At 34.9% G+C, this 49,709-nt stretch carries 53 protein-coding genes and 1 pseudogene; 49 read left to right on the forward strand and 5 right to left on the reverse strand.

What is annotated here, in order from left to right:
• Positions 1-786: 786 nt before the first annotated feature.
• A pseudogene (locus SLH52_RS21055) lies at positions 787-1,419 on the forward strand (reverse transcriptase domain-containing protein); the annotation flags it as partial.
• An 828-nt stretch (positions 1,420-2,247) separates the two neighbouring features.
• Here the strand turns inward: SLH52_RS21055 and SLH52_RS21060 are convergent.
• Both SLH52_RS21060 and lanKC read right to left on the reverse strand, forming a co-directional pair.
• The gene (locus SLH52_RS21060; RefSeq protein WP_320211166.1) at positions 2,248-3,528 is read right to left on the reverse strand and encodes an MFS transporter; all 1,281 of its coding nucleotides are present in this window, start codon (positions 3,526-3,528) and stop codon (positions 2,248-2,250) included.
• A 24-nt stretch (positions 3,529-3,552) separates the two neighbouring features.
• Positions 3,553-6,285, reverse strand: coding sequence for a class III lanthionine synthetase LanKC (gene lanKC / locus SLH52_RS21065; protein WP_320211167.1), 2,733 nt, complete (start codon positions 6,283-6,285; stop codon positions 3,553-3,555).
• Between the two features lie 1,488 nt (positions 6,286-7,773).
• Here lanKC and SLH52_RS21070 point away from each other — a divergent pair.
• Positions 7,774-8,013, forward strand: coding sequence for a hypothetical protein (locus SLH52_RS21070; RefSeq protein WP_320211168.1), 240 nt, complete (start codon positions 7,774-7,776; stop codon positions 8,011-8,013).
• Positions 8,014-8,139: 126 nt separating this feature from the next.
• Here SLH52_RS21070 and SLH52_RS21075 read toward each other — a convergent pair whose 3' ends face one another.
• Complete coding sequence (locus SLH52_RS21075; RefSeq protein ID WP_320211169.1) at positions 8,140-8,520, reverse strand: hypothetical protein; 381 nt, start codon at positions 8,518-8,520, stop codon at positions 8,140-8,142.
• 163 nt (positions 8,521-8,683) lie between these two features.
• Between SLH52_RS21075 and SLH52_RS21080 the strand changes: the two genes are divergently transcribed.
• From SLH52_RS21080 to SLH52_RS21120, 9 genes are all read left to right on the forward strand, one after another.
• Complete coding sequence (locus SLH52_RS21080; protein ID WP_320211170.1) at positions 8,684-9,136, forward strand: LytTR family DNA-binding domain-containing protein; 453 nt, start codon at positions 8,684-8,686, stop codon at positions 9,134-9,136.
• Positions 9,137-9,149: 13 nt separating this feature from the next.
• Positions 9,150-9,710, forward strand: a complete 561-nt coding sequence (locus SLH52_RS21085; protein ID WP_320211171.1) for a hypothetical protein — start codon at positions 9,150-9,152, stop codon at positions 9,708-9,710.
• 457 nt (positions 9,711-10,167) lie between these two features.
• Positions 10,168-10,392 carry a hypothetical protein gene (locus tag SLH52_RS21090; protein WP_320211172.1) on the forward strand — a complete coding sequence of 75 codons (225 nt, stop codon included), beginning with the start codon at positions 10,168-10,170 and terminating at the stop codon, positions 10,390-10,392.
• A gap of 36 nt (positions 10,393-10,428) precedes the next feature.
• On the forward strand, positions 10,429-10,575 hold the full coding sequence (locus tag SLH52_RS21095; RefSeq protein ID WP_320211173.1) for a hypothetical protein: 147 nt from the start codon (positions 10,429-10,431) through the stop codon (positions 10,573-10,575).
• Positions 10,556-11,146 carry a hypothetical protein gene (locus SLH52_RS21100; protein WP_320211174.1) on the forward strand — a complete coding sequence of 197 codons (591 nt, stop codon included), beginning with the start codon at positions 10,556-10,558 and terminating at the stop codon, positions 11,144-11,146. The genes SLH52_RS21095 and SLH52_RS21100 overlap by 20 nt, the downstream gene beginning before the upstream one ends.
• Positions 11,115-12,758, forward strand: coding sequence for a type IV secretory system conjugative DNA transfer family protein (locus tag SLH52_RS21105; protein WP_320211216.1), 1,644 nt, complete (start codon positions 11,115-11,117; stop codon positions 12,756-12,758). The genes SLH52_RS21100 and SLH52_RS21105 overlap by 32 nt, the downstream gene beginning before the upstream one ends.
• A gap of 29 nt (positions 12,759-12,787) precedes the next feature.
• Positions 12,788-14,254, forward strand: a complete 1,467-nt coding sequence (locus SLH52_RS21110; RefSeq protein WP_320211175.1) for a hypothetical protein — start codon at positions 12,788-12,790, stop codon at positions 14,252-14,254.
• 2 nt (positions 14,255-14,256) lie between these two features.
• On the forward strand, positions 14,257-15,111 hold the full coding sequence (locus SLH52_RS21115) for a S1 RNA-binding domain-containing protein (RefSeq protein ID WP_320211176.1): 855 nt from the start codon (positions 14,257-14,259) through the stop codon (positions 15,109-15,111).
• Entirely contained in the window at positions 15,111-15,851 is a 741-nt protein-coding gene (locus tag SLH52_RS21120) for a hypothetical protein (protein ID WP_320211177.1), read from the forward strand. The genes SLH52_RS21115 and SLH52_RS21120 overlap by 1 nt, the downstream gene beginning before the upstream one ends.
• A gap of 326 nt (positions 15,852-16,177) precedes the next feature.
• On the opposite strand, the gene SLH52_RS21125 is transcribed toward SLH52_RS21120, so the two are convergent.
• A complete protein-coding gene (locus tag SLH52_RS21125) occupies positions 16,178-16,801 on the reverse strand; it encodes a TetR/AcrR family transcriptional regulator (protein ID WP_320211178.1) in 624 nt (207 codons plus the stop codon).
• Positions 16,802-17,016: 215 nt separating this feature from the next.
• Between SLH52_RS21125 and SLH52_RS21130 the strand changes: the two genes are divergently transcribed.
• From SLH52_RS21130 to SLH52_RS21300, 35 genes are all read left to right on the forward strand, one after another.
• Positions 17,017-19,653, forward strand: coding sequence for a phosphoenolpyruvate synthase (locus SLH52_RS21130; RefSeq protein WP_320211179.1), 2,637 nt, complete (start codon positions 17,017-17,019; stop codon positions 19,651-19,653).
• A complete protein-coding gene (locus tag SLH52_RS21135) occupies positions 19,640-21,010 on the forward strand; it encodes an MFS transporter (RefSeq protein WP_320211180.1) in 1,371 nt (456 codons plus the stop codon). The genes SLH52_RS21130 and SLH52_RS21135 overlap by 14 nt, the downstream gene beginning before the upstream one ends.
• A 305-nt stretch (positions 21,011-21,315) precedes the next feature.
• The gene (locus SLH52_RS21140) at positions 21,316-22,677 is read left to right on the forward strand and encodes an erythromycin esterase family protein (RefSeq protein ID WP_320211181.1); all 1,362 of its coding nucleotides are present in this window, start codon (positions 21,316-21,318) and stop codon (positions 22,675-22,677) included.
• 82 nt (positions 22,678-22,759) lie between these two features.
• On the forward strand, positions 22,760-23,695 hold the full coding sequence (locus tag SLH52_RS21145) for a DNA/RNA non-specific endonuclease (protein ID WP_320211182.1): 936 nt from the start codon (positions 22,760-22,762) through the stop codon (positions 23,693-23,695).
• Between the two features lie 962 nt (positions 23,696-24,657).
• Positions 24,658-25,899 carry a RecT family recombinase gene (locus SLH52_RS21150; protein ID WP_320211183.1) on the forward strand — a complete coding sequence of 414 codons (1,242 nt, stop codon included), beginning with the start codon at positions 24,658-24,660 and terminating at the stop codon, positions 25,897-25,899.
• A 1-nt stretch (position 25,900) separates the two neighbouring features.
• Positions 25,901-26,605 carry a CHC2 zinc finger domain-containing protein gene (locus SLH52_RS21155; RefSeq protein WP_320211184.1) on the forward strand — a complete coding sequence of 235 codons (705 nt, stop codon included), beginning with the start codon at positions 25,901-25,903 and terminating at the stop codon, positions 26,603-26,605.
• 23 nt (positions 26,606-26,628) lie between these two features.
• Entirely contained in the window at positions 26,629-27,120 is a 492-nt protein-coding gene (gene ssb / locus SLH52_RS21160; RefSeq protein ID WP_320211185.1) for a single-stranded DNA-binding protein, read from the forward strand.
• A gap of 90 nt (positions 27,121-27,210) precedes the next feature.
• Positions 27,211-27,942, forward strand: a complete 732-nt coding sequence (locus SLH52_RS21165; RefSeq protein ID WP_320211217.1) for a PD-(D/E)XK nuclease family protein — start codon at positions 27,211-27,213, stop codon at positions 27,940-27,942.
• 26 nt (positions 27,943-27,968) lie between these two features.
• Positions 27,969-28,343: a hypothetical protein gene (locus SLH52_RS21170; protein ID WP_320211186.1), complete on the forward strand. Its 375-nt coding sequence runs from the start codon at positions 27,969-27,971 to the stop codon at positions 28,341-28,343.
• A gap of 89 nt (positions 28,344-28,432) precedes the next feature.
• Entirely contained in the window at positions 28,433-28,741 is a 309-nt protein-coding gene (locus SLH52_RS21175) for a hypothetical protein (RefSeq protein ID WP_320211187.1), read from the forward strand.
• Between the two features lie 32 nt (positions 28,742-28,773).
• Positions 28,774-28,935 carry a hypothetical protein gene (locus SLH52_RS21180; protein ID WP_320211188.1) on the forward strand — a complete coding sequence of 54 codons (162 nt, stop codon included), beginning with the start codon at positions 28,774-28,776 and terminating at the stop codon, positions 28,933-28,935.
• 13 nt (positions 28,936-28,948) lie between these two features.
• Positions 28,949-29,368 (forward strand): DUF4258 domain-containing protein, encoded by a 420-nt coding sequence (locus SLH52_RS21185; protein ID WP_320211189.1) that lies wholly within the window; start codon positions 28,949-28,951, stop codon positions 29,366-29,368.
• 73 nt (positions 29,369-29,441) lie between these two features.
• On the forward strand, positions 29,442-29,774 hold the full coding sequence (locus SLH52_RS21190) for a hypothetical protein (protein ID WP_320211190.1): 333 nt from the start codon (positions 29,442-29,444) through the stop codon (positions 29,772-29,774).
• 131 nt (positions 29,775-29,905) lie between these two features.
• Positions 29,906-30,838, forward strand: a complete 933-nt coding sequence (locus SLH52_RS21195; RefSeq protein ID WP_320211191.1) for a DUF6744 family protein — start codon at positions 29,906-29,908, stop codon at positions 30,836-30,838.
• Positions 30,825-30,992, forward strand: a complete 168-nt coding sequence (locus tag SLH52_RS21200; protein WP_320211192.1) for a hypothetical protein — start codon at positions 30,825-30,827, stop codon at positions 30,990-30,992. Before SLH52_RS21195 ends, SLH52_RS21200 begins: the two co-directional genes overlap by 14 nt.
• Entirely contained in the window at positions 30,993-32,099 is a 1,107-nt protein-coding gene (locus tag SLH52_RS21205; RefSeq protein WP_320211193.1) for an AAA family ATPase, read from the forward strand.
• A gap of 13 nt (positions 32,100-32,112) precedes the next feature.
• A complete protein-coding gene (locus SLH52_RS21210; RefSeq protein WP_320211194.1) occupies positions 32,113-33,666 on the forward strand; it encodes a vWA domain-containing protein in 1,554 nt (517 codons plus the stop codon).
• A gap of 105 nt (positions 33,667-33,771) precedes the next feature.
• Positions 33,772-33,924, forward strand: coding sequence for a hypothetical protein (locus tag SLH52_RS21215; protein ID WP_320211218.1), 153 nt, complete (start codon positions 33,772-33,774; stop codon positions 33,922-33,924).
• Positions 33,925-34,055: 131 nt separating this feature from the next.
• On the forward strand, positions 34,056-34,430 hold the full coding sequence (locus tag SLH52_RS21220) for a hypothetical protein (RefSeq protein ID WP_320211195.1): 375 nt from the start codon (positions 34,056-34,058) through the stop codon (positions 34,428-34,430).
• A gap of 86 nt (positions 34,431-34,516) precedes the next feature.
• A complete protein-coding gene (locus SLH52_RS21225; RefSeq protein ID WP_320211196.1) occupies positions 34,517-34,729 on the forward strand; it encodes a hypothetical protein in 213 nt (70 codons plus the stop codon).
• A gap of 107 nt (positions 34,730-34,836) precedes the next feature.
• Entirely contained in the window at positions 34,837-35,109 is a 273-nt protein-coding gene (locus tag SLH52_RS21230; protein WP_320211197.1) for a hypothetical protein, read from the forward strand.
• A 553-nt stretch (positions 35,110-35,662) separates the two neighbouring features.
• A complete protein-coding gene (locus tag SLH52_RS21235) occupies positions 35,663-35,881 on the forward strand; it encodes a hypothetical protein (protein WP_320211198.1) in 219 nt (72 codons plus the stop codon).
• Positions 35,882-35,972: 91 nt separating this feature from the next.
• Complete coding sequence (locus SLH52_RS21240; RefSeq protein ID WP_320211199.1) at positions 35,973-36,164, forward strand: hypothetical protein; 192 nt, start codon at positions 35,973-35,975, stop codon at positions 36,162-36,164.
• Between the two features lie 61 nt (positions 36,165-36,225).
• A complete protein-coding gene (locus SLH52_RS21245; protein ID WP_320211200.1) occupies positions 36,226-37,146 on the forward strand; it encodes a hypothetical protein in 921 nt (306 codons plus the stop codon).
• Positions 37,143-37,394 (forward strand): hypothetical protein, encoded by a 252-nt coding sequence (locus tag SLH52_RS21250; protein WP_320211201.1) that lies wholly within the window; start codon positions 37,143-37,145, stop codon positions 37,392-37,394. Before SLH52_RS21245 ends, SLH52_RS21250 begins: the two co-directional genes overlap by 4 nt.
• Positions 37,381-38,997: a DNA cytosine methyltransferase gene (locus SLH52_RS21255; protein ID WP_320211202.1), complete on the forward strand. Its 1,617-nt coding sequence runs from the start codon at positions 37,381-37,383 to the stop codon at positions 38,995-38,997. Before SLH52_RS21250 ends, SLH52_RS21255 begins: the two co-directional genes overlap by 14 nt.
• Positions 38,998-39,107: 110 nt before the next feature.
• On the forward strand, positions 39,108-39,359 hold the full coding sequence (locus SLH52_RS21260; protein WP_320211203.1) for a hypothetical protein: 252 nt from the start codon (positions 39,108-39,110) through the stop codon (positions 39,357-39,359).
• Entirely contained in the window at positions 39,347-40,399 is a 1,053-nt protein-coding gene (locus SLH52_RS21265) for a DUF6094 domain-containing protein (RefSeq protein WP_320211204.1), read from the forward strand. The genes SLH52_RS21260 and SLH52_RS21265 overlap by 13 nt, the downstream gene beginning before the upstream one ends.
• Before the next feature lie 115 nt (positions 40,400-40,514).
• The gene (locus SLH52_RS21270) at positions 40,515-40,919 is read left to right on the forward strand and encodes a hypothetical protein (protein WP_320211205.1); all 405 of its coding nucleotides are present in this window, start codon (positions 40,515-40,517) and stop codon (positions 40,917-40,919) included.
• 286 nt (positions 40,920-41,205) lie between these two features.
• A complete protein-coding gene (locus tag SLH52_RS21275) occupies positions 41,206-44,388 on the forward strand; it encodes a helicase-related protein (protein WP_320211206.1) in 3,183 nt (1,060 codons plus the stop codon).
• Positions 44,389-44,459: 71 nt separating this feature from the next.
• Positions 44,460-44,867: a DUF1249 domain-containing protein gene (locus SLH52_RS21280; protein ID WP_320211207.1), complete on the forward strand. Its 408-nt coding sequence runs from the start codon at positions 44,460-44,462 to the stop codon at positions 44,865-44,867.
• Positions 44,864-45,505 (forward strand): hypothetical protein, encoded by a 642-nt coding sequence (locus tag SLH52_RS21285; protein WP_320211208.1) that lies wholly within the window; start codon positions 44,864-44,866, stop codon positions 45,503-45,505. Before SLH52_RS21280 ends, SLH52_RS21285 begins: the two co-directional genes overlap by 4 nt.
• A 180-nt stretch (positions 45,506-45,685) precedes the next feature.
• Positions 45,686-46,594 (forward strand): hypothetical protein, encoded by a 909-nt coding sequence (locus SLH52_RS21290; protein ID WP_320211209.1) that lies wholly within the window; start codon positions 45,686-45,688, stop codon positions 46,592-46,594.
• Positions 46,591-46,776 carry a hypothetical protein gene (locus SLH52_RS21295; protein ID WP_320211210.1) on the forward strand — a complete coding sequence of 62 codons (186 nt, stop codon included), beginning with the start codon at positions 46,591-46,593 and terminating at the stop codon, positions 46,774-46,776. Before SLH52_RS21290 ends, SLH52_RS21295 begins: the two co-directional genes overlap by 4 nt.
• Positions 46,777-46,883: 107 nt before the next feature.
• On the forward strand, positions 46,884-47,048 hold the full coding sequence (locus SLH52_RS21300; protein WP_320211211.1) for a hypothetical protein: 165 nt from the start codon (positions 46,884-46,886) through the stop codon (positions 47,046-47,048).
• A gap of 19 nt (positions 47,049-47,067) precedes the next feature.
• Here SLH52_RS21300 and SLH52_RS21305 read toward each other — a convergent pair whose 3' ends face one another.
• Positions 47,068-47,310, reverse strand: coding sequence for a hypothetical protein (locus SLH52_RS21305; protein ID WP_320211212.1), 243 nt, complete (start codon positions 47,308-47,310; stop codon positions 47,068-47,070).
• A 690-nt stretch (positions 47,311-48,000) separates the two neighbouring features.
• Between SLH52_RS21305 and SLH52_RS21310 the strand changes: the two genes are divergently transcribed.
• From SLH52_RS21310 to SLH52_RS21320, 3 genes are all read left to right on the forward strand, one after another.
• The gene (locus SLH52_RS21310; protein WP_320211213.1) at positions 48,001-48,156 is read left to right on the forward strand and encodes a hypothetical protein; all 156 of its coding nucleotides are present in this window, start codon (positions 48,001-48,003) and stop codon (positions 48,154-48,156) included.
• Positions 48,157-48,472: 316 nt separating this feature from the next.
• Positions 48,473-48,691: a hypothetical protein gene (locus SLH52_RS21315; RefSeq protein WP_320211214.1), complete on the forward strand. Its 219-nt coding sequence runs from the start codon at positions 48,473-48,475 to the stop codon at positions 48,689-48,691.
• 35 nt (positions 48,692-48,726) lie between these two features.
• On the forward strand, positions 48,727-49,104 hold the full coding sequence (locus SLH52_RS21320; RefSeq protein WP_320211215.1) for a hypothetical protein: 378 nt from the start codon (positions 48,727-48,729) through the stop codon (positions 49,102-49,104).
• The last annotated feature ends 605 nt before the right edge of the window (positions 49,105-49,709 follow it).

Genomic DNA, 49,709 nt, shown 5'->3' on the forward strand with positions numbered 1-49,709 from the left:
GCTCCCACCCCAAGAGCTATAAGGGCAGACATAATTGATACCTCCATTCATAATTTATAAGAACATTTTACCATTTATTAAAAAATAGATGTATTTTTAATTAATCTATTTTACTAGCTTATTAGTTAATTTACTGATGATGTAATAAAAAGATTGTTTTAACGTAAAAAAGAGGGCGATAGATAACCCTCATAGCATACTTGGTGAACTAAATAGCAACGGAGTCGTGCGCCCATAAGGGCAGATAGAAAATCGCTGGATAGCAACAGCATAGGTTAAAATTCACAATTTAAACCTATCATCACCCAACTTATCCGAAGGGGAAACCTGACGGGGAGTGTAGCATGTTGTGGAAAGCCATAAGTTGACGAGACTACCACGTCACGACTGAATGGCAAGATGAACTTTGTAAACAAGGAAGAAGGCCAAACTGCTTGAACGATAGTCTAAGAGCGACCATTGCTGCGTATAGCGAAAGGTGACTGTAACGCTATAGGAAAAATAGGATTTCGTATATTGACTCTGTACGAAATTGAGTGAGTTCTTTTTCCCTCAACTACTGTAGGTAGTAACAGACGAAAGTCGCTTCCGACATTACAAAAAGCTATGTTTCTAAATGGGGATTACCTAAGTTGGAAAGCCAATTTGGCTATGGTTTATATAGAATCTGAATATCCAATAAGGTAACGGAGCTTTCGTAAGTCCGAGTAAGGGAAAGCCTTGTACATGGCGAAGGAAAGTAGTTTATCAAGTTTAATACCAACTTGGGTAAGTGTGGGAGGCATTATGAGAAATCCGACAGTAGTATTAAATAATCTATCTTCTAAAGCAGGTATAAAAGAATATCGTTTCAAACGATTATATAGAAACTTATATAATCAAGAGTTCTTCCTTAAAGCTTATTCAAAAATCTATGCAAAAGAAGGTAATATGACAGCAGGAACAGATGGTAGCACAATTGATGGCATGAGTCTGAAAAGGATCGAAACTATCATTACCAATCTAAAAGATGAAAGCTACAAACCATTACCTGTAAAACGTGTTTATATTCCAAAAAGCAATGGAGATAAAAGACCTCTTGGAATCCCAAGCTTCGAAGATAAACTGATTCAGGAAGTGGTCAGAGATTTACTCGAAGGAATCTATGAAGACACCTTTTCTAACAATTCATAGGGTTTCAGACCAAACAGAAGCTGTCACACAGCATTACTACAATGTAAAAATACTTTACATCATAGTAGATGGTTTGTAGAAGGCGACATCAAAGGCTTCTTCGATAATATAGACCACCATATTTTAATTAACATTCTTAGAAAAAGAATTGAAGATGAAAAATTTATTAATTTGATATGGAAGTTCCTAAAGGCAGGATATTTGGAAGATTGGAAGTTTCACAATACTTATAGTGGCACTCCGCGGGCACAATCTTTTTTAGAGGGAAAGAAATTCACCCAAAAACCACCTCGATTGCAGTTGGAACACAAAGAGTTCCCTGTGTTTTATCGTGGTAATATGTTCGAAAGAACATCTGATAACACTGCTCAAATCAAGATTTTCCATAAAAATGATTGGGTATGGATAGATGTAGAATTCAAAGGGCAGGATTTACATAAACGTGGCGTTTGGGAGTGGAAAGAATCTAGTCCTAAGCTTGTTAAGGTTGGGAAAAAGTACTTTCTCAATTTTACATACGAACACAAAGTAACATTAACTAAAACAAAATTAAAAGACCAAAAGATTTGTGCCATAGATCTTGGAATCACAAACTCTACGGTTTGTTCAGTTATGGATTCAACCGGAACTGTCTTGGCTCGAAAGTTTGTTAACCTGCCAAAAGAAAAAGACCGATTGTATTAGCAGACCATAATTTGGAACTATTTCTGCATATTCTCCTCCTTAAAATACTTTAGTTTTGTTTAACAATCTGGTTTTATCGTTTAATAGACAAACTTTTTATTAAACGTCGTATTGTAAAAGATATTATTCTCCAAAAATGTACGACAAAAGTTATTTGTTTCGGGCTGGCTAACATTTGGGTGAAGTATTATGAGGCCAGCCCATCCTCCTTTTTATATGTAAAATAACGAAAGGAGTAATATTTTCTAACAAGATAAAAAAACCTACTTCAAATTAAGTGCCTCTCTAGGAGGAGTCACAAAAAGATGTTACTGAAACTATAATAAACGCGTGAGGGTATATGAGAATGACAATATAAAGAATTAGCCTACTGTCAAAATTAAAGACAATTTAGTTAGATGCAGATATTGATGATTCTGTATCTGGAATTTGTGCTTCTCTGAAATAAGGTAATAGGAATCCTAAGAAAGATACTAAAATAATCCATACACCTGATATTATAAATAGAATTTGTACTCCAATAAAATCACCAAACCAACCAGCAGAAATTGTGCTAATAGGTATAGCAATTGTAGCAAAAGTTTGTAGTAACCCGTCGACTCTCCCTCTATATTGTGAAGAAACTAATGACATTCGTAGGGTATAGAGACTAACAGAGCTTATTGTAATACAAAAAGTTCTTAAGAACAGTAGAAACATTGTGAGAACTATCGTACTTGAGATTCCAATGAAAGCTGTACATAATCCAGCAATAAACCAGCCTAATAAAGTAATGTATCCAGGTCTAAATTTTTTTCCAATTCCACCTATTACTATTCCACCTACTATTCCACCTAATAAAGAAACTCCTTGCATTATTCCAAAAATAGATGGCCCACCATTTAGCTGATCATTAACAAGAGCTGGATATAATGGGCCGATAAAAGATGCAAGATTAAGTAATAAAAGAAGTAAAACAATAGATTTTAACATATTAAACTCTCTTATATATTCCCATCCCTGCACAATACTAGTGAATAATGATATTTTATTAGCAGTTTCTTGGATACTTTGTGCTTTTTGTACTTTAGGAATTTTTGCAATAGAAATACAAAATGCAACTATAAAAAATGTGATAGAATCTATCGATAAAGCCCATCCGCTCCCTACATAAGCAATAACAGATCCAGCTAACATGTTTCCTAAAAGTGCAGACAACCCTGTTATTGTAGATAAAATACCTGCTACACTTAATAAGTGTTTATTGCTTACTAAGTCTGGTAACAGGGAAGATTGGATTGGGGAAGAAAATATAGAAAGAGCATTTAAAATAAAAACTGATGTGAATGCTAGCCAAAGTGGTAAATAACCATTTATCAATACATAAGTTGCACAAAACAAAGTAACTAATCCCGAAGAAATATGAATGGAAACTAATAACTTTTTGCGATCAACGATATCAGTTAAAGCCCCAGCGATTGGGGAGAATAATGCTCCAGAAATGTGCCAGATAACGCCAATTAATGCGGTCTGCAATACAGACTGACTTTGTTCATATATAACCCACATAACAGCAAGATTAAAAAATGCGTCACCTACATTTGATATTACTCCACCAGTCAAAATAATCATCAACGTTTTATTTTTCAACAGAAGAAAAATTGGAAATTCTTTGTTGGTTTTGCTGACCATGATCAAAGGCCTCCATCTTCAAAATTACTTTGTAAGTATGTTTTTTGTACGAGTACTTATTAATTGATCCAAGGTGAAATTGAAATTGGTTGTTCGCTGTCCCATATTCGCTTGTAATAGACGATGCAAAAATAGTGCGATACCTGAAGAACCTGTTCCGAAGTCAGTTGAAGCCCTTAATAGTTGTTCTCCTGGATAAGCAATACCTTCAGGACGTTCAATTTTAAAAAGATTTATCCCTTTTGCGACTTTATTTGCCTCATAAAGATAACTTTCATCTTCAAAAATCTCGTATGCATCTATTAAGACATTACCTAGGCCTGAAAGTCCTTTAAATAAATTAGGGAAAACTGTAATGCTTCTTTTCGCATCATTTAACAATTTTTGTGCTATTTTATTATATCTTTCCTGTTTTGTTATAGACCAATATCTAAGTACAGCTGTTGCTACACCAGCACTCCCATCAGCCCAGTAATGACTTAAAACACTTTCCCTATTTTCCCCTTCATTTATTGTACCTCTTCTAGTAATTAAAAAACCTTCATCCGTCTCTTCTAAGTGTGAAATTTCAAATTCAAGCGCTCTTTTCCCTGTTACTAAATAATTTTCATCACCTGTTATTTCAGATAGATACAGTAGAAAAAGTGAAATTCCAGCGGATCCTTTTGCATAACTAGTCCATATATCACCATTATAATCGGGCCAATAATAGTTTCCGTTTGTATCCTCTTTTTTGGATTTATTTAACCAATCCCCAATCTTTACAGCGTTATCTAACCAAAGTTGATTTAATGTTTTATTATAAAAGTAAAGGCATGATAAACCAACACCAGATGCTCCACTGTATATCTCCGCATGGGTAAATAATAAAGGGTGTTGAAGACCGTTCGTTAGAACCTGTATAGCTCTTTCTTCCAAGCCTAACTCCCAAAGACCCCATGCGATACCTGATAAACCATAATATAAACCTGGAGAGTAGCTTTCATTAGTTATATTTTGCATGAGTATCCATGATTTTAATGAGCTGGAGGTTTCGCCATTAATTTTAGTAAGAGCATAACCAACTCCAACAGCACCGTGTGCTAGGTTAAGTGGGTTTGTAATAAAGACTTTGGGATCAGATGGAAATAGTCTATCACGTCTATTGTAGTCAGAACTAGATTCAATATTACTTACTATTTTTTTTAAATTTATTTGTTGTTCATTCATATTTAATTGATGTTCAAATATATTTTCAGCATTCCCATCAATACGAATAGTTATTTTATCGGTAATTGAACTTTCAATAGAGTTTTGTATTTCTTTTATAGCTGGCCTTTTATTTGCGTTCTCGTACATACATTTTTTTATTAGTAGCAAGATGGATTCTGATAACCCTAATCTTTTTCCCAATGAATCTATAAAAACTTCATTCTTAGATTGATCTAGCTCTAAAAGTTGATTCATGGGAAATAAGGTAGATAGCATAATAGCCCCTATTGAATATATATCACTTAACGGACCTTTATCATTGTCGTATTTAGACGAATATCCGGGAGTCCTAATGTCTGATGGCAAATCAGTCCCTATTTTCCATGCACCTTCAAGATCTATAAATTTAATAGAAATGGGACCATTCTCGCAAACCATTACATTTAAACTAGAAAGATCACCAATAATTATGTCTCTTTTATGAAATTCGTTAACTCCTTTTACGATTTGCAACCATATGTCTTTCACCATTTTTACATAACTATGGAAATTGTCTGAAGTTGGGTTAATCAATCTGAAAGGAGTCTTTCTTGTAACAAATGGGGCAAGGTTTGTTCCATCAATGAATTCTTCAATTAAGAAAAGGTGCTCCCATTCTTGTACTAAATCAATTGCTTTAGGAGTTATACCCTCACATTCCATTTCTTTTAATAAATCGTATTCTTTTTTTAACCTAGCGACTGCATCACTTCCATCTGCATATATAAAAGTATGAGGCCTTGCTTCTTTTATTAGCACTTTATTCCCTGATTTTAAGTCAATGCCTTCATATACACCGCCAGTATTGGAGAATTGAATAACTCTTTCAACTCTATACCTTCCATCCTTAAGAGTAGAATCTGTATTATTCATAATATTTTCATCTATAAAAGGATCTTTTACCCAATAAGGGAGGTTATAGTATGGCAATCGGTTATCAGGAATTAACTCTCCATCAGGAGTCATTATTTTATACTCTTGTTGTCCTAAGACATTAACCTTTTTCATTTCTTTAAAAGCACCATATCGGTAATATACAACATTTGAATCCTTATATCTCATATCAGATAAGATATACGGACCTTTGAATTCCTTTAAGTTCCAGTATAGCTTATCTATTATCTCTCTAAACTCTTTTTCATTACTGGGATAAATGGTGATAAACTTTCCACTAGATCCCCTATCCCTAGTCTTACTATTGGTAAAATTAACGATATATCTATCAGCTAAAAACTTAAAAGTGATGTTATTGGATATTAATATTGGTACTACTTTTTTTAATATATCCACACAGTTCCTGTGTGTGGCAGATATATGGATTTTCCACCCTTGAATTGGTATTTCTTTTGACTCGGGTGTACTAGCATGTAACCATACGCTATTTCTATTTATTGACCAATTGAAAGGTAAAAGGTTACGTACGGTCTTTAACAATTCATCATTTGGATGATAATATTGGGGCGACTCATAGTGATAGTCATGGAAGCTAAGATATTGATAAAGGTTATAGGTTTTATCAAATACCATTTATTTCTCCTCCTTTGGAAATAATTTATTATATGAAAAAAAAGTGAAAAATGAGGTTCTATATTAGAATTTTGTATTTGATAAGTTAAAAATTAGTAAACCATTCAGGAGCTCATTTAAAGCCACTGAATGGTTCTGCAAGATTAGCTTGGTAAATACCCTTCCACAAAGGCAACTATTAGTGTCTCATGCAACTACCAGTGTCACATGATGAAATACTCAATGCATCTGGACCAATACTTTGCATTTCCATGCGTTGTAAACCAAGAATGTTTGACATAGTTATTCACCTCCATAGTTAATTTTTTTGATACCATTTTCTTTACTTAATTGGTATCTGACACAATTCTACAAATAATTTGAATATTTGTGAAATGAGTATTTTTCATGAAAGTAATGAAGATTTTTCATGTTCTATTAAGTTCTCTTTCAAAATTACTTAATTTGTTTATTAGGTTCCTTTGTAATTCTTAAAAATATAGCATTAGTAGTCATAGAAGGGTAAAGGGGAAGGGGTAGTAACTTTGACGAGATTTCTTTCAAAGATAAAGGTTTACTACATGGGGGCAAGGCTTCATGATAATGCAAGAGTTGGATTTGTATTCATCAGACTGGGGATTTGCAAACCTGAATCCAATGGTAAGAGCATTTGGGCTGAAAAGGGACCGAAAAGCAAAATGTAAGTCTTGTCTTTTTCTCACAAACGAACATGGAGAGACAAGATGTATATATAGAACCCCTATTTATACATGATCCAGGACTAAGAGCTTGTTCCAGGTATCTAAATAGAAAAAAGCAGAGGGAGTGGATCAAAAATGAAAAAGCTGAATGTTAATATAGGGAACATTATCAAAATTGAAATATATTTGTTAGTACTGCTTGGACCAGCAACCATACAGATTGCTCATTTTTTGTAATTTAAGGGATTCCCCTAATCATAAAAGGCTCTTTTCGTAAACATTGTTGCTTTCTTGCCTAGAAAGCTTGTACTTGGCTTTCTCCTTTAGCGACATCCAGGCCACTGACTGGATCCATAATGTATCACTTCCTATAATGTATTTGCCGGTAGCCCCCTAACATAACTTGTAGTATCATAGCTTCGCTTGTTATACGGGTCTATGCCCCAACCAGCCTCAAACATGTTTCTACAAGTAGGAGGTGAACAGTATTGCCGACGGGATCAAGTCCCAATGGCGCTAGCGTTCTACCCCGACTACCTTAAGATTAATACCTATTAAAAATAGGTCAACCAGAAATGTTACTGGCTGACCTCATAATACGATATGGCGCAAGAATATAGTAAACGCTATCCCGGCTACGCTATAGAAAAAGATAACCAGAAATGATATGCTCCCCTTAAGGTAGACAGATTAAAAAATAAAATCTGATTACCTTAAGGGGCTTTTTTATTTTGCATTTTTTAAGCTATCGAACAGAATATATGTTCGTTTATAATGTAAATAAATGCAGTTATAAGGAGCATAGATTATGTTAGATGGAATGACAAAAACAGAAATAAAAATGTTGGAGAAAGAGCAGAAAGTGTTAAAAGCTATAGAAAAATATCTAAAGCTTTATAATCGTACACCGAGCATGAGAGAGATCAGGCGAATGACTGAAATAAAATCGTTAGCTACTGTGTACGATGCTCTCAAGAGACTGCAGGAAAAAGATGTATTAAGTTGGGAGCCCAAAAAACATAAAACAATAGAGATAGTAGAGAAATAATGCCTTACTACTTGATTAAGGCTTTTTATTTTGAGTTTAGTTATACACAGTACGTTAACGAAAAGAGAATTTTGTCTGAGGTCGTTTAACACTATCAATCACAATGGACATTTAATAGCAATAAATTCAAACTACATAAGCGAATTTTCCTTTTCCGTCAGGTGTAAATTCGATATCAATTGGAGTTTCTCCTCCAGAAATCTGAATGGCAGTAGTAACCGAATGAGTTTTTACATCAATTGCTGATACCAGACCAGGAACAGAATCATTTACCACATAAGCAAGTGTTCCGTTTGGAGTAAAGGCGATATCATTCGGAAATCCTCCTGCAAAAATCTGAACCGTAGCAATAACTCTATGGTTTTTCACATCATTGACAGATAAATTACTAATAGCATCACCCGCAATCACGTAAGCAAATTTTCCATAGGGTGTGAATGCTAAGGCTCGTGGAGTTCTTCCAATTCTCACAGTTGCAATTAAGGTATGCGTTTTCACACCTATCACTGAAACGGTTTTTCCCACGCTAATGTTCATACAGCATATTGTGTAATCTATGTGGCTATATCTGTAAAGTGTTCCTCTTATATTGAGGTACGAAAATCCGATTGTTATACTACTTTTGAAAAAACATGGCTATGTATTACGATGAACGAAAGGAGGTTGACATTTGAAAATTAAACTTGACATTAGTAATGAGCGTTATGATGAAATCAAATCTGCACTTGAAGAACGAGGAATTGAAATAGATGATTCTGCCGACTTGGTATTAAGTGAAACCAACAGCTTCCTTGATGTTCTGACTGTGAGAGAAAAAGGAACAAAAGCTCGGATCATTTTATCGGTAGAGGACATTATTTGTATCGAATCGTTCGGTCATGCAGTTGAGGTACAAACACAAGAAGGACTATATCAAGCTACCGACCGATTATACCGAATTGTCAGTTTGCTTGACCCAACAAAATTTTTGCGTATAAGTAACTCTGTTGTAATTGCAAGAAATAAGGTTAAACGAATTACACCTACTCTTTCGTCGAAGTTTATCCTTACATTGACTAATGGTAAAAGTGTTGATGTAACAAGAAGCTATTACTACATTTTTAAAGAAAATTTCGGAATATAAAGGAGTCGATTACATGAATTTTCCTACTTTTTTGAATTATCCTACTTTTTTTCTCGCACTGTTTGCAATTGTAATTATATTAGTTGCTACCGTTATTGTTTATTTTCAAGTCTATAAACGGCATATTAATAAGGCTTTAGGAACAACCGAGGGCAAGCGTACTTCAATGGTTCCTCCAAATAGAGTCGCTATTGTTATGACCATAATAGTTTTAATCATTGGCATATTCATCAGCTATATTGCGGGATATGCTAATGCCAAAGATGATGCTTGGGTGATGTCACATTCTGATATTCAGACATTCTATGCAGAAGTAAAAGAAGTAGGCGAGAAAACTTTATTGGTTGATGGTATTTCCCTCAATGATGAGAATTACCGTGGTGAGTTTCAATATGATATATGGGGAGAAGTGAGTATATATCGACAGGATGCTGTTATCCGACTTTCTGATTTGTCAGAAGGTGATTTGGTTTCAATCACACTATTAACCGACCGCACAGGCATTACAAATATCTTCAAAATTCAGCTGTTAGCTGATAAGAACCTCAATATGGGTAGAAGAACTGTAAGGTAATTAGGAGAAAAATTGAGATTATCAATAAAAATAAACCTGTACCCTTTAGAGAAGGCAAGAAAATCTTTAAAGGGTTATTTATGTATAAAATAGAAAAAAGAGACGGTTTCAGATTATATATGATGTAGCCGCATACCCTCAAAGGAACGGCTGTAGAGGGTAGATGAACAAAAAATCGCACCTATTTTGGTAGTGACCGCTAAAAGTTAGACGCGTTATTAAATTTAGATTGCCCGTATTCAATAAATCTCTGAAAATTACTTGAGTTGTCCATGTGAATATAGTACAATTTACTCAAATATTAGAAATTCGTTCCTATTTTGTTCAAAATTGAATAAGAGAAGAACTACTGTCAAAAGGCAGGGTTTGAAGTTAACACTTTTTTAAGTGTATCTTCATGCCCTGCCTTTTTTAATTTCTTTAATTACCAAAAAACACTAATTAATGGAGGCGAAACATGGAATTAACACAAGGAAAATCAAACAGTATCATTCCTGAATTTCAAACTATCTTTTCAGAGGTGGGAGTAAACGCATCAATCATTGAGCTACTATCAGCTCATACCAAAGAAGAACAAAAGGAGATATTTGAAACATTTAAGCCAATTTTTGAGGATGAAATGACGTTTGTATTAACAGTCTATCAGCTTCAAAAACAAGAAAAAATGAAAATATTAAATTAAGTGCATTTACTTAAACTCGCAAGGAGGTAGGGGTAGTTGGAAAAACATAAGAGGATTTGTTTTGCTGTAGGTGTGATTGTATTGACCGTTTCCATTGCTGCAAAAGTAAACGCTGATAAGCAGAGTCATTTCACACCATCACCAGTTAGCTCAGGAAATATCTATGAATCAAATACCCTTTAAGCTGGTATTGATAAGGTTTGGTTTATTAATCATCCAGTTGCTCTTAGTACCATTATCATTCATGCAACTGAAGTGGAGTAGTGAAGGAAAAGGTAGCATAATTTTATCGGCTATAACAATGGTAATCGCATTATTGTTGTACGTCACTTACAAATATTATAAACGATCATTCATAAACATTTTTACTCTATTAAATAGCTTTGGGGCAATCAGTATTCTTTACATTACTGAAAGACAAGATACATTATTCTCGCATTTATTGTTCATTCTTATACTTGTTTCATCATTTGGAATCAGCATCTTAATCTTAGTCGTCCAGAACCGTAGTGGTAAAAATAAATTGCGATTCGTTGTAGATAAGCCTAAAACGATATCCGAGCGTAAGACTGATTTTATGAACAATCACACTCAGTTAAAAGAAATATGGAACAACAGGAAAGAGAACGGTTTAATCAAACCAATTTACTTAGCATTCTTTACTGAACAAGAAGAGGAACATGATTCAATCACTTTTATATTAGGGGAGGGAGTGGAATACAATAGCAAAACCTTCAGAAAAGAAAAGTCTTAGTTGGGGAAGAGACGATGCGTTTACTCATACATTAATTGTTGGTCCAACAAGGTGTGGTAAAACAGCAACTATTCTTAAGCCAATTATCTATCAAATATTAGATTCAAAACGTAAAGGAAGAAAAGTAGGTCTCTCAGTCATTGAACCAAAAGGGGATGTGGCTGCAATGGTTAAAGAGATTTGCACTTGGATGGAAATTGATTGTGTTCACATAGACCCAACAATCCCTAATAGTGATCGCTTAAATGTCATGCAGGGTGATAAAGACGATGTAGCAGAGGCAACAGTGGCTGTCTTAAAATCACTATTCGGTAAACAGGAGGCCTTCTTCGCAACAGTGCAGGAGTTGTCTACTCGTAAAATCACATTGATGTTAAAGGAACTATACGGAGACAACATGGATATCACAGATGTGTTAACAAATCTACGAGATCCATATGTATTAGAGAAAAACATCCATAAACTACAAGAAAAACAAGGTAACACAGAGCTAGTCAAATTCTTCACTCATGAGCTGTTAGGAAGCCTTAAAGATAAATACCAACAATTAATTATTGGTTTACGTGCACAGATGGAGAATATTACTTCAAATGACCATTTAAAAAGAGTAATTACAGGTAAGAGCACTTTTAGCATTGATGAACATTTTGAAATTGGTGGTGTTCTTGCGGTAAACACTGCTCTTGGAAAGCTTGGAAAAGCGGGTGATGCATTCGGTCAATTTGTTGCGATGCACCTACAATTAGGTACATTTAGACGAAAAGGTACTGAAAAAACGAGGGTAGATCACTACATGATTATAGATGAATATAGTCGCTATATTAATCCAGATGTTGAACGGTGGTTATCTATATCAGCCGAGTATCGAGTTGCAGGGATGTTTGCGATTCAGTCAATTGCACAGCTGGAGGTAGAGGCTGGTCAATTAAGTGGGAAGGCTATGAAACAAGCAATCTTAACATCAACAAGAAACAAAATCATATTTGGTGGATTATCTTCCAATGATGCTAAAGAATTAGCGCAAGAACTTGGACAAGACAGGGTGGTTTACAAGAATAAATTATATTCAGGTAATCCGCTAAAAAGCCTAATCCCTAAAGGATATAGTATCAAAGAAGAAGACAAAGATCGCTTTCCATATACATTATTGATGGATGGGCTACCGAGATTTCATTTTGTCCATAAGCTTCTGCAAGATGGACATCCTCAACCACCAGGTATAGCATTAGGAACATTTTTACCTCGTGATTGGAAAGAACTAATTATTAAAGAGGATGTACATCGTATTTCACAAGAGGAACAGAAGAAAGCGAAGTTAGTAGGTCAAGAGAATAGTAGTAGTAATGATAATAAGAACAAAAATAGAAGGAAAGAGGTTGTCTTTAATCTAAAACCGAAAAATGATCCATTCTTAGATGATCCATTTGAGGAACCAGTTGAAGATAACAATAAGCAAAATGAAAAAACAGTTCTTTCTCCAGTTGCTGTTGAAACATCGACAGAACCAACTGAAGATAGTGAAGTTGATAATTCAAGTAAGGATATAGAAGAAAAGCAAAAACCAAAAGAACCAGTTGCTTTATTAAAAGATCAAGACGATGACTTTTGGTAAACAAACCTAAAATTGAAGGGATGGATTAGATGAATAAAGCACTAATGGTAACTGCAATACCAGCGGCAGCGCTTGTCGGAACAGCTTTAATGCCTGATGCAGCTGCTGCATCTGAAAATGTACAAGGTGATTCAGAAGTTCAAGAACAACCGGGGTTCGTTGCAGGTGATGCTCAAGAAATAGTAGAGGAATTAGTAAAAGTAGATCCAGTAACTGAAACAACACCAGCCAATGGAGCTGAGCAACCTGATAATGAAGATGAAGACATTTCAAATCAACAGGAAGAATTCTCAAGTGAAAAATCAGTTGAATCGTTTGCCTTTACTGAATTAGTCGAAGAAGAGGAACAACCTACTGATAATGAACTAGTACAAGAAAAGGTTGATAATGATACTGGAACAATTAGTAGCCAAGAGTCTGAAAAGGCTGAAAATCAAGAAGTGCTTAAAGATAATGATGAATCACAAGGAATATCTGAACAACAACTTACTACTCCTAAAAAAGTGGTACCACCATCAATTACCGAAGACAATAGTGAAGTACAAAGCCAAACCATAGATAGCTTTGTTGATGAAAACACAGGTATCACACTAACTGTCTCGGCATTAAAAGTAAATGAGGATTTAAACGCTGATTCAGATGAAACGGAATCAACTAATAACACAGACATTAGTAATGAAAGTGAAGTAGACTCTTCTGAAGATGATTCTGCGGATAAAAATGACGAATCTATTGATGAAAAAGTAGACCAAACCGCTGAAGAGGTGTACTTAGAGGATAAAAAAGAAGAATATGAACAATACTCTGAGGCATTTGACACAGAATATGTAGCTCCAAATGAAGATGAGTTAAGTAATATAAAAATAATAGAGAGTGAAAGTAGGAAATTACGTCAACTGACACACGAAGAAGCGTTAGCTTATAATCCACTTCATCATGTCAATACAAAACGTGATTCACTGATATTAGATGCAGTCGCAAAAGAAAGAGCTGGAGATCCTGAAGCATGGATTGAGTATAGGAAATTTGCATATAAGCAGTCTCCTTACAATTTTGAAATCGTTGATGGCAAGCCAGTTTACAATAAGTTTTACTACGGAGAGTTAATTGAACATACAATCCAAGTTATAACACAGGCTGAGATGGAAGAGGACGAGGAAAAAGCGAATATTTGGAAAGAGGCTTTAAATGAACGTTTAGACGAATTTAAGAATGCTCCTGGGCAAGTGCCGTATGTAGTCGGATTAAATCATAATGAATCTCTCGCAAAAGAATATGATGTTGAAATGGCTGATATGAGCGTATGGGTGAATCCAAAACAACTGTGGCTGAAAGAAAGAAAAATGTGGTGGGATAATCCTTTATTTGCTGAACAACCAGAGTTATTAGACCAGTCATTAACTGCAGCTTTCGTCCATGGCACGGACATTAATCAAATTAATCCTACAAAAACTGAACTAGCACTAGTGAAAAATATAAATGAAGGTGGAGAATAGAAATGATGAATGACGCACACTTAGATGTATTAATTGAAGGTTATGATGCAAATAAAGCACTAAAGATGGAAGAGGATATTTCTGAAAAAGCGTGGAGAGAAATATATAGTTCTCGTCAAAACTCAACGATCTTACAAGCTGATGTGATTGGACTTGAAGACAAAATATACTCTGACAAGGTTAAGGAGAAAAAACCATGTGCAATTATTCAAATTGGTTTCATTCGTGGCTTTGTTCCGATTGATTTCTCAGGAGTACAAACGAAAGATGAGCTAAGGGATCTCGTAGGTACAGCAATTGCATTCAAAGTAATTGCTATAGATAGAGAGAATGAGATTTTTGTAGCATCACGTGATGCTGCACTTGAGCACATGGCAAATATAACGATAAAAAAATTAAAGAAGGACAAAATCGTATTATCTGTAATTCGTAAAGTTGGTCAAAGGGATTTACAAGTAGATATTGGTGGTATTAAGGCTGAAATTCCTATCACAGAAGTGGATTATGGCTGGGTAGATAACTTAGAGGAAAGATATAAAGCTGGCGATCATATAAACGTAAAAATAATAGAAGTAGATAAAGACAATAAACAGGTTAAGGTAAGTGCAAAAGCAGCTAAACCAAATCATTGGTCACAAATATCAAAGCAGTTTAGTGTAAAATCTGAATATGTTGGTAAAGTAAGCGGTGTTACTGATTATGGTACTTTTGTAAACCTAGCTGCTGGGGTGGATGCACTAGTCCCTCATTTACGCCATGAATCCGTTAAAAAAGGTCAAAAGGTTTTAATACGTATTTCAAGTATTAATGCGGAAGAACAAAAAATTAACGGACGTATTATTCGGATTGTAGGATAATGACAAAGATAAGCCCATTTTCTTGTACTCATGATTATAAAGTGTATTGGAATCCTATAGATACAAATGAAGAACCTTCTTCCGCTGGTTTTATATATAGTAGTGATGAGGAAAAAGAAATGTTGAGGCAAGTTGGTAGTATAGGTGTAATTGGGCAAATACAGCTTTCACGTATCTTTTTAAACAATCAAAAAGCTAAACTAAATAAACTGCTTGACTTAAAAAAAGTGAGACAACACTTGTTACAGAAGGGGAATCAACAAATTCCAATCTATACATTAGGCTATGTTGGTTTAAACAATATTGATAGGTTGGATAGGATTAATCAGTTTAAGGATTTTACAAAGGATCAAATATTGCAAAAGCTAGTATTTGCTAATCTTTTCAGTGAGTTTAAAAAAAATAATTCTGAAGCGAAAGTACATGAGGCAATTGATGGTCCATATACAGGCATTATTGAAAATAACGAAAAAATGTATCATGTTATCGTAGTTCGAGGTAATGAGTCAGAAATAGAAAATCATTTTAAGTACGAACAACCTAAAGAGCGAGTATTGATTGTTGTTGAATCTCTATCGTTTGTTACACCAATAATAGATTCCGTTAAAGAATATTCAAAACAGATTCGCGTAACGACGGATCTTGATATGAGAGATGGATTTCAGAATATGTTTTATAAGTTCTTTGATGGTTCATTAATAAAAGAAAAGGAACTTTCAGAGCTAAAGTTAAAAAATTAAGAGGATATAACATATATTACATGTCTAAATGTGGCTTTAAAACAAAGATTGATTATTTGTAAAAAAGTTCGATAACTTATAAAAAAGATTGATCAAAAATCCTGTTGAAAGGTTAGCAGGATTTTTTTCTTATTCCATAAAAGGGCCATATTGTGGAATAACAAGTTTTTTTGATTAATTATTTAGTAGGTTATAACTTGCAGGAACTGGCTTAATTAGCTGAATCATACTTTATAAAACCATATCAAATCCCATCATTTCTATCTGGTAATTAAATATAACAAAAGGAAAGTTTAATAAGAACTGTCTTTTTACATGATACGAAATTATTTTGGGAATGCTGTTAATCCCACTATAAATCCTGGCCCTAATAGTGTAACTTTTGTAAGGATCATGGCAAGCTCTTTTGGGGTCTTATCGATGTCATTCTCCAACCACATCTGTATTACACCAAGATTGGCCGAACTTACATAAGCGAAAAAGTAGTCATGCGAAATGATTAATTCTCTGGTTCGCAACTGGTTCTCGAGACTATTGAACATATGTCGTTTTATAACGTCTTTAAATTTACGTTGAAAAGTTGGGTTGCCATTAGGTCCTAAGAGGATTTTTAGGAAGCGTGCATGTCTCGCAAAAAATTCGGCTAATTTTAGCACATGTGGCAATGGTTCTTCCCGATTTATATAGCTTAGAGGGTTAATTGGATCAGCAAATTCCGTACCCTTAATGGTTTCGGAAATTCCCTCGAATAGTTCATTTTCACATTGCTCCAGAAAGTCATATTTATCATGATAATGAATGTAAAAAGTTCCTCGATTAATATCAGCTTTCTTTGTCAATTCATTCACAGATATCCCTTCTAACCCCTTTTCTTCCATAAGTTCCGTCAGAGCATCACGCAGCATTTTCTTTGTTCTGATTACTCGTTTGTCTACAGTTTTCTCGGACATATAGATCACCTCCATAAGAAAATTCACAATGTTAATCAACACAATTAATTGAATTGTCAACTAAAGGGCATTGTATAATTTATTGTTTATTGAACTTAGTATACAAGTAATTAATAATGAACACAAAGAACATTAATCAACATGTTGTTCAACATTGGTATAAAGAATTGTTTGAGAACATACTATTGTGTGAAAAATCTTTAGGGGGATAAAGAATGATGAAATCATGTGTGCTGTTTTTTGAAGAAATTGACCGTTCCAGTCTGCCGTTAGTGGGTGGGAAAGGGGCAAACCTTGGAGAATTAAGCAAAGCTGGGTTTCTCGTGCCGGGAGGTTTCTGTGTTACGACATCTGCATATAAGGAATTTATCCAAACAAGTCCTGAAATGGAGCAATTACTGAACCAGTTGAATCAATTGGATATAAATGATTTAAATAGCTTACGTATGCTCGGGGAGAAAATTAGATGTCATATACAAGGACTTGCAATACCTAAAGAAGTAGAAAAGGAAATCATTTTAGCATGGGAAAAAGTTGGGCAAGACCACTTCTATGCTGTCCGCTCAAGCGCAACGGCAGAAGATCTTCCAACTGCCTCTTTTGCTGGGCAACAGGATACTCATCTTAACATCCTTGGACAAGGACAACTTCTCGACCATATCAGGAAATGCTGGGCCTCTCTTTTTACAGACAGAGCTATTGCCTATCGAGTGAAAAATAATTTTGATCATGAGCATGTTTATTTATCAGTTGTCGTGCAACGAATGATTAAACCTGATATATCAGGAATTATGTTTACAGCTGATCCTATTACTGGAAATAGAAATGTGGTCTCAATTGACGCAAGTTTTGGGTTAGGTGAAGCAATTGTTTCAGGAATTGTATCTGCAGATTTATATAAAGTAAAATCGGGAGAAATAATTAGTAAAAGTATATCAGAAAAGAAAAAAGCGATAATTCCCCTTGTTCAAGGTGGTACTGAGACGAAGGAGTTACCTATAGAGAAGCAAAAGCAGCAAGCTTTATCTGATCAAATAATTATAGAAGCAGCTGAACTTGGTAAGAAAATTGAAAACCATTACGGTTCTCCTCAAGATATTGAGTTTTGTATAGTAGATGAAGAAATTTTTATTGTTCAAAGTCGTCCAATTACATCCTTGTATCCACTACCTGATCTCCCACAGCAGCCTTTACGTGTATTATTATCCTTTGGCCATGTACAAATGATGACAGATGCGATGAAACCGTTAGGAATATCTGTTTTAAGAACGATATTCCCAAAGTCGTTTTTTGAGGAATCGGGTGGCAGACTTTTTATCAATCCAACACTTTTTCTACAAACAAAATTAGGAAGAAAAATATTCCCTAAGGCATTAAATAGCATGGATGAATCGATTAGTCGAGCAGTAGAAGAATTTATACATCGACCTGATTTTATGAAAAGTCCTGTTATGAAAAAGTCGATAAGACCATTATTGAAACACCTTCGTCCAATCATTAAGGAAGTTCTTCTAAAAATATTTATACATGATCCGAGTTTAGCTAGAGGTCATGTAGAAGATGTCATGGACAGAGTAGTTAAAATTGTTCGAGATGATCTACACCATAAATCGGGAGTTATTCGTTTAGAGGCTGTTAAAAACAATTTGGAACAGCTAATAGGTCATGTTTCTAAAATTATGGCGAATCCGATGACATTGATGATTACAGCAAGAGTTCTACAAAAAAAGTTATACCAAATGACCGGAAGTGATTATGAATTTAACCAATTAACAAAATCATTGCCTGGGAATATCATGAGTGAAATGGGTCATGAGATGGGGGATTTAGCTGATTTAATTCGGGATTTACCAGAGGTAGAGAAGTATTTAAAATCAGCACAAGACGATAGTTTTTATGAAGGTTTATTAATGGTTAAGGGTGGTAAATCCTTTTTGCAATCCTTTGAAGCATTTATTGATAAGTACGGGATGCGATGCCCAGGAGAAATTGATATTACAAGGCCTCGATGGAGAGAGAATCCAACTCTCATAACATCAACGATTCTAGGAAATAAGCAAAACTTAAAGCCAAATGATCATAGAGAAAAGTTCAAGCAAGGATTAAAAGAGGTGGACGAAGCAAAGAGAAGAGTTTTACAACAGGTTGGTAATAGGGGGCTTAACAAAATTAAGCAAAAGTATATGTCTCGTCTAATAGACGTTTACCGTTATATGAGTGGTTTAAGGGAACATCATAAACATTTAGTTACAATAGTATTAGATGAATGTAAGCAAGCTTTACTGATAGAAGCAAATGAGATGGTGAATAAAAGAATACTTAAGAAGCAAGAAGATATCTACTTTTTAACTTTAGATGAAATAATAGAGATTGCCAATGGAACGTTCGAGTATAATGTTGCTATTTTCATCAAAGAACGTAAAGAGCAATATGCATGGCATCTAACTTTAAATCAGCCAAGAGTCATGACGAGTGAGGGTGAGATTATAACTGGAACTATTAGAAATGGAAACTTCCCAGAAGGAGCTCTTATTGGTAGCCCTGTATCAGGAGGTGTAGTTGAAGGGAGGGCACGTGTTGTTTATAAGCCTGAAGAAGCGAATTTGAATGAGGGTGAAATATTAATTGCAAACTATACTGATCCTGGATGGACCCCATTATTTCAAACTGCTAAAGCATTAGTAACTGAAGTTGGTGGATTAATGACTCATGGGTCAGTTGTTGCTCGAGAATATGGGCTTCCGGCTGTAGTTGGTGTGGAAGATGCGACCATAAAAATCAAGGATGGACAGTTGATTCGCCTCAATGGAGACGAAGGCTATGTGGAGATTTTAAACGATGAAACAAAGTAATCGCATTTTAATTTTCTCGGGCATTTTGGCAGCCGGGGTGGCGAACATGATGATGCAAACGGTGGTCGCCACCATCTTGCCTCAAGTTATTCAAGAGCTAGGAGACGGACATTTGTATGGATGGGTGTTTAGTGGATACCTGCTTCTCTCAACCATCACCATCCCGCTATTTGCAAAGATGGCCGATCTCTTTGGATACAAACGTATTTTTCTTATTGGTATATCAGTTTTTTTAATCGGTACCTTATTATGTGGCCTAGCTCCGTCTCTTCCGTTTTTGGTAATCGCAAGACTAATTCAAGGAATCGGAGCAGGGGCATTAGGGCCGGTGTCCATCGCTTTTATTAGTCTCTTATTTCCAAGTGAAAACAGAGGTAAAGCACTAAGTGCTTATGCAGCGATCCAGTTACTTGCCAATCTGATTGGTCCGATTGCCGGCCGCTATGTCTCATCTGCTTTTGGCTGGTCATATGCGTTCTTTATGGTTATTCCCTTTGCATTTGTGGCTTTATTGATTCTTCTTTGTTCCAAATTAGACAAAAAAGAAAAACAGGCTACTACATGGAAAGAAATAAATTACCTAGGTGCTCTTCTATTAGGAACCTCCATTGCCTTGTTCATTCAGGGCTGGTCAATCTTTGAAAACTCTGGATGGAGAATTAGTGTAATAGCCATGATGGTAGGATGCCTTTGTCTAATATTGTTGTTCATCCGTCAGGACAGGCGACACCCGGAGGCTATTTTGCCACAGCAATTGATAAAAATAAAAAATGTTTTCCTTGCCAATATAAGCGCCTTTATATTGGGTACGATCAACTATGGTGCGATTGCCATTTTTCCACTATTATCCGTCGCTTTATTTGAAGGAACGGAGAACAGCTCGCGTCTACTGTTGCCACTAATGATTGGGCTAAGTATTGGTGTCATCCTCTCGGGTAGGATGATGCAAAAGCATTCCTATAAAAAGTTAGCGGTAAGAGGATGGCTTCTTACTTCTGTTGCCCTTTTTTCTATCAGCATTTTAATTTTTGCTGGTATTGGAGTGAATTTCATATATTTTTTTGCTTTCCTGACGGGATTTGGAATTGGCAGTGTCATGCCGACCTTCATGCTTCCTGCTCAAAATGCAGTGTCTGACAACTATCAGGCGACGGTTGGTGGAATGATCCAGCTCAGCAGGAATATAGGTGGAGCAGCTGGTATCCCCATTCTGACAAGTCTTATGGCAATTGCTGAATCTTGGGGTGCAGGAATGCAAAAGTTTGGATTTCTTTTTCTCGTCCTCTTTTTCTTTGGTTTAATGGGGATTGTAATTGGAAAAAGATATGAAGGGAAGAATGCAGATAAGTTTCAGTAAAGTCATAAAAATATATCTCTAATTCAAGTCTTCGGCAACCTGGCGTATTTCACTAAGAGATGCGTCTGTATTTATGATTTGGGCCATATTGTGGAATAAGGAATAACAAGTTATTTGATTTATTAAATGTATGGTCTGTAAGTTGGAAGGATCTTTTGTAACAAGGTATTCAAACAAAATACTATAACAATAAAAAATTAAAAATGCTCTATTGATAGAAAATATATAAATGTTTTGATAAATAATGTAATATATTGGTGTAATGTATAAATATTGCAATTTAAATTACATTGGAGTTGTATTATATGAAATCATTAAAGAGGAATATAGTATACATAATCTTTTCTTCACTTCTATTATTTATACTTATATCTGGTTGTTCAAATCAACAAGTGTCTGAGAGCACAGAAAGCAGTCAACGGATTACTAATGATGAAGAGTTAGAGACAGTTCAAAATTTAAAATCTGAACATATTAAACCTATCGAATTGGAAAGTTCGGACTATAGTGATCTAGAATTTTTAAAAGAAATTTTAGAAGACAAGAGAGTGGTAATGCTAGGGGAAAGTTCACATGGAGTGGCTGAATATAATCAAATAAAAGGAAGGTTAATCCAATTTTTACATGAAGAATTAGGTTACAATGTAGTAGCATTTGAAAGCGGTTTGACAGAGGTTGGTAGTACAAATGAGATATTGGCTGAGATTGATACAATTACCGCTTTGAAGAATTCCCTTTTCCAACCTTGGCATACAACTAAAAATAATATTTTATTTAATTATTTTAAACAGGAGAAATCTACGAATCAACCTATTAACATTGCTGGATTTGATATGCAGGCAATGGGAGGATTAGAGGGGAAATCGCTTTACCAACTAGTTGAGGGTATTGATCTAGAGTATGCAAAGGCAATCAAAGTAGCAGAAAAGGAGTTTTATAATTTAACTGTGAAAGAAACTATTAATAAGATACCTGAAGATTGGAACGAAAAAGCTAAAGGGTTAGTTGATCAATATAATAATATGTTAAGTGAATTAAACAATGAAAATTCTCTTCTAAGTCGATCATTTGACGAAAATGTAATTCAATTGCTAAGAAAAAGTTTCGAGCAAAGGATATACTCACTCTCAAATATTTTCAATAATGAAGAGTATCATACAAGCATGACTGGTTTCAACCTGAGAGATAAAACAATGTCGGAAAATTTAGTATGGCTGCTCGAAGAAATGTATCCGAATGAAAAGTTTGTTGTGTGGGCACATAATGCTCATATTATGAAGTATAGGTCAAAGGTAAAAACTGCTGATAATTACCCTAGCCCTATATTTGTTTCTTTTGTTGAGAATTTACCAGAATCGATTAAAGAGGACTCCTATATAATAGGACTATATATGTATAGTGGGAAAAATAAAGGTAACGATCAAGAAGTTATGGATGTAAGCACTGATCATAAAACACATTCGATAGAAAATTTCCTTAATCAACCAGGATTTCCTGCATCATTTATAAATATTGATATAGACGATGATACAGAGAATAAATATTGGTGGAATTCTGAAATAACAAGTAAGTATTGGGGAGTTACTGAGGAAACATTTATACCTAGTGAACAATACGATGGTCTTATTCAGATAGACAAAGTTAATCCTCCGATATATTTTCCTTGATATGAAATCAATAGTAAATAGCTGTTAACATTCCGAGATTGTTAGAAAGAACAATATGAATCTATTATAGGAGATTCCTAAAATGAAAAAGAAAATGAACTATTTAATCTTACTTTTAACGTTCATCTTTATGGTTGGTTGTAACAACTTAGAAGATGGATCCATTACAGATGCAAAAACAGACCCACAAGAAGTAACCACAGTTGAAACAAATAAAAATAGCGAAAAAGAAGAAACTATAACGGTTATTGATGAACAAGTAGTAGAGGAAACACCAACCCAACTAAATAATGAACTGTTCTCAGGATACAAACTTATTGAAGTTGATGGTGGTGATCTGTCTGGATATCGTGAACCTAACGTCGTAGTTGACATTGGTTACGGTGACCGTAAATATTGGGCATTTACTAATGAATACGGGCAACTAGTACGTATCATTGCTGACGAAATCATTATACAAGATGACGGTAACGAACCTGTATTATCGACTGGCAGATACTATTCTGATGAGGCAAAGGTTCCTGGCGTCGAAAGTCACGTTTTAGATGAAGGACATATAATTGCTGATTCTCTCGGAGGGGTATCGAATGCTTACAATATTACCCCACAAGATAGTACACTCAACCGACATGGTGATCAAGCTTATATGGAAGACGTGATCCGTAGCGCAGGTGGAGCTACTAATTTTGAAGCAATTATCATATATCCTAATACGGAAACGCAGATTCCTTCAAGTTATCAGTACACCTATACTTTAATGGGTAACGAGATTGTTAATACATTTGACAATGTGAACCCTGATGAAGTAAACTCATCACTCGGTTTAACAGGCAGTGAGCCTTCCGATTCAACTAGTTCAAACACAAACGGTGATATTTCTAGTGTTGATACAAACGGTAATGGACAGGTGACGATTAAAGAAGCAAAAGCTGCAGGTTTCAGTATGCCAATAACGAGTGATCATTGGTTATACTCCTATATGCACGATGCTGATAAGGACGGTATGGTAGGTGAGTAAGCCCCTAGAACTTTGAGGAAAAATAAATGAACAATGGAGTATTTTGCTCGTTGGACGATTCATAACAATTTGCGAATTGGTGTTTGTACAGGAACAATTGAGTCATCTAAATTTATATGGTGAGGATAAAATTATTATTCACTAACAGAAGTTTTTAGTTCAATAACTACCTTCAACTATCTGGTGCCTTAATGAAATAAGGATCACAAAAATGATCAAACGTTATTCCAAACCAAAATATAAAACTATGAAAAAATAGGCATATATGGTATAATTAAGGTATTAGTGTAAATTCAATTTTTTCATTTTTGACTTTCGCTCTTTTGCGAAACCCCTACTTAAAAGTAGGGGTTTTTTGTTTTCTATTAACTTTTTCCTCACTAAAAATATACATTTAATAGAATTGGTATTGAAATCTAAAAATTAGTTGTATATAATTACCTTATATTTATTTTCATCTGAAAGCTGTTATGCTACTCCACTTAATTGTGAGCAGGTAGGAACTCGGCACATCCGAACTGAAAGCTGTTATGCTACTCCACTTAACTGTGAGCAGGTAGGAACTCGGCACATCCACTTTTGAAAGCTATTATGCTACCCCACATAACTGTGAGCAGGTAGGAACTTTGGCACATCCAATTCTTGAAAGCTGTTATGCTATCCCACATTAACAAGTGAGCAGGTAGGAACTCGGCACATCTCTTAAGTACTCTTATACTATCCCGTATTTTGTAATGATAGAAAAAGAGAATTAGTAGCAACACACAAGGGTTATTCACTATGGGTAAAACATGCATTTTTGCATGACTAAAATATAAAGAACGCACAAAGCGTAGCTAAAATAACCATTTAGGTTTTTATTAGCTGCGCTTTTTTGCGTAATCCAAAAGACGTATGGGGTTTAACTCTATACGTCTTTTTTTATTTTCAAAAAACCTAAATAAAAAGGAGAATGGTCGAAAATGAAAAAAGTAATGGAATTTACACAAGAGCAAAAAGTATTAATATGGAACGTAAAAGTTCAACCCAAAAACGGAACACCTGATGATGCTAAGATTTTCGTTGAAATCTGTGAAACCTACGGATTAAATCCATTGTTAGGGGACATCGTATTTCAACGATATGAATCAAAAATGGGACCTGTAGTTAACTACATTACTACAAGAGATGGGTATTTAAAAGCAGCAATGCGTGATTCAGAATATGTGAGGGTCATATCAGCTGTTGTTAAAGAAGGAGATCATTTTAAGTTTGATGTCGTTGATGGTTCTGTTAAACATGAGTTTGGGACTAAAAGAGGAAATATTCTAGGAGCATGGGCTATAGCCGAGCATAAAACACGTGGTCGTTTATCTGTGTTTGTTGACTTTGATGAGTATTTTAGAGCTAACGCTAAAAGCCAAAATGGTAGAAGTCCTATATGGGACTCTATGCCGTCGGCCATGATCCAAAAAGTAGCTGAAACTTTTGTCCTTCGTCGCCAGTTCCCGCTAACTGGTATTACAACAGAAGAAGAGATGGGTACAAATGAGTTTATTGAAGATGTAGCTGAAACTCCTGTTCAACCGCAATCTCAACCTCAATCAAAAGTTGTGCAAAAACAAAATAAAGATGTAATCAATATTTCAACTAAACAAGATACAAAAGAAAAGACCAATTCTAAGGCTAAAAATAAGCCTAAGAATGAGGAAGAGCCAAAAGAGGAGACAAAAACAAAAACAAACCCACCAAAAACAGAAAGTAAAGAAGTGAATACTGAATCAACTAAGCCTGAACTACAGGTTGAACAAGAACCTGCTAAAACTCAGGAGGATGCTACTGAAGCGCAAGAAACACAGAAACCTGAACCAGCTCCACCAACACCAAAGAATGATGATCCGTTTGCTAATAAGCAAGAAAGTACACCAACACCAAAGAACGATGATCCATTTGCTGATAAGCAAGATGATGTTTCTAGTAAAAAGACATCAGCAGAAGGAAGTAATCTATATCGACTACAACGTGTTGAAATTGGTGTTACACCTGCAACGAATGTACCTTACGCTAAGTTGTTCTTAAGTGGTGAAAATGGACAAGTGTTGGTTCTAGCAAGAGGTCAAGAAAAAGTGGACCTTGCTGATCAAGTAGTAGAAGGTCAGTTATTAAAAGTTGATTATGTATCTGAAAACAGCTATAACTTCTTACAATCAATTGAGGTGGCTTAATATGTGTTTACCTTCCATTTTAGAGATTGCCGATCGTGCTGGATTACAGTGCGATCATCGATCTCGTCATAAAACTGAAGTAATGTACGATTGTCCTTTTTGTAATCATCGTTCAGGTAAGTTTAAGTTATCTCTTAATCAAAGAGATAATGTTTTCAAATGCTGGCTATGTGGTGAGCGTGGTGGCGTATTACAGTTTGAATCACAAGTATTCCAAATTTCTTATGATGAAGTGAAGAAGAAATACTTTAAGAACCGTACGTATCACCAAGCAGAAATGCTATCTCCAAAACAGCTTAAAAAAATTAACTGGGACGATGTAAAAAGAAGGCAACGTGAAGAATTTAAACGTTCATTAGATCAAGTTTTAGAAGATTGGAAGGCACATGAATATAACCAAAAGGTACTTGCTTATGCAAAAATCCTCATATCAATCCATTTAGAAGGTGAGATAAGGGAACAGATTTTTGTAAACATCTATGAGCAAGGTGAAAAGGAAGGTATTAAAGACTTATTCAATATCGTGTTTAATGAGTATTTCAACGATCAGAAATCTGATTGGGCTGAAGAAGGCACTCAATTAGCACGAGCTGCATGGAAAACAGCTTTAATCGCAAATGACAATAATCATATTGTTTATTTGTTAATGCTGTTCTATCAAACTAAAAGTAAAAACAATTCAGTTTCATTGAAACAAGCCAAATAATACTAAAGGAATAGGTGATCGATATGATGAATAGAGTAATTCTTGTTGGTAGATTAACTAAAGATCCAGAGTTGCGTTATACCCCAAGTGGTGTAGCTGTTGCAACCTTTACGTTAGCTGTAAACAGAATGTTTACAAATCAGCAAGGTGAACGTCAAGCAGATTTCATTAATTGTGTTGTGTGGCGTAAGCCCGCTGAAAATGTCGCTAACTACTTGAAGAAGGGTAGTATAGCTGGAGTAGATGGACGTGTTCAAACACGAAACTACGAAGGACAAGACGGTAAACGTGTTTATGTAACAGAAATAGTTTCTGAGAGTGTGCAATTTCTAGATACTCGTCCAGGTAACGAACAGCGATCTACAAGCAATAATCAGCAAAGTAACCAAGGTGGATACGGACAAAATCAGAATGAGCGCAGTAATGGGAATCAAGGGTCTACACGAGTAAATGACAATCCATTTCCAAATGGTGGACAACCATTAGATATATCTGATGATGATCTACCATTCTAAAAATAATTAAAGAAATCCTACAACAACCCTAAAGGGGAAATTACTTCCCCTTATTATGGGGAATTGAAAGGATGATTCGAATTGGCGGTTATGACTTATTCATTCAGCCGATTGAATTTATATTTTAAATGCCCGTTTAAATTTTACAAGCGCTATATCGAGAAAGAAACAGAACCAGTGACTGAACCATTAGCTTTAGGAAAAGCGGTTCATACTGCAATTGAGCTGAAAATGAAAGGGAAAACGCAAGAGGATGCTTTATTAGAAGCGTATCGTGATGCTGATATCCCTATTAATGAGGAAGAGTATCAAAAATTAGTAAAAGCTGCGCCTGTTTTCGAAGGTGAGGGTACTACAAATGATGTCGAAGTAGAGAAGTATTTCAAAGTACCTCTCTATCATGGTGGTCCAGAACTACAAGGATACATTGATGTAGTGAGAAATACGTTTGGAATGTTGTCTTTTGTAGACTGGAAAACCAATCGTAAAAAGTATCATCCATTAAATAACATGCAATTGCCTTTGTACGCTTGGGCTTTATCGAAACTTTACAACGTTGAGACCGTTCATGGTACGTTGTTTTTTTTGCGTTATAAAAGAAAACCTGACATGTCTCAAACGTTTACGAGAGCGGAGATGAATAAAGGGAAAGATTGGGCAATTAAGTTAGCTGATGAGATTGAGAATAAGTTATTTATTCTTGATTTAGACGCAGAAAAAGGCTTAGAACTTTTTCCTGACACACCTTCAGCTGAATGCACATATTGTCCCTTTGCCTTGGAATGTTACAGAAAATCATTAAAAGAGAAAAATATTAGTTAACTAAAAATTGAGAGGAGATTATTGATATGACAGATATAAAAATCAAGACAATGGAAGATGCAGTAGCATTAGCAATAGAAATCGGAAGAACAGAAGCTGCATTGAAGCAAATGAAAGAGCAATTAAAAGCTTTTGCGAAAAATAACGGTACAGTAAACACAGGTGAAGTCTTGTGGGATTTTCAACCTTCGGTATCGTGGAAGATCGCACCAGAATCACTAAGAAAACTCACTTTGGACTTAGCAATTGAAGGAGTAGATCCATGGGAACTCCTACAAATTTCAAAGAAAAACCTTGATGGCTTAGGTTGGAGTGAGGATGTGCTTGAACAATACGGACAGAAAAGTGTAAAAAAGACGTTTAGATCCGTCAAAGCATCACCACAAACTATAGCTGGATAAGATCAATTAACGTTTTACTAAACGATAATTGCTAATTGATAATAAGAATGCCTTCCCCTCCGGCACAAAAACGAGGTGGCACACACAAAATGCCACTTCGGGCAGGAGTGTGTGAAGGAGCCATTATGCAAATTATTATTAATCATGAAATGGAAAAAAGTGTTGGGGTATTTGTGAAATGTAAAAAATACCTGGAGAACAATATCGAAAAAGGCGGACAAAGTGCTTTTGTATCACAGCTACTTCTCAGTGCAAACGAAGCTGGAGATATGGAATTGTTGAAAAAGTTCGATTTACGAACAATTCGAGAAATTCTAGCAGATCGTCGTCAAAAGATGTTAGAAGGCATGGAAAGTACAAACAAAAATGATCAAGAAGAGATACTCAGAATTAGCTAGAGTGTCTTTTCTTTTTGAAGGGGAGTTTTGATATGAAAGCTGGTAAAGCATCAAAATTATATAGAAAAATCGTAACTGCAGAATCAGACTATAAGGCTTATCAAATTGCAGAGAAAATGACAGATAGTGAAGTGAGAGAGGTCATGAAAATAATGATTATCAATAAATCGAAAATTGGACAAGAAGCAATTTAAAGGGGAGATTACCATGAAAATTGACTCAGAAAGGACAGAGAAACATCATGCTGTTCAATCTAAATTAAAGCCAAAGGTAGAGCTAGTGTTAGAAAAGTTTCAAAAGCAACTAGCTGAAGGTAATGCGGAAGTGCTATGGACAAAGCACGAAAAACAAAGAGAATTATTTCGTTCATTCAGTCGAAGAAGTGTGTTAGAAGCGATTCAAAATGGATGGGTAATTGAAGCCTATAATAATAATGATCGTTCCATGTCTGTATTGATCATATATTTTCTAAAAACAACATCTGGAAACTATAGACCAATGCACGTATATGTTAATATAAGTAAGAATGTTTGTAACGTGATAACAGTCTATGACCCACGCTCTGGGGAGCATATGTGGAGTGATAATTATCAAAAAAGGGTTTTGTATGCTAAAGGAGTCGAGTAGTTTGTTAGCACACAATATGAAGGAAAACGGACTAAAGAAAACGAATCCTTTACTAACAAAAGGAGGATGTACGATGAAGATTGAATTATCTAAAAAAGATTTGCGCACTGCTCAATTAAAGGCGTCAATATGGACAGGTGGTAATCTTGATAAGTTTGTTTCAGAAGCAATTAATACTCACGAAGTTGATGATAAAGCACCTAAAGCAACATTGGAGCTATACATTCAACGTGGCGAAAATACTGAGACAGTTGTTGTCAAAAATGTACCACATAAGGTAAAAGAAGAGGTTTCTAATGTTGAGCCAATAGAAAACGTGATACTGAGTGCCGCGATAGAGGAGATTCTTGAAGAAGATTTTCAAGAATTACCAAAGGAAATTGAATTCGTGGATCTTGTGAAGTAATTAAAAGTTAAAAACAAGCAAACTTCTAATAAGAGGTTTATCAAAAAAATTAATAGGTATATCTAAAAAGCAGATTTTCCTTAATGGGGGAGTCTGCTTTTTTTATGCCTAAAAATAGGGAGTGGACGAAAATGGGTAAAGATATTCTTGAAAACAAAGCTGCTGTTAGTACGGTTGAAGGTGAGGCGCAAGTAATTGGTTATCTCACGTGGTATTCGGTTGGTGAAGATTTATATGCAAGGGAAGATTTAAGAAAATCTTTGTTAGCAAATAACATTGAAGAGTCATTTCTTCCTAAGCCAATCCGACCAGCTGATGCTTTCCGTAGAGCAACTAAAGCTATAGAAACCAAACACTCCGATGATGAGAACAATAATAAAGTTTATAAAAATTACATTGTTCGAAATGTGGTATCCACGAATGAAAAAATACAACGAAATATCGTTAAAGAAGTGGTTGATCAACAAGGTGAACGACTGGAATACGAGACAGAAGCTGCCAAAGTGTACTTTGACAAGAAAAACGAACAGTTTACATTTGTTGCGTTGGATGATTTTGCCGAAGAGCTTGCAGAAGAAGCTAAAAGACTATATGAGATAAACCGAAGCCATTACAACGGGCAAGCGGTTAGAGGTTCTATTACAAATTATCTAAAAACTATGAGTCCAACTCCAGTTAGACCTTCTGGTGGGGTATATTTTGTTCCAGAAAAATATACAGAGAATTTACGGAATTTAGTTCAATTTAATTCTCACTTATCCAAAGGTGAAGCTCACATGATTCCATTGATTGATTCTTCGGATAATCGAGATATGATTCGCCAAAAAGTTCTTGAGCACCTTCAAGGCACATTAACTGAGTGTACCACAGCCTTAAGAGACGACAAAATTCCAAAAGGTAAAGTAAAAGCGATCATTGATGAAGCTAAACGTGTTGTAGGAGACTTTAAAGATTATCGTTCATTATTAGCTGATACTGTTGATCACATGGAAAACCATGTTGATCTTATTAGACAACAAGTGCAGTTATTGTTGTTGAAGGATTTTGAAGATGAAACAAACTAAGAAATCTAAGATTCAGCAATCTACACTGATGCAACGATATCGAAAGTTAGTTCATCAATTTGATACAGGAAAGCTAAATAAGAAACAATTTACCGAAAAAATACAAGAATTGGTCATTGACCATAACGAAAATACGAATAAAGGAGATCTGTAGATGTTTGAAAAATTAGATAATATTAAAAATCACTTAAAAGCTAAATATGTGGAACGTGAAGATGTTATAGATGCAATCTTTGTTTCTATCGTTGCAGGTCAACATTGTCTTTTGATCGGACCACCTGGTACTGCAAAATCAGCTTTAGTATCAGATGTTGCCAAAATGATTGATGGATGGAGCTACTTCCAGTGGCTTTTAACGAGGTTTACAACGCCCGAAGAACTATTCGGGCCTGTATCTCTAAAAGAGCTAGAAAACGGTGTGTATAAGCGAAATACAGCTCACAAACTACCAGAAGCTAACCTAACATTTCTTGATGAGGTGTTTAAAGCCAATTCAGCCATTTTAAATGCACTGTTAACGTTAATAAACGAGCGTTTATTCTACAACAATGGTACTCCAATTAAAACACCACTTAATACAGTAATTGGAGCATCAAATGAGTACCCAGAGGAACAAGAAGGCTTAGAGGCTCTCTTTGACCGTTTCTTGTTGAGGTATGAATTAGAATACGTTGGAGAAGATGCTAACTTTCTATCAATGTTAAAAAACGTAGGTAGCAGTAAGACTCCTGATAAGTTAACAGTAGCTGAAATTGATGAATTACAGTTTTTAGCTGACATGGTTGTGATACCTGATGAAGTGCTACAAACTCTATTAACAATCCGCACAGAATTAAAGGATGAGGGGATAAGACCTTCAGACCGTCGTTTTAGACAGGCACTAAGCCTCATTCGAGCTAATGCTACTCTGGATCAACGTCCAACAGCAAAGCTATCAGACATTATGATTCTACGAGATGGTCTTTGGGAAACAGTTGATCAAAAGAGTAAAGTACATGAGATCGTAGATGAGCACGCAGCTGACAAATTACTACTACGGTTAGAAGAAATTCAACAGATGGGTAAAGAGGTTTTTAATAATGCAAAAAAACAGGAATCTTCCGAAGCAGGGCTTGAAGCTAACGCTAAACTAAAAGAATTGATAGTGGAGCTTAATCAGCTAGAGGAAAAAAACCCTTCACGTACAGATGAAATAAATCCTGTACAGAACAAGATCACGAAAGCACAAAAACAGATAGGTGAAGTAATTCTAGGTCTTTAAGGGGGGATTTTTTATGAAAAAATATAAACTATCAGAAGAACGCTCAGTGACAAATACAGATCGTTTTGATCGTGATAGATTTTTAAAAATATTAGATATGTCAAAAAACCTACAGGGTGTTGTGATGAAAGGGGAAGGCGAACTGCCTTCCTTTTTACCACTAACTTCAGATTTGTGGGCAAGCTTCTACAAATTAAATCCTCGTTTAAAAGATGAGGGAGAATTTGACCATGAGTACCAAACAAATCACGAATTACTAGATCGAGTGATGAAAGATAATAATTTTCAAAGATTTCGTGAAACGACTAAACTAGATGATCTATCGTCAGCGATTGGTACAATGCGTTATTCTGAACAAATCCAAGAATGGATTGTAGAGAAAATGGAAGAAGATGAGAAATTCAAAGAAGCTATGAAAGAATGGCTGAAACAACAAAAGGAGTTAGACAAGGCTAAACAAAAACAAGAAGAAGCAGAAGAGAACTGGAAAAAAGCCCAAGAAAATGGTGATAAAAAGGAGAAAATCTCAGCTAAACGTAAAAAGACAAATGCTGACAAAAAGGTATCTCAAGCTAAACAAGCCATGGAAGAGGCAGCCCAACAAGCACAGGAAGCCATGCAACAACAAATTAAAAAGGATGGTCAAAGCTTTTCTACTCGAATGGAAAAGGCGAAGGAGACAACTCAAGAACAAAAAGAGGATTTGGTGGGATTGTTAGGCGGTGGAGCTGGAAATGGTAAAGCTGAATTACAGAAGATCCCTTTAAATGATCAACTTACCTTAGCAAACACCCTTTATGAAAATAAGAATTTGAAGAGGATAGCCGAATTTGCAGGAAAATACAAGGCTATCGCAAAGAAAAAACAAAAAGTGAAGCATCAAGAGTCGATTGATCGAAGTGGTGTTACCTTTGGGGTAGATGTTGAAAGGTTGTTGCCTCAAGAATTAGCATTATTAAAAAGTGAGGCAACAAAAACAGAATTCTTACGAAGGTATGCTGAAGGTCAAACAATGATGTATGCTCCTGAAGGAAAAGAAACACTTGGAAAGGGACCTATTGTGATGGTGTTAGATCAATCGGGTTCTATGAAGGGTGATAGAGAAATTCAATCAAAAGGGTTTGCACTAGCATTAGCAATGATAGCAAAAAAACAACGTCATGATTTTGCAGTCATAACTTTTTCGAATACAGTAGGTAAAGTTTTTTACTATGAAAAAGGAAAAATCACACCGAGTCAAATTGTTGAGCTAGCGAAATATTTCTATAGTGGAGGAACTAAATTTTCACCTCCGTTGGAAAGAGCAAAAGAAATCATCAAAAAGAAGAAAAGGTATAAAGATGCCGATATTATCTTCGTAACAGATGGTGATCCAGATGATAGATATTATCTAAAACAAGAAAGTTTTCAACAAGAGTGGAAAAAGTTTAAAGAATACAAGAAAGTGAGCGTTATTTCACTGTTAATTGGTGAAAAAGACACTAGTTATGTTGATTTGTTCTCGGATAAGTCAATCTTAGCAAAAGACTTTAATAGTGAAAATGCTCATCGTATATTCGAAATTTAATGGGAAGGCTACTATAGCCTTCTTTTCTATTTTTATCAAAAAGTCATCTTAAATGGTGAAACAAGAGTATAGGAGGAAAACCTCAATGCAACTAAGCAACTAAATTTGTTTAGAGAAATTGTTATCGATAATTTCGCAGGCGGTGGCGGTGCAAATACGGGAATTGAACTCGCAACAGGACTTTCAGTTGATATTGCGATTAATCATGAATTGATCGTGATTTCGAAGGTACCAAATATTCAAAAGCAAAACAGGTAGCTAGATGTGGCAATGCTGTTCCACCAACATTTGCAGAGCATTTGGTTAGAGCAAATTTACCAGAGATGTGCAACCAAATTAATAGATTTAAACAAGCTGTTTCAATATAAAAAAATATTGGAGGGAAAAACATGAAATTTAAAATGATGTTGCGTAATTCATATAGTGAAAGAGGAGACATTTTAAGTGATTTAGAGAAAGAAAAAATTATAAGAGAGTTTTTAGAAAAAAGAGAAAAAGTATCAGGGGGGCTATATTCAAGGGAATTATTATATGGATACAAAGATGCAGTTGCTCTTTTTGGATATATGATTGTTAATCCAGATAAATTAGATCCAATTTACGCTAGTCATGAGGACTATGAATTTGAGTGTCATTGTGGGAATACAGCATCTGGCTCAGGGTTCTATCCTTGTGATGAAATAGGAGATTATTGTGAGCCATTACCTGATTGGTGTGGATTGTATAAGTGCGATAGTTGTGAGCAACTCATAATGTTTGAATAGAAAAGTTGAAAGTGATTAGTAATTGTAATTTTTATATTAACTATAATTACATTTATTTCAAAAATACTAAGATGGAGAGAAAAAATATGTATACCGATAAAGAATTAGAAGAAAAATGGATGGAATTATCTGACGTTCCATTTGATTATCAAGATGATGAAGGAGTACAAGACTTATCTCTATCGCTAGATTGGTTTGCCTTTAAAAAGGGAGTTAAAAAGGGGGAAATTTGGAGTTGGTTTGACAAACGACACTCTAAAGGTGTTGGATGGTTACTCTATGAATCGGGTTTATGTTAATTAATATAGAAAGAAATACTCTGAATTACCTTTTAATGAGTGAAAACTTTAATAGATTAATTGTAATGAAAATAATTTTGGTTGTAACCTAAAAAGGAGTGTATATTATGGCTTGTATACTAGAAAATATAATTAGTGATTACGAATTGAGTAAAGCATTAATTCGAGTTACTAATAACGGTGGTACTCATGTAGCAGTTCGCCGTAATAATTTTAATAATGGGAACATAAAAGACTATGAATATGTAAGCATACTTAATAATGTTGATGAAAAGAAAATTAACACATATCTAAAAAAATTAAAATGGGTGTGTGGAGAATATGTGTATACGGATGATGGTAAAATGTTAACAGCTTACTGTATAGTGATAGAAGATTAGTATTAAAAAATGGTAAAACAAGAGAATAGATCTAAACATTTGAGAGGGCATATTTTGCCCTCTTTTACTTTGAACAACAATTTTATAGCAAAATAATTCTAATATATGATATAATTACCTTATATTTATTTTCATCTGAAAGCTGTTATGCTACTCCACTTAATTGTGAGCAGGTAGGAACTCGGCACATCCGAACTGAAAGCTGTTATGCTACTCCACTTAACTGTGAGCAGGTAGGAACTCGGCACATCCACTTTTGAAAGCTATTATGCTACCCCACATAACTGTGAGCAGGTAGGAACTTTGGCACATCCAATTCTTGAAAGCTGTTATGCTATCCCACATTAACAAGTGAGCAGGTAGGAACTCGGCATATCCCTTAAGTACTCTTATACTTTCCATTGGTAGAAAAAGAGTTTTGTGAAAGATAAGGTTAATCAAAATTGGACAAGTGTGTAAAAATCAAAAAAATAACAAGAGTTGAACCAAAAGACGTATTCCGTATGTGAATAGGTCTTTTTTTGCGTTCAAAAAAAGAGAGGGGCAAGGGAAAATGAAAACGAATTCGACAAGAAAAGAGCTAGTGGTGTATATCCAAGATGATTTAAACGATGATTTAAAAGCAAAAGAGGTAGTAACAGACTCCATATGTGACGTAACATCCATTTTAAACAATCACCAACATGCAAGTAAAATCTTACTGGTGAATGCAAGAACACGTTTTTGTATGGAAGTTGCAAATGGCGAAGTCTTAAATTATTACGCTAGTTGATAAAAGCGACTGTACTATTTGTTGCACAATCATTATTAATACTAGTTAAATAGCATATCAGTTTACTAAAAATGTAAAGGAGAATAAATTTATGAATGTTTATCATTTAATTTATTTTGCAAATGGAAGTCAACATGTTTCTATTGTAGTAGCCGAAGATGAGGAACAAGCTGAACAACTAATTTCAAAGGATTTTACTCCTGATGATAACTATGAGTTAGATATTTTGGGTGAGATTAATTTGTTCAGCCCATTCATCATTCATACGGAAATAACTGGGTGATTAGTGTTTCAAAAAAAACTAGGTAACTAAATCTAAAAATTTTAAAAGGAGGATGACCATTGTGTCATGCTCCTTTTTTGCTTTTTTATCAAAAAAAACGGAAGGGGCAGACAGTATGGATTTGTTTGATTTTGAAACTGAAAAAAGTACTGAATCACTAGAATCATCCTTTAAACGATTAGTCCAATGGTACAAAGAGGACGGAAATCCTGTTCGGGAAAGGATATCATATCTCCCAAGTGATTTAAGGGTGCGCTTAAATGAATTTGAGGAAGAGGGATGGATTAAGTTTGAGAATAAATATACCTCTTTTTCAATTCCTAATCATTTGAAGGACTTTTATTCACCTGATGAGCGTGTTGATATGATCATAGGAAAAATGGAAAAGCTCTATGAGGATGGGAACATATTTGATTTGCTTAAATTTAATTCCCCATCTTGCGAATTTGCTACTAAAAAAGATAGGGATGAATTCTACCTACTTGAAAAAGATGCAAGGAAGCACTTTGCTAAGGATGTTGTTAGCAACAAATTAGCGTTACAGTATTTTACTCAAAATGAAAGTTCAAGAGGAACAAAGATAAATCGTTTTTCAACTTCCCTTGAAAAAGAAGCTGTTAAAACTCTAGCTGAAGAGATTATTCCTATTTCTGATATAGATGAAATAGAACACTACTTCAAAACGACAGCATTTTTTTGTGGGATTTGTAAAACAAGTGGACAAGCGGAAGTCAGAGTGATTTCGCCAATATTATTTGATATTGCTTGTCTGTGTGAAGCCAAAACTGAAAAACAAGTAAAATTGATTATCTCTTATGCGGGTGGATCAAGCACCAACTTGTATACAACGAAATATAGAATTGTTTATCCAAAAAGTTGGAGTACACAACGGTACTTTGACGAACTTACTCCAGAGTTGATTGATGTTATGTTTTCTAATCATGACAGGCTATGCAGACTATATGGAGTCGAAGCTACATGATAATGCAAGAGCTAGATTTGTATTCATCAGACTGGGGATTTGCAAACTTGAATCCAATGGTAAGAGCATTTGGGCTGAAAAGGGACCGAAAAGCAAAATGTAAGTCTTGTCTTTATCTCATTAAAGAACATGGAGAGACAAGATGCATATACAGAACCCCTGTTGAACATGATCCAGAACTAAGAGCTTGTTCCAGGTATCTAAATAGAAAAAAGCAGAGGGAGTGGATCAATAATGAAGATTCTTAAACAGTTTTTATCAAAAAATCCTGAAAGAGTTTATATACACAACTTAGCCCTAAAAGAAGCTGGTTTTGAACCGGGAGAGCGTTATAAGTATGTAGTGGATATAGAGCAACAAAAAGTTGTTATTCTTCCTTCTGATAATGGTGAAGGAAACAAAATTTGCAAAAGAAAAGTTAAAGATGGTTACAAGCCTGTTATTGACATTCGCAATCAAAAAGCTCTGTCAATATTCAAAGGTAGTAAATATCTTCAAATTACTGTATTAGAGAACGAAGTAATTGTAGAAGGATATGTTGAATCTGAAGAAAATGAAAATACTTCAATTTTCAATAAAATTGCTTCAAAAGTTACTGGGAAGGTTTCTAAAAAAACAGCTAAAGTTGTTGATATTAATCAATTTTTAAAAGTCAAAAAACATGCTGAAGTGGTGCTCTCTAAAAAGCAATTAGAGAATGCTGTTGGAAGTAATAATCACCATATGTCATTCGAGGATATTGCTTGGGATGTTTCTGCTAGCAGTAATAAAAATTCAGAATCATATGGGTTTGTTAAGAAAGCATTAAAAAATCTGCATATACCACTTCAAGTAGTTTCTCTATTCTCAGGAGCGGGTATTTTAGATTTTGCGTTTAAAAAAGCAGGATTCGATATCCTATACGCGGTTGAAAAGAGTGTTGCTGCTGCTAAAACCTATATGGAGAATATCGGTAAACATATACATGTTGGAAGTATTACTGACCTTTGTAAAAATGCGATTGCTAAAGCCTCAGTAATAATAGGGGGAATACCTTGTACCTCTTTTTCTAAGGTTAATATGAAAAAGAGATTAGTTGATCATCCTGACTTCTACTTGTTTAAAGAATATATCGATACAGTGAAAGCCAATGAAAATTGTAAAGTGTTCATGATTGAAAATGTAGAAGAGTTTATTACTTCTATGGACGGTTATATTATCAAGGAAATTCAACAAGAATTAAGTGATTATGAAATTACTTATGGAGTTCTAAATTCAGCAGATTATGGAACTCCAATGATTAGAAAACGAGCTATAATTATTGGCTCTAAAATCGGAAAAATAGATCTACCTCAACCTTCAATTACTGATAAAGAGAAATACTCTACAGTTGCTGAAGCACTAGAGGGACTGACGGATGATATTCCTAATCAGCTAGACTTTAATAGCCATAAACCCTTGACTATCGAGAGAATGAAGCACGTTCCACAAGGGGGGAACCATTGGGATATTCCTGAAAAACTAAGAACATTTAAAGGGAAATTTTCAGTTTTTCATAAACGTCTATCAATGGATAAGCCATCGATAAGTTTGGTCCATCCAAGGAAAAGCCTTATTACACATCCTCTTTTAAATCGTGTTGTTTCTGTAAGGGAGTGTTCAAGAATTTTCGGATTGCCAGACGAGTTTGTTTTCTTTGGTCAAGATGGGGATTCGAAATCAAAACAATTAGACGCTAAACAACAGCAAATCGTCAACGGAGTGCCAGTTAACTTAGGCAAAGCGGTGGCGAATGCGATTAAAAAAGCTATCATGCAATTTAATATTAGAAATAAAACGGCTACTTTCCAAAAACTTGATTTTTCTCAGTAAAGAATATGAGAAGAAAAGGTATAAATACAAAACCCTTGGCGAGCATGGTTCAAAATAAAAAGCCAACCAGGTATCTAAAAAGAAAAAAATGGAGAGGGAGTGGGTCAAAAATGAAAAAGTTGAATGTTAATATAGGGAACATTGTCAGAATCCAAACAGTTGAGGTCACATGTTATGGGCTAAGAAGCTATATAGGTCGTGTGGTAGGTATAATTCAAGATCAAGTAATTATTGAAGATATTATTGGTCTGAACGACTCGATTGGAAAAGGAAGGTACAGTATTCGTTTATCAAAGCTTCATTCATGTACTGTATTATTCGAAAAACTAAGTATAGGTGGTGTTGAAAAATGGCCCGCTTAGAATCAGAAGGACGTGGAGGTTTTTACCCGACTCCACCTGAAGAAATGCAACTCATATTAAAACGCTTAACCTGTGATCAAGGAGATAAAATATCACTTCTTGATCCGTGTGCAGGTAAAGGAGCTGCATTAGCTGATTGGAAAACACATATGCAAAGTTTAGGAGCTCAGGCTACTAATTACGGTATTGAAATTGAAAAATCACGTGCTGGGATAGCAGAAAAACATGTAGACCACCTATTAAAGTGTGGTTATGAGGAAACTCGTATTAGCCATGATGCATTCTCAGCCATATACTTAAATCCTCCTTTTATGCAGATCAAGTCAGAAAGAGCAGAGGTTACGTTTTTGAAAGATCTCACTCAAGATTATTTGCAACCAGGAGGAGTACTTATCTTCAACATCCCTCAGTACGTATTGAGAGATGCAGCGAAAATATTAGCGTCCCGCTTTAATAACATTCGTGTCTATCGTTTTACAGATGAAAATTACGATACCTATAAACAGGTCATTGTATATGCTGTGAGACGTAGAAGAGGATTGAGAAGCGGAGAGGAACGGATATATCAACAGAAAATAGAAAAAGAGCTGTATAATCGATCTTTTCTAGGGAAAGATGCTTTTCCAACCTTAGATAGCAATGACTACAGTGAGATCGAGTATAAGATTCCCTCTCAACAAAAAGAGGTTGAACTTTTTCAGTCTACGATAGTAGAAATAGAGGACATAATTAAATCTGAAGAACAATCCATCTTTAACTTTAAAGTAGAACAAAAGATATCTGATCTGATACTTACAAGTGAACAGAAACAGATACGTCCAGCTCTTCCGTTGAAATACACTCATATGGCAACAGCAATTGCTAGTGGTGTCTTACCCGAAACAATGGGAACACACTTACTAGTCGGAGTCACAAAACGTGTAACGGAAAAGAAAGAGCAACTGAACCCTAAAAATGGAAAAACACAAGAGGTAACAACCTCTAAACCAAAGTCCATTGTACGAGTATTTTCAGATAAGGGGATTTTTAACCTTAAGTAAAATATAAACAACACATCACAATATCATAAGGGAGGGTAGTCCTTGTGCATGAGCGTATTATATGCAGAAGGGGAATCCCTTCTGCATGCGCTTTGTGCATTAAATGGGCGTTTAAATGAAAAAGATTGAAGAAGTAGAAGTGGTAGACATTGAAGAGACAGGGAAATTTCTTGATTTAAATTTTATGATAGAGACAAATGAATGGGTAAGTTATGAATTTAAAGGGGCAGAAATAATAATTGAAGGATATGGAGAACAAAGTTTATTCAGAATGTTTTTGTATAAAGAAACAGATGAAATTACTGTCCACTCTGCATATAGTCAAGATTATGATGTTATGGAAGAAGTAACATGGTATTTTGATATCGAAAAACTTCATGAGGATATTGAAGAATTTATAACTAAAAATGGAGTAGAAGATATAAGTGAAATATATAAAAGGTATTGTGAATTAAAGGAGAAAGGTTATTCGGATGAAGAAGCATGTTATGAAGCTAACATAGAGGTTTACAATGAGTGACCTATAGTAGTGTCTTACCTGAAACAATGGGAACACATTTATTAGTTGGGGTCACAAAACTAGAAAGAGTAGCTGAACCCTAAAAATGGAAAAACGAAAGAGGTAACAACCTCTAAACCAAAGTCCATTGTACGAGTATTTTCAGATAAGGGGATTTTTAACCTTAAGTAAAATATAAACAACACATAACAACATCATAAGGGAGGGTAGCCCTTTTGCATGAGCGTATTAAATGCAGAAGGGTAAGCCCTTCTGTATGCGTTTTATGTTTTAAATGGGCGTTTAAATGAAAAAGATACAGGTGACTGAGGACGGAAAGCAATTAGAAGCCTTTGTGAAATTAATAATCTCAGAAAAAAACGATAAAAATGAAAGAATAATACATGGAGTCTCGATGGCTGGTACCAATACAGCCAGTAGAGCAGTACACGCAGCCATGTATACCTCTCATCATTTAGAGATTATTGACGACGATACCAACAAAAAGGAAACAGTACTCACTACACAGCAGTATCGACGAATTGAACATATTGATGGCAAAGTAAATCACACTTTCGCTATGCCACGTTCATCGGTCGCTGAAGATTATAAGGAATTAGTGATCAATAATGTTAAAAATCAAAATAAGTACATGCCTGAGAGAATCGTTGTTGCTCCAAAAGGGGATATCAATGAAGTTGTTGGGAATTTCTTAGCAGAAACGTTTGGTCTTCCTAAACTCCCTAGCTGGAGAGATCTCTATCTTACTATCTTTGTTGGAGAAAAGATAAAGAAGTTAGATATAGAAACTACTAAACTGGCTGGAGAATGGAAACATGCCAAAGCAGTAAAAATTAAGTCAATGTCTGAAGAGGAAGTATTAAAGCGTATTAATGATGCTATAGCAAAAGGACATTTAAAGACAAAAAATACTTCCATCATGGGAGAAGGTAACTTTCATGAGGGTATGACTACTAGCGAATACCTTAAAAAAAATGCTGAAATTATTGCTAAAAAGATAGATGCACACATGAAGCCTATCTATGATGGTACTCATTATCTTCCGTATTTAGGAGAAACGGAAAGAATTTGTTTACCCGCTCAAGCAAAAGCAGTGATGTCAGCTTATGAAGTATTAAAACAAAAACAAGGTGTTTTTGTTGTGGGTGACATGGGCACAGGAAAAACTCAAATTAGCTTATCTACTGTCTACACGTATGCGAGGAATAGGGAAGTAACAGGTGCAAAAAACGGTACCTCATGTTTGATCGTCGCTCCTTCTAATGTATTACCCAAATGGGCAACCTCAGAAATTCCTAAAACACTTGGGAAGAAGAGAGTAACTGTAAAGGTAATACGTAATACTGAAGATGCTCTTGCATATGTAAGACGAGTGAAAAGTGGATATAAGGTACCCAAAGGGAAGATTGAATTCGTACTTGTATCTACTGATCGTATGAAATTTGCAGCACAAGGCTATGTATTAGGTGCTAAATGGAATCCGTATCACTTTCATTGGACTAGCCCAAATACAGGAAAACCACTTGTAACACCAAAAATTAAACAAGGTGATAAGGAAGAGGACATGATAGCAGGCTGGAGTGATGTTGTCTCCAAGCCTTCTAAACCGCCTACTTTAGCTCAAATAGAAAAAGCACGTGAGGATGGTACTCTTGGACATAATGGACTTCCAATTGGATATATAAAAAAATGGAAAGATTCAATTAGAGCCTTTCAAGACGATTATAAAAAAGATAGCAAAAAAGACTGCTCTTTAGCTCGACCTGCCTTAAAAAAATTGGCTGAAGGAAACGGTAAACCAAGGTGGATGATAGCTGAGATCTTTCAGCGCCATTTACGTAATCACTTCCATATAGGAATCTATGATGAAGTCCATAAAATGAAGGCTTCTGACAGTGGCAGGGGAGTGGCTTTTGGAAGAATAATTAAGTCTAGTAGAAAATCTATATTTCTCACAGGTACACTCACAAATGGGTCCTCTTCAAGTATAAAAGATATACTGTGGAGAGCATTTCCAAGAGAGCTAATTGCAGCTGGAATCAATCATCTTACATCAAACGAACAGTGGGCAACACGATATGGTGTTCTTGAAAAGATTCGAACGAATCACGATGAAACAATGACCGTTGGTAAAAATTCTAATCGTAAACGTGATAGTGTAGTGGTGAGAGAAAGGGCAGGTATTGCTCCATCACTTGTCGCTAATTTTCTTTTGGATAAGTCCATTTTTGTTGATTTGGTTGAGTTACAAGTCCCTTTGGTAGATCTGCATGAAGAACCAATAATTGTTGAACTAGATGAGGATCATCTTGAAGAATATAAGAGTCTTCATGGAGAGTTATTTAGTACAGCTACAGTCATGCAGAAAAGACTAGGCTCAGCTGCATGGGCTAAATTTAATCCAACAACAATTAATTATGTCGATCAGCCCAACTTAGGAGCATTTGTAGAGTATGAGGATGGAGATGAGATAATTTCTGTTCAAGCTCCAGCATTTCCCGACGACTATATAAATGCTAAAGAGCGACGACTGATTAAGATGGTACATTCTGAACTTGCTCAGGATCGCAAATCAGTAATTTTTACAAATTATACTGGTGAATATAAACAAAATGAACGTTTACAAGAAGTATTGGCCAAACACGGTATTAGTTCACAAATATTAAATGGAAATGTACCCACACATGCTCGATTTGACTGGCTTGAACAACAGGCAAAGAAAGGAACACAGGTCATCATTACCAACATGAAATTGGTAGAAGTAGGCTTAGATTTGATGGAGTATCCAAGTCTTCATTTTTATCAGATGAATGATGATATTAATACTGTACGTCAAGCTAGCAGGAGAAGCTGGAGGTTAGGTCAACACAGGTTGTGTAAGGTGTTCTATTATGTAGCGAAAAAGACACAGCAAATGGCACAATTCGAACGTTTAATGTCAAGGCGCGTATCAGCTCTCATTGTTGAAGGTCGTATTGAGCGTTCAGATGAATTAGCTAAGTATGCAGACATGTCAGTAAGTGGATTGACTAGTGATCTATCAAAATCACTTGAATCAACTGAGGTGGCTAATGCATGGAAACAAGTAGCTGCAAAGGATGTTGACAGCAACATTGAGATTGTTAGTGAAGAAGAGTTTCAGCAAAAAGTATCTGATGCTTTTGCTCGCTTGACTCAAGAAACAATCAAGTTGTCTGGCTATGTTCCACCTGCAGTAGATGAAATCAAAAAAGAAGAACCAGTATCTGAATTGTCCTTTGATGACCTTGATGTTGATGCCATTGAAGAAGCTTTTGCGCTATTTGATCAGCTGAACGCTGAAAAAATAGAGGAAATCTTTGATGAGATCGATGAAAAGGAACAGAAGGAAATAGATATGGTAGACAAGAAGCGGAGAGAAAAGCGGTTGGAGGAAATGGACAAAGAAAATGTCGATTCAACTGAGCAATTAGATCTCTTTGCTATTTAAAAATGAAAGACGAGGGAATTTATCCTTCGTCTTTTTATTTATATTAAAAAAATATAAGGGGAGTGTTTTAAATGAACATTTACATGAAGAATTACAAAAAATTAAACCAGGTATTAACTCAGTGTTTTGGTGATGATCTGAGCACGGGTAACCATATTAGTTTGGAGTCTGCTGGATTTATGGATCTAGTAGTAGAAGTGATTGGTGATGACCTCATATCACTATCACATTACTACGAATTAAATGGGGACTTAATGGCTGATCCTGACATGGTTATTCGTTTGTATCCTGAACAACAAACGTGTGAGGCATTATCATTTCAAAATGATAGTTTAGGAGTATATCAGAAAGTGTATGTAGATGAGAAACACTATTATCCTAGGCTAAAAAGGGAATTAAATAGCTTTTTGTCGTTATGGCTTACTAATATTGAAGAACAAGGCTATTTAAACAATCACAAAAAGGGTGTGACTGCATGACTAGAAGCGGATTTACGAAATCAGGATTCATCAAAGGATTCTCAGCCTGTGGTCATTGGAGTTTATGCGATATGGGGAGAGGGACTTGCTACTACAGTAAGTCTGATCCTGAAACAATGATGTATTGTGGCGCTTATAAACTTAATCATAAAGTAGAAGTTAGTAGTCTATTTGATGAAATTGATGCTGAGAAGATAGAGGAAATTTTTAATAGTCTACCTTTAATTGAAGAATCAAAGAATGAACCATCTACCAATTCTCGTCAGCCTAAATCATATGATATTCAAAAAAATATCCAAAGAATAATTAAACATGAAGAATTGACTGTATCAAAAATAACAGACTATGAAGTTCTTCAAATAGCTGCTAAAGAATGGGCAGGCTTGGGTCATGAATCCAATTGGATTAATTCGGCTCTTGAAAAAAACGATATTGACAAAGCCTTTAACTACTTTAAAGCAGTTGTTCGCTCATCAGGATCAGGTGGTCGTATGATTAATTTTTCCTCATACCGTGAGGAAATTAAAATAACAACAAGAGATGGTAGAACCTTTAACCCAACTGTAAAAGAACTATTTAAAATCTATCGAGATCAGTGGGAGATCGAAAATGAAGTTAACTTGTTTAGCTTTCAATAAAAGGGGGAGTGAAAATGACAGATAAAGATTATGGTTTTCTTGTGTCATCATTAAACACTATTAAAGATCCGTACGATGAATTATTGGGAGACGTGAGAAACGGCATATATCGAAAATCCTAATGTATCTTGGACATGGGTTGTTAAACCTTTTGTTAGGGCGATTTTCAGCTACAAAACTTTGTTATCTAAAGATGATGCAGCTTCGTTACTTGTTAAACTAACATCATCATCGTTAATTATGAATTCAACATTGTTATTAGCTATTGTAGATCGTTTTGCAATAACAGGTAATCAGCTGTTCTGGATCGTTGCTCTAGTAGCTTATTTAACATCTGTGATTAGTAATTTTGTTAGACAACTGGATGTTAAGGATAGATACTTTGATATATCGGCTTTAAGGTTTATGCAAAATAAATTGTTTAATAAAATTATGTCGCCGTATATTAGTACAAATCCTTTTAATTTCAGCACACTATACGACTTTTTAAGAGATTTATCGTCGCATTCAACTGAACAATTTAAGCCTGTGATTGAGGACTGGGTTAAAACGAAACAAGAAATGGATGATATACAAAATACTTCAGTAATCTTAAGTCAAAATATCCAAGAACTCAATAAGGCACGGACAAATCAGGCTAAACTAATAAATCATCTTATAAAAACAATGCAAAGAATATCAAAAGGTAAGTTTGATAAAGATGATTTAATGCTAGGTATTGATTACTCTTTGTTCGAGTGTACAAATGACCAACTACTATTAAGAGCTAGTCATGGTTTAACCAGCACCCCAGAAAAAATTGATTTAGATAATCTATCAAAAAAACAAGAAGATTGGGCTGTAATATATGCTATGCAAGATGAAGATGAAGATTTTTGGGATGATGAATCTCATGGAAGACGTGTAGTATCAAAAAGGTTTAAAATGGAAGATGGAACAATTTACGTATACAGCTTCCATTTCCATGAAAGTCAAAGTGAAAACTATGATATAATATACTTAAAAGATGTCGCAAGAATCCTGTATTCTATCATTTATCATTGGCACAACTGCCAACGAAGAACACAGGTAAAGGGGGAGATATTGTGAGTCCAAAAGTCTTAAAACTTCCAACATCAGATGAAATACTAGAAAACGTTATAGACGCTAATGAAAAATTTCAAAACTTACTAGATAAACATATAGAAAGCTATAATAAGCTTGAAAAAGATATGAGAAAGTTTCAAGAGTTTCATGAAAATCTAAACAAGGCATTTGAAAAGAATGCTTAATACAAAAAGAAATTAAAAAGATCAGTGACCTATTTTGTGTCACTGATCTTTTTGTTCGAATAAGTTATACAGTACAAGTGTACAATTGTAGTAAGGAGGGGAGTAAAATGTCCAACAAACCAAAAGATAATATTATACAGTTCCCTAAAAAAAAGAAACCACAGCGCTTAAAATTAAAATCATCTGAAGAAGTATTTGCTGAGGCAGAAAAAAATATAATGGATGCTATTAAAACTTTAGAGAAATATACCAAAAAACATGATAAAAAATGATAAGTGATTCATACTTTGCCTATTTCTCTTCTTGATCGACAACCTCTGGTTCACTCAAAAAAATCCCTCGCTCAAAATAATACTCCCGAAGCTCTTCAAAATCATCCGGTCCATATGTTTGTACAAGATCAAACACTTTTTCTTCATCTAAAGATTCGTCTACAGCTCTAACAACCGCTTCAACAAGTGTAAGACCTTTGTTATCCTTAATATGATTTGTATTATAATCACTATTAAAAGCTGCAATTCGTACGTGGATCATCACGATCATCCTTTCTTGCTTGATTAGATTTATAGGAGATTTTTTCTCGAAATTTAATCACTACCAACTTCAAAGCTTCCATCTACATCATGGAAAGATTCTCTGTGATTATTTAAAGATGTTTCACTATTGCTACCACCACTCTTTTCACTAACATGACTGTCACAATCAATTAAGCTACCAGCTACATCTCTTCATTTTATGTCATATATCCCATATAACGTTCCCTCCGTGTGGTCTTGAAACACCAATCTTATTCTTAATTAATACTTAGTAGTAACTCAGAATTATAAATGCTAGAAATTATTATTAAGATGTCTAATTACCTATGAAACTTGTATGAGAATTAATCAAATCCTTACATATTGTTAAATTACGTTTATTTTTTGGATGATTCATTCAAATAACGATTTAAACGATCATTTATCCAAAAAACAATCCAGTTACATTACTATTAAATGCATATCTAAGTAAAATGGGCAAAATAAAGATATACGAAGGATATTTCTATAAAGCTATTATAAGTAAAAAATCCACAACTTTATGATTTTTATCCAATAAATGCTATTAATAGAACTGATTATATCATATAATGTTAAATATAGACACTAAAAGAAACTTTTAATTTCTCAATATACGTATAAAGCGAATTGAAATTGTAACATCTAGTATCAAAAGGAGGATGTAATTATGCAGCCATCTCCAGATTATCTTGTAGCTTTAGCATCCAAAATACAAGAGATTTCAGACGATTGTTATCAGAACGAAGTGAAGTACGAGCTGAATGAATTAGTAGAATCTGTTTATCGGACAGTGCAGTTCCTAAAAGTTAAAAAGGTGGATTGAGGAACAAGTATTAAAAGAGGAGAAGAAAACCTGGGATGCAATTATTTGTGATTTAGTAGATATTTTGTAAGAGTACTGTGGAGAAAAGGAGGAATTATGAGTGGCTAAATAATACGAGTGTAAATATTGTGATAATCCGTTTCCACCAAGTAAGTACGATGGTGATATGACTTGTAGCAAGTGCGGAGCTGAATGGGAAGAAGCAAAAGTGTTAGTAGAATATGATGAAAATGAATTTAATGACTACGATTTTCAATAAGACTTAATAAGCAGGGAGTTCCTAAATTTATATTAATTTCACAAAGGAGGAATTGGAATGATTAAAACAATAACTGTGCCTAATAGGGATTCACAAGGGTGGTTACATGGAACAAAAAACATGAAAGTTGAGTGGACTTGTCCTACATGTGGTCAAGAAATGGGACAACCAACTGCTAAACAATTTTGTGAAGATGGGGAATTTTATAATGTAAACGTTTGGGAGAATGATTGTGGTCATGTTGCCAAGTATACGGATTTAAAAGTAATAAACTAAATAGCAATTATGTGTAGTAAGGGGAGGGATTTACAGTGGAATTTAAAAAAGGAGATTTTATACAAGCCTTAGATGAAGATTACATTTATCAAATTCAAGGGATTTCTGCTTTATCAATTGGTGATTCATATATGTGTAAAAACATCAGCAGAGGTCATTCAAGGGGATTTGACGTGAATGCTAAACATTACCGTAGAGCAACGGAACAAGAAGTTCAGCAAGAGCTAGAATCAGCACCAAAGCACTTTCCATTTTGGGTAACCAACAAGAAAAATGTAGTCATTTCAAACGGACATATCTTTGCACCAACTATAGAAAGAGCGAGAGAAATCTTTAAATCACAATTAATCGAATTAAATAATGTTGGTGAGTATTTTATGTCAGAAACACCTTTGACTTTCATTGAAGAATAATTTACTAACCACAATGATAGGTGAGGTGATTAGATGAATGAATTTCTTAGTGGATTTGATAATGTAATCGTAAATACATTGATAGTTTTATTTGTCGGAACTTTTGCTCTAGTAGCAAACTACCTTTTTACAAGGAGGAATAGGTAGCCTTTTCCTAATCTCTAATAAACGAGGATGATAGCATTGAAGATTAAAATATCTAAAGCGATTCTCAGATCTGTAAATTTCACATTAATCATAAGCATTATTGCACTTTCTTTCTCTCTTCTTAATATATTCGACATCCAGTATAAACCTTTATTTGAAACAAGTTCTTCATATATGAAAATACTTTCTGAAATTTTAGGTCTCTATTATGAAATATTCATTATTTCGTTTGTAAAAGTATTTCCGTTGTTCTTAATACTTCATTTTATCGCTTTACTTCTTAGCATCTCCTTTAAAACTATAGGAAAGAATAAGAGCTAAAAGTATTTCAGATAGTTTAAAAGAGAAACATGAATCTTAAGTAGAGGAGGTTTTTATATGAAAATAGACAAGAGTAAAGTAAGTGATTTAGTGTTCGATTTCATCTTATATGCTATTGGAACCGGTCCTGCAATTGC

Source organism: Cytobacillus sp. IB215665 (genome assembly GCF_033963835.1).
Classification (GTDB): Bacteria; Bacillota; Bacilli; order Bacillales; family SM2101; genus Nanhaiella.

Bases quoted from the DNA above. Each gene is read 5' to 3' on its own strand.
- SLH52_RS21060 (WP_320211166.1), bottom strand. From the start codon at position 3,528: ATGGTCAGCAAAACCAACAAAGAATTTCCAATTTTTCTTCTGTTGAAA.
- lanKC (WP_320211167.1), bottom strand. From the start codon at position 6,285: ATGGTATTTGATAAAACCTATAACCTTTATCAATATCTTAGCTTCCAT.
- SLH52_RS21070 (WP_320211168.1), top strand. From the start codon at position 7,774: ATGTTAGATGGAATGACAAAAACAGAAATAAAAATGTTGGAGAAAGAG.
- SLH52_RS21085 (WP_320211171.1), top strand. From the start codon at position 9,150: ATGAATTTTCCTACTTTTTTGAATTATCCTACTTTTTTTCTCGCACTG.
- SLH52_RS21090 (WP_320211172.1), top strand. From the start codon at position 10,168: ATGGAATTAACACAAGGAAAATCAAACAGTATCATTCCTGAATTTCAA.
- SLH52_RS21100 (WP_320211174.1), top strand. From the start codon at position 10,556: ATGAATCAAATACCCTTTAAGCTGGTATTGATAAGGTTTGGTTTATTA.
- SLH52_RS21110 (WP_320211175.1), top strand. From the start codon at position 12,788: ATGAATAAAGCACTAATGGTAACTGCAATACCAGCGGCAGCGCTTGTC.
- SLH52_RS21115 (WP_320211176.1), top strand. From the start codon at position 14,257: ATGATGAATGACGCACACTTAGATGTATTAATTGAAGGTTATGATGCA.
- SLH52_RS21120 (WP_320211177.1), top strand. From the start codon at position 15,111: ATGACAAAGATAAGCCCATTTTCTTGTACTCATGATTATAAAGTGTAT.
- SLH52_RS21125 (WP_320211178.1), bottom strand. From the start codon at position 16,801: ATGTCCGAGAAAACTGTAGACAAACGAGTAATCAGAACAAAGAAAATG.
- SLH52_RS21130 (WP_320211179.1), top strand. From the start codon at position 17,017: ATGATGAAATCATGTGTGCTGTTTTTTGAAGAAATTGACCGTTCCAGT.
- SLH52_RS21135 (WP_320211180.1), top strand. From the start codon at position 19,640: ATGAAACAAAGTAATCGCATTTTAATTTTCTCGGGCATTTTGGCAGCC.
- SLH52_RS21140 (WP_320211181.1), top strand. From the start codon at position 21,316: ATGAAATCATTAAAGAGGAATATAGTATACATAATCTTTTCTTCACTT.
- SLH52_RS21145 (WP_320211182.1), top strand. From the start codon at position 22,760: ATGAAAAAGAAAATGAACTATTTAATCTTACTTTTAACGTTCATCTTT.
- SLH52_RS21150 (WP_320211183.1), top strand. From the start codon at position 24,658: ATGAAAAAAGTAATGGAATTTACACAAGAGCAAAAAGTATTAATATGG.
- SLH52_RS21155 (WP_320211184.1), top strand. From the start codon at position 25,901: ATGTGTTTACCTTCCATTTTAGAGATTGCCGATCGTGCTGGATTACAG.
- ssb (WP_320211185.1), top strand. From the start codon at position 26,629: ATGATGAATAGAGTAATTCTTGTTGGTAGATTAACTAAAGATCCAGAG.
- SLH52_RS21165 (WP_320211217.1), top strand. From the start codon at position 27,211: ATGACTTATTCATTCAGCCGATTGAATTTATATTTTAAATGCCCGTTT.
- SLH52_RS21170 (WP_320211186.1), top strand. From the start codon at position 27,969: ATGACAGATATAAAAATCAAGACAATGGAAGATGCAGTAGCATTAGCA.
- SLH52_RS21175 (WP_320211187.1), top strand. From the start codon at position 28,433: ATGCCACTTCGGGCAGGAGTGTGTGAAGGAGCCATTATGCAAATTATT.
- SLH52_RS21180 (WP_320211188.1), top strand. From the start codon at position 28,774: ATGAAAGCTGGTAAAGCATCAAAATTATATAGAAAAATCGTAACTGCA.
- SLH52_RS21185 (WP_320211189.1), top strand. From the start codon at position 28,949: ATGAAAATTGACTCAGAAAGGACAGAGAAACATCATGCTGTTCAATCT.
- SLH52_RS21190 (WP_320211190.1), top strand. From the start codon at position 29,442: ATGAAGATTGAATTATCTAAAAAAGATTTGCGCACTGCTCAATTAAAG.
- SLH52_RS21195 (WP_320211191.1), top strand. From the start codon at position 29,906: ATGGGTAAAGATATTCTTGAAAACAAAGCTGCTGTTAGTACGGTTGAA.
- SLH52_RS21200 (WP_320211192.1), top strand. From the start codon at position 30,825: ATGAAACAAACTAAGAAATCTAAGATTCAGCAATCTACACTGATGCAA.
- SLH52_RS21205 (WP_320211193.1), top strand. From the start codon at position 30,993: ATGTTTGAAAAATTAGATAATATTAAAAATCACTTAAAAGCTAAATAT.
- SLH52_RS21210 (WP_320211194.1), top strand. From the start codon at position 32,113: ATGAAAAAATATAAACTATCAGAAGAACGCTCAGTGACAAATACAGAT.
- SLH52_RS21220 (WP_320211195.1), top strand. From the start codon at position 34,056: ATGAAATTTAAAATGATGTTGCGTAATTCATATAGTGAAAGAGGAGAC.
- SLH52_RS21225 (WP_320211196.1), top strand. From the start codon at position 34,517: ATGTATACCGATAAAGAATTAGAAGAAAAATGGATGGAATTATCTGAC.
- SLH52_RS21230 (WP_320211197.1), top strand. From the start codon at position 34,837: ATGGCTTGTATACTAGAAAATATAATTAGTGATTACGAATTGAGTAAA.
- SLH52_RS21235 (WP_320211198.1), top strand. From the start codon at position 35,663: ATGAAAACGAATTCGACAAGAAAAGAGCTAGTGGTGTATATCCAAGAT.
- SLH52_RS21240 (WP_320211199.1), top strand. From the start codon at position 35,973: ATGAATGTTTATCATTTAATTTATTTTGCAAATGGAAGTCAACATGTT.
- SLH52_RS21250 (WP_320211201.1), top strand. From the start codon at position 37,143: ATGATAATGCAAGAGCTAGATTTGTATTCATCAGACTGGGGATTTGCA.
- SLH52_RS21255 (WP_320211202.1), top strand. From the start codon at position 37,381: ATGAAGATTCTTAAACAGTTTTTATCAAAAAATCCTGAAAGAGTTTAT.
- SLH52_RS21260 (WP_320211203.1), top strand. From the start codon at position 39,108: ATGAAAAAGTTGAATGTTAATATAGGGAACATTGTCAGAATCCAAACA.
- SLH52_RS21265 (WP_320211204.1), top strand. From the start codon at position 39,347: ATGGCCCGCTTAGAATCAGAAGGACGTGGAGGTTTTTACCCGACTCCA.
- SLH52_RS21270 (WP_320211205.1), top strand. From the start codon at position 40,515: ATGAAAAAGATTGAAGAAGTAGAAGTGGTAGACATTGAAGAGACAGGG.
- SLH52_RS21275 (WP_320211206.1), top strand. From the start codon at position 41,206: ATGAAAAAGATACAGGTGACTGAGGACGGAAAGCAATTAGAAGCCTTT.
- SLH52_RS21280 (WP_320211207.1), top strand. From the start codon at position 44,460: ATGAACATTTACATGAAGAATTACAAAAAATTAAACCAGGTATTAACT.
- SLH52_RS21285 (WP_320211208.1), top strand. From the start codon at position 44,864: ATGACTAGAAGCGGATTTACGAAATCAGGATTCATCAAAGGATTCTCA.
- SLH52_RS21300 (WP_320211211.1), top strand. From the start codon at position 46,884: ATGTCCAACAAACCAAAAGATAATATTATACAGTTCCCTAAAAAAAAG.
- SLH52_RS21305 (WP_320211212.1), bottom strand. From the start codon at position 47,310: ATGATCCACGTACGAATTGCAGCTTTTAATAGTGATTATAATACAAAT.
- SLH52_RS21310 (WP_320211213.1), top strand. From the start codon at position 48,001: ATGCAGCCATCTCCAGATTATCTTGTAGCTTTAGCATCCAAAATACAA.
- SLH52_RS21315 (WP_320211214.1), top strand. From the start codon at position 48,473: ATGATTAAAACAATAACTGTGCCTAATAGGGATTCACAAGGGTGGTTA.